The sequence below is a fragment of the Pseudomonas sp. ERMR1:02 genome, assembly GCF_002277815.1.
Taxonomy (GTDB): Bacteria; Pseudomonadota; Gammaproteobacteria; order Pseudomonadales; family Pseudomonadaceae; genus Aquipseudomonas.
Genome location: NZ_NKJI01000020.1, coordinates 57,672 through 105,099, shown reverse-complemented (window position 1 = coordinate 105,099; position 47,428 = coordinate 57,672). Strand labels below are relative to the sequence as shown.

39 protein-coding genes and 8 pseudogenes (1 of these 47 running past the window's edge) are annotated in these 47,428 nt (G+C 57.0%); 11 read left to right on the top strand and 36 right to left on the bottom strand.

The window, feature by feature from the left end:
- Positions 1-18: 18 nt before the first annotated feature.
- Both CES87_RS33685 and CES87_RS33680 read right to left on the bottom strand, forming a co-directional pair.
- Positions 19-177, bottom strand: coding sequence for a hypothetical protein (locus CES87_RS33685; RefSeq protein ID WP_256591100.1), 159 nt, complete (start codon positions 175-177; stop codon positions 19-21).
- Positions 156-290 (bottom strand): acyl-CoA dehydrogenase family protein, encoded by a 135-nt coding sequence (locus CES87_RS33680; RefSeq protein WP_256591102.1) that lies wholly within the window; start codon positions 288-290, stop codon positions 156-158. The genes CES87_RS33685 and CES87_RS33680 overlap by 22 nt, the downstream gene beginning before the upstream one ends.
- Before the next feature lie 157 nt (positions 291-447).
- Between CES87_RS33680 and CES87_RS32455 the strand changes: the two genes are divergently transcribed.
- Both CES87_RS32455 and CES87_RS26445 read left to right on the top strand, forming a co-directional pair.
- Entirely contained in the window at positions 448-753 is a 306-nt protein-coding gene (locus CES87_RS32455; RefSeq protein WP_256591099.1) for an acyl-CoA dehydrogenase family protein, read from the top strand.
- A gap of 35 nt (positions 754-788) precedes the next feature.
- The gene (locus CES87_RS26445; protein WP_256591098.1) at positions 789-1,199 is read left to right on the top strand and encodes a MarR family winged helix-turn-helix transcriptional regulator; all 411 of its coding nucleotides are present in this window, start codon (positions 789-791) and stop codon (positions 1,197-1,199) included.
- Between the two features lie 671 nt (positions 1,200-1,870).
- Here CES87_RS26445 and CES87_RS33675 read toward each other — a convergent pair.
- The 8 genes and pseudogenes from CES87_RS33675 to CES87_RS26410 form a co-directional block, all read right to left on the bottom strand.
- A complete protein-coding gene (locus tag CES87_RS33675) occupies positions 1,871-2,167 on the bottom strand; it encodes a hypothetical protein (RefSeq protein ID WP_256591097.1) in 297 nt (98 codons plus the stop codon).
- 15 nt (positions 2,168-2,182) lie between these two features.
- A pseudogene (locus tag CES87_RS26440) lies at positions 2,183-3,489 on the bottom strand (AMP-binding protein).
- 136 nt (positions 3,490-3,625) lie between these two features.
- Positions 3,626-6,053: pseudogene (locus CES87_RS26435) on the bottom strand (RND family transporter).
- 27 nt (positions 6,054-6,080) lie between these two features.
- Positions 6,081-6,575 carry a hypothetical protein gene (locus CES87_RS33670; protein WP_256591096.1) on the bottom strand — a complete coding sequence of 165 codons (495 nt, stop codon included), beginning with the start codon at positions 6,573-6,575 and terminating at the stop codon, positions 6,081-6,083.
- 23 nt (positions 6,576-6,598) lie between these two features.
- Entirely contained in the window at positions 6,599-6,853 is a 255-nt protein-coding gene (locus CES87_RS33665) for a hypothetical protein (protein ID WP_256591095.1), read from the bottom strand.
- Between the two features lie 371 nt (positions 6,854-7,224).
- Positions 7,225-8,588, bottom strand: a pseudogene (locus tag CES87_RS26425) (DUF1329 domain-containing protein).
- Positions 8,589-8,619: 31 nt separating this feature from the next.
- Positions 8,620-10,453, bottom strand: a pseudogene (locus tag CES87_RS26420) (DUF1302 domain-containing protein).
- A 1,738-nt stretch (positions 10,454-12,191) separates the two neighbouring features.
- The gene (locus CES87_RS26410; RefSeq protein ID WP_218196395.1) at positions 12,192-14,135 is read right to left on the bottom strand and encodes an NAD(P)/FAD-dependent oxidoreductase; all 1,944 of its coding nucleotides are present in this window, start codon (positions 14,133-14,135) and stop codon (positions 12,192-12,194) included.
- A 547-nt stretch (positions 14,136-14,682) separates the two neighbouring features.
- Here CES87_RS26410 and CES87_RS26405 point away from each other — a divergent pair.
- Both CES87_RS26405 and CES87_RS26400 read left to right on the top strand, forming a co-directional pair.
- The gene (locus CES87_RS26405) at positions 14,683-15,837 is read left to right on the top strand and encodes an iron-containing alcohol dehydrogenase (RefSeq protein WP_218196394.1); all 1,155 of its coding nucleotides are present in this window, start codon (positions 14,683-14,685) and stop codon (positions 15,835-15,837) included.
- Positions 15,834-16,463, top strand: a complete 630-nt coding sequence (locus CES87_RS26400) for a TetR/AcrR family transcriptional regulator (RefSeq protein ID WP_128608420.1) — start codon at positions 15,834-15,836, stop codon at positions 16,461-16,463. Before CES87_RS26405 ends, CES87_RS26400 begins: the two co-directional genes overlap by 4 nt.
- Positions 16,464-16,625: 162 nt before the next feature.
- Here the strand turns inward: CES87_RS26400 and CES87_RS26395 are convergent, their stop codons facing one another.
- The 7 genes from CES87_RS26395 to CES87_RS32450 form a co-directional block, all read right to left on the bottom strand.
- Entirely contained in the window at positions 16,626-17,807 is a 1,182-nt protein-coding gene (locus CES87_RS26395) for an OmpP1/FadL family transporter (RefSeq protein ID WP_128608419.1), read from the bottom strand.
- A 461-nt stretch (positions 17,808-18,268) separates the two neighbouring features.
- Positions 18,269-18,481, bottom strand: a complete 213-nt coding sequence (locus tag CES87_RS26390) for a hypothetical protein (RefSeq protein WP_128608418.1) — start codon at positions 18,479-18,481, stop codon at positions 18,269-18,271.
- Positions 18,478-19,359 carry an MBL fold metallo-hydrolase gene (locus CES87_RS26385; RefSeq protein ID WP_128608417.1) on the bottom strand — a complete coding sequence of 294 codons (882 nt, stop codon included), beginning with the start codon at positions 19,357-19,359 and terminating at the stop codon, positions 18,478-18,480. The genes CES87_RS26390 and CES87_RS26385 overlap by 4 nt, the downstream gene beginning before the upstream one ends.
- Before the next feature lie 210 nt (positions 19,360-19,569).
- Positions 19,570-20,778: a serine hydrolase gene (locus tag CES87_RS26380; protein WP_128608416.1), complete on the bottom strand. Its 1,209-nt coding sequence runs from the start codon at positions 20,776-20,778 to the stop codon at positions 19,570-19,572.
- A gap of 277 nt (positions 20,779-21,055) precedes the next feature.
- A complete protein-coding gene (locus tag CES87_RS26375) occupies positions 21,056-22,492 on the bottom strand; it encodes a class I adenylate-forming enzyme family protein (RefSeq protein ID WP_128608415.1) in 1,437 nt (478 codons plus the stop codon).
- Between the two features lie 169 nt (positions 22,493-22,661).
- A complete protein-coding gene (locus CES87_RS26370) occupies positions 22,662-23,693 on the bottom strand; it encodes a zinc-binding dehydrogenase (protein WP_128608414.1) in 1,032 nt (343 codons plus the stop codon).
- 297 nt (positions 23,694-23,990) lie between these two features.
- Positions 23,991-24,137 carry a hypothetical protein gene (locus tag CES87_RS32450; RefSeq protein ID WP_178081486.1) on the bottom strand — a complete coding sequence of 49 codons (147 nt, stop codon included), beginning with the start codon at positions 24,135-24,137 and terminating at the stop codon, positions 23,991-23,993.
- A gap of 123 nt (positions 24,138-24,260) precedes the next feature.
- Here CES87_RS32450 and CES87_RS26365 point away from each other — a divergent pair.
- A pseudogene (locus tag CES87_RS26365) lies at positions 24,261-25,632 on the top strand (transposase).
- Between the two features lie 445 nt (positions 25,633-26,077).
- Here the strand turns inward: CES87_RS26365 and CES87_RS26360 are convergent.
- The 17 genes and pseudogenes from CES87_RS26360 to CES87_RS34575 all read right to left on the bottom strand — a co-directional run bounded on the left by CES87_RS26360 (position 26,078) and on the right by CES87_RS34575 (position 39,292).
- The gene (locus CES87_RS26360; protein ID WP_128608413.1) at positions 26,078-26,656 is read right to left on the bottom strand and encodes a DUF4337 domain-containing protein; all 579 of its coding nucleotides are present in this window, start codon (positions 26,654-26,656) and stop codon (positions 26,078-26,080) included.
- Between the two features lie 265 nt (positions 26,657-26,921).
- Entirely contained in the window at positions 26,922-27,299 is a 378-nt protein-coding gene (locus CES87_RS26355; protein WP_128608412.1) for a LysR substrate-binding domain-containing protein, read from the bottom strand.
- Positions 27,281-27,808 (bottom strand): LysR family transcriptional regulator, encoded by a 528-nt coding sequence (locus CES87_RS26350; RefSeq protein WP_128608411.1) that lies wholly within the window; start codon positions 27,806-27,808, stop codon positions 27,281-27,283. The genes CES87_RS26355 and CES87_RS26350 overlap by 19 nt, the downstream gene beginning before the upstream one ends.
- Before the next feature lie 71 nt (positions 27,809-27,879).
- Positions 27,880-28,335 carry a RidA family protein gene (locus tag CES87_RS26345; RefSeq protein WP_371858267.1) on the bottom strand — a complete coding sequence of 152 codons (456 nt, stop codon included), beginning with the start codon at positions 28,333-28,335 and terminating at the stop codon, positions 27,880-27,882.
- Positions 28,336-28,415: 80 nt separating this feature from the next.
- Positions 28,416-28,811 (bottom strand): cytochrome c, encoded by a 396-nt coding sequence (locus CES87_RS26340; RefSeq protein WP_128608410.1) that lies wholly within the window; start codon positions 28,809-28,811, stop codon positions 28,416-28,418.
- Between the two features lie 10 nt (positions 28,812-28,821).
- Positions 28,822-30,426 carry a flavin monoamine oxidase family protein gene (locus tag CES87_RS26335; RefSeq protein WP_256591094.1) on the bottom strand — a complete coding sequence of 535 codons (1,605 nt, stop codon included), beginning with the start codon at positions 30,424-30,426 and terminating at the stop codon, positions 28,822-28,824.
- On the bottom strand, positions 30,419-31,765 hold the full coding sequence (locus tag CES87_RS26330) for an amidohydrolase (protein WP_256591093.1): 1,347 nt from the start codon (positions 31,763-31,765) through the stop codon (positions 30,419-30,421). Before CES87_RS26330 ends, CES87_RS26335 begins: the two co-directional genes overlap by 8 nt.
- Positions 31,766-31,880: 115 nt before the next feature.
- Positions 31,881-33,002: an MFS transporter gene (locus CES87_RS26325; protein WP_128608409.1), complete on the bottom strand. Its 1,122-nt coding sequence runs from the start codon at positions 33,000-33,002 to the stop codon at positions 31,881-31,883.
- A complete protein-coding gene (locus CES87_RS26320; protein WP_128608408.1) occupies positions 33,002-33,208 on the bottom strand; it encodes a hypothetical protein in 207 nt (68 codons plus the stop codon). Before CES87_RS26320 ends, CES87_RS26325 begins: the two co-directional genes overlap by 1 nt.
- Before the next feature lie 53 nt (positions 33,209-33,261).
- Complete coding sequence (locus tag CES87_RS26315) at positions 33,262-34,605, bottom strand: OprD family outer membrane porin (RefSeq protein ID WP_128608407.1); 1,344 nt, start codon at positions 34,603-34,605, stop codon at positions 33,262-33,264.
- 59 nt (positions 34,606-34,664) lie between these two features.
- Entirely contained in the window at positions 34,665-35,333 is a 669-nt protein-coding gene (locus CES87_RS32700) for a M20/M25/M40 family metallo-hydrolase (protein WP_218196391.1), read from the bottom strand.
- An 11-nt stretch (positions 35,334-35,344) separates the two neighbouring features.
- A complete protein-coding gene (locus CES87_RS32695; RefSeq protein WP_218196390.1) occupies positions 35,345-35,956 on the bottom strand; it encodes a M20/M25/M40 family metallo-hydrolase in 612 nt (203 codons plus the stop codon).
- A gap of 168 nt (positions 35,957-36,124) precedes the next feature.
- The gene (locus CES87_RS26305; RefSeq protein ID WP_128608406.1) at positions 36,125-37,618 is read right to left on the bottom strand and encodes an aldehyde dehydrogenase; all 1,494 of its coding nucleotides are present in this window, start codon (positions 37,616-37,618) and stop codon (positions 36,125-36,127) included.
- Between the two features lie 30 nt (positions 37,619-37,648).
- The gene (locus CES87_RS32690; RefSeq protein WP_256591091.1) at positions 37,649-38,149 is read right to left on the bottom strand and encodes a thiamine pyrophosphate-dependent enzyme; all 501 of its coding nucleotides are present in this window, start codon (positions 38,147-38,149) and stop codon (positions 37,649-37,651) included.
- 224 nt (positions 38,150-38,373) lie between these two features.
- Positions 38,374-38,586, bottom strand: a pseudogene (locus CES87_RS33660) (thiamine pyrophosphate-binding protein); the annotation flags it as partial.
- The gene (locus CES87_RS34580; RefSeq protein ID WP_178081485.1) at positions 38,577-38,999 is read right to left on the bottom strand and encodes a thiamine pyrophosphate-binding protein; all 423 of its coding nucleotides are present in this window, start codon (positions 38,997-38,999) and stop codon (positions 38,577-38,579) included. The gene CES87_RS34580 and the pseudogene CES87_RS33660, both read right to left, overlap by 10 nt.
- An 8-nt stretch (positions 39,000-39,007) precedes the next feature.
- Positions 39,008-39,292 (bottom strand): thiamine pyrophosphate-binding protein, encoded by a 285-nt coding sequence (locus CES87_RS34575; protein WP_128608404.1) that lies wholly within the window; start codon positions 39,290-39,292, stop codon positions 39,008-39,010.
- Between the two features lie 228 nt (positions 39,293-39,520).
- Between CES87_RS34575 and CES87_RS26285 the strand changes: the two genes are divergently transcribed.
- Complete coding sequence (locus tag CES87_RS26285) at positions 39,521-39,730, top strand: hypothetical protein (protein WP_128608403.1); 210 nt, start codon at positions 39,521-39,523, stop codon at positions 39,728-39,730.
- 1,271 nt (positions 39,731-41,001) lie between these two features.
- On the top strand, positions 41,002-41,580 hold the full coding sequence (gene gfa / locus CES87_RS26270; protein WP_128608400.1) for an S-(hydroxymethyl)glutathione synthase: 579 nt from the start codon (positions 41,002-41,004) through the stop codon (positions 41,578-41,580).
- A 62-nt stretch (positions 41,581-41,642) separates the two neighbouring features.
- Here gfa and CES87_RS26265 read toward each other — a convergent pair whose 3' ends face one another.
- A complete protein-coding gene (locus CES87_RS26265) occupies positions 41,643-42,599 on the bottom strand; it encodes an AraC family transcriptional regulator (protein WP_128608399.1) in 957 nt (318 codons plus the stop codon).
- 126 nt (positions 42,600-42,725) lie between these two features.
- Between CES87_RS26265 and CES87_RS26260 the strand changes: the two genes are divergently transcribed.
- The 4 genes and pseudogenes from CES87_RS26260 (at position 42,726) to CES87_RS26245 (ending at position 45,676) form a co-directional block, all read left to right on the top strand.
- Positions 42,726-43,679, top strand: coding sequence for a diiron oxygenase (locus tag CES87_RS26260; RefSeq protein WP_128608398.1), 954 nt, complete (start codon positions 42,726-42,728; stop codon positions 43,677-43,679).
- An 80-nt stretch (positions 43,680-43,759) separates the two neighbouring features.
- On the top strand, positions 43,760-44,182 hold the full coding sequence (locus CES87_RS26255; protein WP_128608397.1) for an MAPEG family protein: 423 nt from the start codon (positions 43,760-43,762) through the stop codon (positions 44,180-44,182).
- Between the two features lie 99 nt (positions 44,183-44,281).
- Positions 44,282-44,353, top strand: a pseudogene (locus CES87_RS33650) (cupin domain-containing protein); the annotation flags it as partial.
- Positions 44,354-44,521: 168 nt separating this feature from the next.
- Positions 44,522-45,676 carry a sensor histidine kinase KdpD gene (locus CES87_RS26245; RefSeq protein ID WP_128608396.1) on the top strand — a complete coding sequence of 385 codons (1,155 nt, stop codon included), beginning with the start codon at positions 44,522-44,524 and terminating at the stop codon, positions 45,674-45,676.
- Between the two features lie 132 nt (positions 45,677-45,808).
- Here the strand turns inward: CES87_RS26245 and CES87_RS26240 are convergent.
- Positions 45,809-47,428: pseudogene (locus tag CES87_RS26240) on the bottom strand (CheR family methyltransferase) (it continues 2,507 nt past the right edge of the window).

The following is a 47,428-nucleotide window of genomic DNA, read 5'->3' as shown; positions in this document are numbered from 1 at the left end:
CGTCTTTGCGCTCAGCCTTCATACGCAGGCTCGCGGCGTCGGAACCGCCACTGGGTTCGGCAGGGCGATACAGACGATACTCTGCCCGCCAGTATCTGCACCCAGCCACTCCCTGGTCAGTTCAGGCGAGGTGTGTTCAGCGACGATCTGGCCGTTCAACGGAGGCAGCAGCGGCATGTAACCCTCGTTAAAATCACCGCGCGCGATCTCTCGATGATGATGCCGGCGGTCACGCAGTCCAGGCCACTGCCACCATATTTCTCGGTCAGTTCGCCACCGAGGAGACCCATTTCACCCATCTGCCGGATCACTTAGCGTTCACTCTTGCCGCTGAGATCGCGCTTGCGATAACCGGGCGCAAGTACCTCGGTGCTAACGCGAGGCATTCGATCAGCAACTGGCAGCATTCCAGGGTTTGATTAACCTCTGGCGGAATTTCAGACCTGCGTGCAAGCTACGCACCTGCAGTGTTACTGCGCGCTATGGCTCAAAGAAGCTGGACAATCCCACAACGCCGAAGCTGCGATGAATAAGTGGTGGGACCCAGGCTGGCGTTTGACGTGGTCAAGCAGTGACTGCTCGCCCATGGCCACACCGGCCGGGTGTGAAAATGTGCCATTTGCCAAGCATCTTCGTGATGTACTTGGCTTGCAGATTGCTGACGGTACTGCGCAAATCATGAAAAATATCATCGCTCGCGCACACATCCCCAAATTTAACCTTGTCTGCACCGGCAGGCAGGTGACCTTTTAGGCCTACAGACGCCCACCGGGCAACAAGGACACATAATGGACGCTTACGAAAACCGCAACATACCGAACACATTATTTTTCCGACTGTTTCAAACCAGCAACGTACTACAGCGCCAAGTGCAGAACGAAATGGGCATCAGCACGGTGCAGTGGGCGGTATTGGGCGCCTTGTCCCGAGCCGGTTTCGAGGACGGTATCTCCTTCAACCAGTTGACAGAGTACCTGTTTGTCAGCCGGCAAAGTCTGGATGGCGTGCTCAAGCGCATGGAACGGGACGACCACGTGGTGCGCGTGCCTCACCCGGATGACGGACGCGCTCGTCTGGTAAGGTTGACCAATCAGGGTCGGGGATACTGGACCGCGCTGCAAGATCGGATTACCAATTTTATCAGCAAGGTTTGCAAGGTTTCAGCTTCGACGACACCGTCAATTTCCTACACTACCTGAACAAGTTCAAAAATGACCTGGCCAGGATTTCATTTGACGAACAGAAGCAGGCACTGCTTGAGGATTAATACCGGGCAGCCCACATTACCTGCCATGCATCGCGACGCAGATTGATTTAACCCTTTGCCCACGGCGCGGTGCCGGTTGAATAAAAACGCACTGGCAGCAACCAAAGATGAGCAATGTAAAACTGGGGGCTAGAGTTGAAGAGCGCGCGCGGGAGCGGAGACTGTCATTCGGCCCAGCATTACTGGAACCTTCATCTCCACCGGCGACGAAGCGAAGGGGGGGCTAATGGCGGCATATACCTGACGCATTGCAGGCTCGAACGGATACCCAAAAAGCGGCGATCTTAAATCGACCATCCGCAGCCATCAGCACCAAACTCAAGGCTCATCTCGTCTGCAACCACCACATTGCCACGCCGCTCCAAGTGCGTCGGTTCGACCTCGAAGTTGCCTGTGAGCAGAAGACCAATGGCGGTAGAACGCCCGACCTCGCGCCTACAACTTGATCTATCGGGCCTAAGCGCAGTACTGTCGAACGTCCAATACCCTTCCCGCCCCTCCTGCATAGCTATTCAACCAAAACAGGAAAATTGAACGACAGGTGCACGCCTCGAATGGACCTCGAGCACATGCCCGCAGATCTTGTTATTGGCTAAATATCGTTTAACTCTGAAATTTGAAGTCGCGAAACTGCTCTCGCAGCTTCATTTTTTGCAACTTGCCGGTGGCGGTATGCGGTAGTGCATCGACAAAAGCGATATCGTCCGGTAGCCACCATTTCGCCACTTGAGCTTGCAGACAGTCAAGCAGCTCCTCTTTGCTCGCAGTCTTGCCAGGTTTCAGCACGATCACCAGCAGTGGGCGCTCTTGCCATTTCGGATGAGCAATACCAATCACCGCGGCTTCAGCGACTGCCGGATGGCTAACGGCGGCGTTTCCAAATCGATCGATGAAATCCACTCGCCCCCGACTTGATTACGTCCTTTGCGCGGTCGGTGATCTGCATGTAGCCATCGGTATCGATGGTTGCAATATCGCCGGTATCGAGCCACCCCTCGCTATCAAGAATTTGCCCACCCTCACCACCGTAATACTGGCTGGCAATCCATGGTCCCTTGACCAACAAAAGCCCGGAGGCCTTGCCATCACGTGGCAGTTCAGCGCCCTGTTCATCGACAATTTCATCGACACGCCGAACAGGGCTCGACCTTGCTTGGCCTGTAAGTCGAGCACCTTGTCTAGCGGATCTTCGCGGTGTTTGAGCAATGGGTTGCATACCGTACCGAGCGGCGACATCTCGGTCATGCCCCAGGCATGCAGCACGCGTGCATTAAACAAAGTCTCAAACGTCTCAACCTGACTGCGTGGTGCCGCGGCACCACCGATCACGACCCGATTCAGACACAGATCTGTAGCCGGTTGCAGTCTCTGCGACCGGACATGTTGTTGTAGCATCATCCAGACCGTCGGCACACCCAACGCCAGTGTCACCTGCTCATCACGCATCAGCGTGTAAAGACTCTCGCCATCAAGTGCAGCACCCGGAAGGACCAACTTGGCGCCGCACATTGCTGCTGCATAGGGCATGCCCCATGCATTGACATGGAACATTGGCACAACCAATAGCGCCGAATCGGCCGCAGACAGGCTAAAGCCATCAGAGGTGCAGAGAGCAAGCGAGTGCAAGATTGATGAGCGATGCGAATACAGGACACCTTTGGATTGCCAGTCGTGCCCGAGGTGTAGCACATCGATGATGCCGTACGCTCATCGAACTCAGGCCAGATGAAATCACTGCTTTGTTCAGCGATCAGGTCCTCGTAGCAAATAAGCCCAGGCACATTAATCGACGGCATCTGATCACGATCACACAACGCAACGAACGCTTTTACTGTAGTCAATTGCGGTGCTAGCTGCTCTACCAACGGGGCGAATGAAAGATCGAAGAACAAGTATTGATCCTCGGCGTGGTTGGCAATGAACTCTATCTGCTCGGCGAAGAGCCGCGGGTTAATCGTATGCAATACTGCACCCATGCCCGACACACCGAAGTACAGCTCCATATGCCGGTAACCATTCCAAGCCAAGGTGCCAATTCGATCACCACGCTGCACACCCAACGCAACCAATGCATTGGCTACCTGCTTGGCGCGATGACCGATATCAGCATAGCTGCAATGATGTATGGTCCCATCAGCTGTACGGGAGGCAATTTGAGTTTGCGAATGCGACTTTAGCGCGTGTTCGAGAACGGAAGAGATCAACAAAGGTTGGTCCTGCATCAAGCCGAGCATAATTTTTTCCTTTGATTTTTGTTTGAGGTCAGTGTTTCAGATCGCTGATAACCGTCACCTGAGTGGGGTCCGGTTATCAGGGGTTTCTGATTCGAATTTGGAAATGCTCAAAAGGGATCCGGTCTCAAGGCGCGCGTCGTAGCAGGAAATGCGACAGTGCCGGGATTAACACAAGGGCCCCGACCATGTTCCAGATGAACATAAACGTCAGCAGGATCCCCATGTCCGCCTGAAACTTGATTGGCGACCATGCCCAGGTGATCACGCCAGCGGCCAAGGTAATACCAACCAGCGCCACCACTTTGCCGGTGAACGCCACGGAATTTTTGTAGGCTTCTGTCAGCGATAATCCGGCACGCTGCTGCGCTAGTTGTACGCTGAGCAGGTACAGCGCGTAATCGACGCCAATCCCCACACCCAGGGCGATTACCGGCAGCGTGGCGACTTTCACCCCCATACCCAGCCAGACCATCAGCGCCTCGCAAAGAATCGAAGTCAGCATCAACGGCACCACCGCCACCACCACCGCACGCCAGCTGCGGAAGGTGATGAAGCACAACACGATCACCGCGCCATACACATACAACAGCATGGTCCGATTGGCGTCGCGCACGACAATGTTGGTCGCCGCTTCAATGCCGGCACTACCGGCGGCAAGCATGAACTGGCGTTCGCCGTTGCTATGTTCGCGAGCGAATTTCTCGGCCACCTCCACCACGCGGTCGAGGGTTTCGGCCTTGTGGTCTGAGAGGTAGGCCACAATTGGCATCATCGAGCAATCGTTGTTGAACAGATCAGGACTGCTGATTGAAGCCTGCTGCGCACCATAGTTCAGTACATTCTGGTTGCGGGCGATGGTCAGCCACTTGGGGTTGCCTTCGTAGGAACCCGCCGTGATCTGCCGCACAGCATTAACCAGCGACACCGTGGTTGCACGCCCGGTTGCTGTTGCAACAACCAGCCCAGACGATCAGCCTCCACCAGGGTTTCGTACTTCAGGCAGCCTTCGCCCGGTGTCTTGAGCATGATCGCGAATTGGTCACTGGACAGCGAATAGTTGGCGGTGATGTAGGCGTTATCGCGGTTGTAGCGCGAGTCGGAACGCAGTTCCGGGGCGCCGGGGTCAAGGTCACCAATCTTCAGGTGATGGCTGACGACAATCCCGACGACCGCCAGCACGCCAGAGACAACCACAGCGACCGCGGCCCAACGGCGTTCGGTAAACTTGTCGAGGAGACTCCAGACCGCGCCTAGGCCTTTGCCGCGCAGCTCTTCGTCTTCTGCCCGCAGACTGCGTATCGCAGCCTTACGACTCACACCCCAATAGGAAAGCAACACCGGCAACAGCACCAGGTTGGTGAAGATCAATACCGCGACACCGATGCTCGCAGTGACTGCCAAATCCTGAATGACCGGGATGTCGATCAGCATCAACACCGCGAAGCCAACGGCGTCCGCCAGCAACGCGGTGAGACCGGCGAGGAATAGGCGGCGGAAGGTATAACGCGCTGCGATTAATTGATGAGTGCCGCGTCCGACGTCCTGCATGATCCCGTTCATTTTCTGCGCACCGTGTGACACGCCGATGGCGAACACCAGAAACGGCACCAGGATCGAAAATGGGTCCAGAGCAAAACCGAACAGCGCGACCAAGCCCAGTTGCCAAACCACGGCAATGACCGAGCAGAGAATCACCAATGCCGTGCTGCGCACACAGCGGGTGAAGTAAAAGATGATGGCGGTGGCAATCAGCGCAGCGGCGCCGAAGTACAACATCACCTGCATCAGGCCATCGATCAGGTCGCCGACCAGTTTGGCGAAACCGATCACACGGATCTTGATCGGACCTTTGCCCTCCTCGCCCGCGATGTGAACGTTACCGGCAAACTCATATTTAGTGCGCAGTCTGTCTTCCAAGGTTCTAGAGAATTGGTGGTAGTCGATGCCCTGCCCGGTGACCGGATCTTTCTCCAACAGCGGCACAAAGATCATGCTCGACTTGAGGTTGTTGCCAATCAAGCTGCCTACTATCCCCGAACGCGCAATGTTCTGACGCAACTGCTCCACGCTCTGCGCCGAGCCATCATAGGAGTCAGGCATCACCGGACCGCCCTGGAAGCCCTCTTCCGTGACTTCAGTCCAGCGCACCCCCGGAACCCACAGCGACTTCATCCAGGCCCGGTCGACGCCTGGCGTCAGGAATAGTTCATCGTTGATCTCCTTCAACGTGTCGAGGTAATGCGGATCGAAAATGTCGCCGTTACTGCTCTCAACCACCACCCGAACCGCGTTGCCCAAGCACGCAGAGCTTGGCGGTTTTCGAGGTAGTTTTTGATGAAGGGCTGGCTCTGCGGGATCATTTTTTCGAAGCTGGCATTGAGCGTCAGTCGCGTGGTTGCGAAATAACTCAGCGCAACTGTCACCAACAGGCAGGCCAGCACCACCCACAGACGGTTGTTGAAAATCAGCCGTTCGAGGGCGTTACCGGAGCGGGCATCGAAGCCCTTAAGCTCCTGGATGATCGGCATTGTTTGAAGTTCGTAGTGACCCATCATGTTGTTCTCTTTGTAATGCTGGGTTTATTCGAAGGACATTTGATGCAGGCCGCGGGTGCCCGCCAGTATCAATGAACCAGTGGTGGAAACCTGCGCTGCGGCGACCGGGGCCAGCCCGGTGCGCGGCTGAATTTCGAAACTGGCACCGTCGTCCTTACTGACCAGCACGTGACCGGCCTGGCTGACGAGTACAATTCGACCGTCGGCGGTAATGCTGCTGGCGGTTATGCTTACTGGCAGGCCGAGTTCGATTTTGGTCCAGCTCGCGCCGCCGTCGGTGCTGCGAAATACGTTGCCGCGAAGACCGAATACCAAGATGGCCCCCGGTTTGCCGGTGACACCGAAAAAGCTGCCTTTGTATTGCGTTGGCGCTGCGTTGAAGCGATCGCTCGAACGGTCCAGCCTCAGCACCAGACCTTGCTCACCGACGACAAATAAGTCGCCACCTACCGGCCGCAACGCATAGAGATTTAGAGCAGTAGGGTTTTCGGTTTGCTCCAGCAATGGCGTCCAGTGCACGCCGCCATCATCGGTACGGAAAATCAGGTTGAATGCGCCGACGATGTAGCCGACCTGCTCGTTTCGAACCAGACATCAAGGAACGGTTTGTCGGCGCCTTCTTCGACCATCCGTTGAGCATCGCTAACCCGCATTTGCAGGTCTGCGTCATCCGGATGCCTGGAAAGTTGATGCTCGTAATAACCAAGCATGATCGGCCCAACCCGGCGCCCGTCCAGTTGGAGACTCCAGCTCTGCCCGGCATTGTTGCTGTGCAGGACCACGCCATCGTGGCCCACGGCCCAACCTTGTTGAGGACTCGGAAAATACACGGCGACCAGATCGGAACTGACCGGTACTGGGCTTGTTGCCAGTGCTGTCCAGCGTCATCAGAGTAGAGAATATGACCACGCTGCCCAACGGCAACCAGCCGCTCACCAGCATTAGCCAGCCCTGTGAGCATTCCCTGTTGTGCGAGCTGGCTTGGCATGGCTGGAGAATCCAGCAAGTCGATATATTGCGCGGCCATCAGGGCCGGGACAAAGGCACAGCCAATAGCGCAACCTTTGCAGCGAGACTTAGCCACTTAAGCATATTCATTATTGTTATCTCGATAGAAACACACCGAGGGATGCGGCCCCCGGTGGTAAACGACAGCAACAGTGTCCGGTTAGCGAATACCAGAACCCGCCAGTGACTCTGGTGACCATTGAGCTTTGGACAGTGGCGCTATGTACTTGGGGCCACCGTAAGGACCGTAGAATCCATTCATGTTGTAAGCACCAGAGATCAGGTCGTAGAGCACCTGATTAATCGCTTCTGGGGCCTGCACGTCGTAGCTGTAAGTCAGGTTCGCGAAACCACCTCGATAGAGTTGACCTCGGCCGTCGTATTCATCGGAAGCCAGAGCGATCCAGCTATCCTCATCGAGGTAGAAGGTGCGTTTGCTGTAGATGTGGCGCTTGCCTGGCTTCAATGTTGCCTCAACAACCCACACACGGTGCAATTCCCAGCGCAGCAGATCGGGATTCACATGGTTGGGGGTCGTCACGTCCGCAGTGGTTTTGTGGTAGCTGAACTTGTAGGTGTTGTAGGGTACGTAGAGTTCTTTTTTGCCAACCAGTTTGAAGTCGTAGCGGTCCATTGCCCCGCTGAACAGGAAGGAATCATCATAGGTTGCCGTCCCTGCGGTTGACGGATTCGGAGTGTCGTATGCCAGTTCCGGAGCAAGCTTGACCCGACGCTGACCAGGCAGGTAGAGCCAACCGCGGCGAGGTTGCTTTATCGGGTCGACAGCGTCCATGAGCAGTAGCGCTTCCCCGGCTCTCCGGGCGGGGCCGGTGTACTGAAACTTGGTCCGGTAGTAAACCTCATCCGGGGCGACCGGACCGATTGGGCGGCTTGAGTTGTAAAGGGGGTATTCGACAACAAAGTTGCCAGTCGTACTCAGCGACGCAGCGCCGGAAGAATCGACATTCCAAGAGTCGTATTTGTTGCTCAAGGCCACTCCTTGATAACGCAACAGGTGGTTCCACATAGCCTCATTACCGTCAGAAGGGATCGGAAATGGCACTCCCGGCAGAACATTTTCCAGCGCCAGACCTCCCGCGCCGGTCTTGGCGCCAACAGCGTTCAGCGAGGTGGTTTCGAGCACACTCTTAGGCAGCGCTACAGTGCGATGGGTGGGATAAACATCAAGGCGATAAGTCGGATAGCGAGTGAGTAATGCCTGACTGGTCGCAGTAAGTTTATCTTTCTGTTTGGCAAGATCCTGGCTAGTAATGACCAGCCGTGGTTTCTCATTGCAAAGGGGTCGGGACGAAATGAATCACCGGTTTTGTATTCAGCGGGAATGGCCTTCAATCCGCCGGTATACGCGGGAATGGTGCCATCGGCGTTTCCGGCCATCTCAGCACCTGCGCCGGTTAATGTCGTACCCAATTTTGCCGCTTGGTCCGGAGACACAGATGCATGAGCGGAAACAGTGACGGCCAGCGCCAGCGTCGTAGCCAATATAGATCTAAAGTTATTCATGGAAACCTCTTGTTAGCACGCAGCTCTTAAATCAGAGGGTGGTTTTAAAAGTGAGAGTGACCATTCCGCGATCTTTGAGCGAAGATGGGTACCAGCAAACGAAGTGGGCTGCCCGGGAACACAGTTGTATTGGCTGTTAGCGCCAGGAGCGGCACCGTCGCCGTGGGCCGCGGCGCTGCCGGCTGAACCGCAGGTGTCGAAGTCACCAAAATTGTCGACGTATTTAAGGTCGAAGCGGTATTGGCTGCGTACATCCATGCCTACCCCGACCGAGTAGCTGCCGGTACCTTTATTACCGCCCAATTGCACCGAAGACTGCCCTTTGAGGCCGACGTTATAGCTGGCTGGCAGGAACAAATCGACGCCGGGGAACACTTGGTACCAAGTCGGAGTGAAGTTCATACCTAGGATGTAGTTGTCCTTCGTGACCTTGTCGACACCGTGGTACCAGTCCTCGCCTTTGAACAGTTGCTTGTTCTCAGTGACGTCGAGCCAACGGCTGTAAGCCAGTTCAACCAACAGCGAGGCACTGTCCCAGACCGGCGTGTTGCCGAAAGTGGTCAGGCCGTTGAGTGTAGAGTGCACCGTATCGCCGCGCGCTACACCGTTACTACCATCAAAACTGCTGATATAACCGGGAGCCCCCGCAGCGCCCAAGGTGGAATTGACGGTTCCAGGTACACTGGCGAGAGGCATATTGTGGCGATAGTTAAGATCGAATCCAACGCTCACCCCTGCAATGCTCTGGACAAGCTGATTCCGTAAACGTCGATATCATCCGCATAGAACTTGTTGTAAGAGCCGACGTTACCTGAGATCAACTGGGCTGGGCCAACGGCAGTCGGTTGAAGTACTACGTTAGGTAAAATGTCGGACGTCTTTCGGTAATAAGCACCCAACGTACCATCCAGCCATGCCGGACTCCATTTGACCATTAAGCCAAAGTCGCCTCGCTTGTCTGGCTTAAAAGTATGGCCGTTGGACAATCTAAGAAATTGGTTTACACCTAGGGGACCCGGGACGCCAAAAGAGGGATTGGTGCCAGCGATCAACGACAAGTTATGGCCTCCGCTTTGGAAACTGTCGTTAAAGCCCAAATACGTGCCCGACTCCGGAAGTCTTGCAGCGCTCCAGTCGAGGAAATACTGAGCACCAATCGACAACTCTTGATTGACAGTAAATGTCGTCGAGAGCTGGTTGCGTGGGATGAACAACTCTTTAGCTTCGGTGCCAGGGACGGCAAGAGCCTTAGACAAATCTAAACCTGACTGACCGTAACTATTGCCGTGGGCGAAGGCCAATACACTTTCCCCCCAATACAGGGTGTGCTTACCCGCTTTGACACTTAACTGCGACTCGTCACCAATTTCAGTACTACCAAACACGAAAGCGTCGAGGATCTCAGAGGATGGACCGTTGTAATAACGTTCGGCATATCCGCTCCGGTGGCGCGAATCAGGTCTTCCATCATTCAGCTGGTTGGTCGAAGGGTTGTCACTGCCGACATCGTCGTAGGCATGGTCGTACCAGCTATTGGCACTGACTCGGACTCCCATCTGTTTTTTGTAAACCATGTCCAATTCCGACAGCACGTCGAGGCGCTGGGATACAGGGCTACCGGACGAAAAGTTGCGGTCACCGTCATTATTGTTCCTGGAGTTGGCCAGCTTGGAGCTGGGGCTTTCCACCCGTTGGGCATAGTTAAACTTGAAGGTATTATCGAAGCGCACCGACAAATCTTCATTGCCTGTATCGAGTTCAAAAGCATGCACCGGTGTCACACCCAACCCAACCAGAATGGTTGAGGTCAGGAGTCCACGCCGGAGGTGGGAGGGGCAAATGTCGTTATTGTTGTTATTTTTCATTTAACGTACTCGTCTTCTCTGTGGTTTCACAAAAAATCACTTATTCCGGCACAACAGCTCCGAGCGCGGTCTCGCCGCATAAAACCTTAATCCCGTGAAAAATCCCAAGAACTTCGGGCAAATGTTTACACTCAGCAAATCCGACCCAGGCAAATACATCTCAATGCAATGAAAGCCACCTAATAGTTGCTTCCCTACACATAGCTGTACCGACGTGAAAAAAGAAAAGCCTATTACATATCCCCAACTACGCGGGAGACGTAAGGCTCCACTGCTGTAATCTCAGAGATTGGAAAATTCAGTTCGATGGTCGCGCCCGAAGGGTCTTCGATAAAAAATTGGTGCAGCCCAAGAATGGGAACAGTGCGAACTCGCCAAGCAATACCTTCGGCATTGAATAACCCCCAATACTCAACCAACTCCGTAACCCAGAAAGCGATATGGTCAAAGCTCCTGTCTCCTGCGAAGGATGTTTGATCACCGGTTTTGTAGCTGGGGAGCTGAGTGCTGGACGGAAAGATTTCGACGATGTAAACCGTAGGTGCTCTGCTTCATAGCCCCCCTTGTATATCCAAACGCCTAGCAACTCGGCGGTTGGCTGGTATCCGGTAGTGAAGCCAAGCACCTTGCCATAGAAATAGCGGGATCTTTTCAGGTCGTAAGACCGAACCCAGTAGTGAGCGAGTTTTCGGATCGGCATGACGCCTCCGGTAGCTTTTTTTATTTGTTTATCGCGTGAGAAATACTTTGTTTGAGGACTATCGTTTTCTGATGAAGTGAAGATACGCGTTATATTTTCAATATGTCAACATGTTGTCTTTGTTTTTTTGATGCCGATTGACTCGACTGCAAGCCTCCCGGAGCCATGCACCGGATTCTCGAGTCATGCGGCTTGCCCGGGAGGACGGCATCCGCGCGCGGCAAGTACAGTGCCGTTGCGCCGCATCAAGCACCGCTACAGAGCGCGCCAGAGCGGCTTCGGTGCAAGCGCGCATATCCATGGCTTCGGTAGAGAACCAGATGCCGTCGAGGCGGATAATCCAAACCGGTCGCGAAGAAAGGTCACGCAGGCAGCCGCGCTTTCGTGCGGACAGTTCACTTGACGGTGCACGCGGATGTGGGATTTCAACGCATATATTCGATGATGCAGCTTGCGAATTTGCTCCGGCTAGCAGCATGGGTAACGGAATAAAAACAGGTTGCAGCTCCGCGCTTCTAAGCGTTCGGACTGCAATCCATTTATGGACGAGATTCGCGTTGAGGCCTGTGGCTCAGCGCGACACTGGCTATCGAGGCACCAGGCTGGGTGCAATCTTGGATGACCTGGATTTTGAAGGATTTGAAGTGGCGTTATGGCTGCATGAAATACCCGCTTAAAAGGCAAGAACTGTTGCCCACTTAACTAAAATGCACACCATGTCTTGGCTCAGTAGTTCTGGCGCAGTTGCAGGAGCGCTTGGCCAGGTTCGGTCTATACCTCAATGCCGCGAAGATACGGCTGACCGCACGTACGGACCTGGGGGGGATGGCAGTTAACTGCCATCCCCACTGCGACCTCAGCACTTCGCGAAATGCCCATCACGCGAGACCACCCAATAGCAAACTTCGTCCATGAGCAGGATCGCGCTCGCGCAGAGCGGTAAGGATCTGGATCGAGCGCCGGGTCGCAAGTCGATCGGGAGAATTGCGCCTTCGACTCGCGTCGCGCGGTGTCTCCCCTTCCCGGCGCTGATCCCGCTCAGCCGACCTGTTCGGTTTTATGCTCTGCCGTTACCCCAGTAAACTTCAGGTCCTCCGGCTTTGCATCGCGCGTCATCCGCCAGAAGGCGTCGTTGCGCCACGGCGTGATCGCAACGACCCGCCCGCGGGAATTGCGGTACCAGTTATTCGCGCCGGGGTGCGTCCAGACGAGCTCTTCATGCGCGGCGTCGATCTGCGCCTTGTAGTCGGCATAGGCGTCCTCGCGGACTTCGACCGCATCGGCCTGCGCTAGGACCAACGCCTCAATCACGCGGGTGGCATAGTGGGCTTGGGCCTCGATATTTCGAATCATGCTTCCGCCATGGCCGGAGCCAACATTGGGGCCGAGCAGGATAAAGAAATTGGGGAAGCCCGGAACCAGAGTCCCGCGGTAAGCAGCAGCATTGTCTCCCTCCCAGAACTCGCGCAGCACGCACCCCTCACGCCCAACCACATCATAGGAGCCGAGCACATTGGACGCCTGAAACCCGGTGGCGAGAATCAGCACATCGGCTTCGATCTCCTGCCCGTCGCCCGCGATCAGGGTGGATCCGCGAACTTCGGACAGACGCTGGGGAACGAGTTGCACGTGAGGTTTACGCAAGGTGCGATACCAACCGTTGTCGAGCAGCATGCGCTTGGCAAAAGGCGGAAAGTCCGGGAGGACCAGAGGCAGCAGATCCTGCCGGTCGCCCAGTTCCTCGCGGACGTAGCGGGTGAAGAATTCGCGGTGGCCGTCGTTGATCGCGTTTACCGAACGGGCGGGCTCGGACCACTCGGGATCGCGAAACAGAGTGCCGAGGACGCGGTCGTTGAATGTCCAAGTTACGCGTTGCTCCGCCCATGCACGGTAGAGCGGAACCACTTGCATCAGATAGCGTACGCCAACAGGCACCGGTTTGCGGAACTGCGGGAACGGCGCGGCCCATTGCTTTGATCGGGCGAACAGAGTGAGTTCGGCGACCTCGTCCGCAATCGCGGGGACAACCTGCATGGCTGACGCGCCATTGCCGACGACTGCGACGCGCTTGCCCTTGAGTTCGATGTCCTGCGGCCAGTCGCTGGTGTGCACGACGCGCCCCGCAAAGCCCGAAAGCCCCTTGATGTCTGGCACGACGGGCATGTTGAGAAGGCCGACCGCGCTCATCACGAAGTCGGCGTGGTGAACTTCCTGAGTGCCGTCCTCGCCGCGAACCGTGACCTCCCACTGATTGCGGTCGGTCAACCACTCCGCGCGCTCCACCTTCGTGTCGAAGCGGACGTGGTCATAAAGACCGCTTTCCTGCGCGGTGGCCAGCAGGTAGCTCTCGATCTCGTCGCGCAAGGGGAAGTACGCCGTCCAGTCGTTCGGGCGGAAAGAGAAGGTGTAGGTCAGGTTCGGCGTATCGACGCCGCAGCCGGGGTAGCGGTTTTCCCACCACGTGCCGCCAAACTCGTGGTTCTTTTCGAAGATCGTGTGCTCGACCCCCATTTCTTGGAGGCGCACCGCGGCAACCATGCCGGAGACGCCCGCGCCGATGATGATCGCCTTGAGCGTCTTGGCCGAGCGTACCGGATCGGGCACCGGATCGAGATGCATCGTCGCGGCGATGGTATCGCCATATTCGGCGGGCACCGCTTCGACCATTGCCACGGCGAGCATCGCCGCGAGTTCGGCATTGACTGGTCGTGGAAGGACAGGCTCGCGGCCGTCAACCCAGGCGGTTATCGCTGCCCAAGCAGCCTCCCGGATCTCGGCTTGAATTTCATCGGGCAGCCCGCCGCTGTCGTTGTCGTCGAGCCCCTTGCTCCGGCTCGGGGCATAGGGAGAACCGAGGTACTTGCGCTCTCCGGTCAGTTGCACGAGCACCATCAGCAGCGCGGGAATATTGGCTTCGTCGACACCCAGCCGCAAAAGCGTCAGATCAACGCTTTCGGCAGGAATTGGACGGTCTGTGATCATTGGAGACTTCATCTAAATCCCTCGCTTCTTGTAAGTTGTCAGCCGGATCATACCATGAAAAAGAAAAATCTACTCATCGGTATATCGACCAAAAAAATAGCTGCGTTCAACCGGCATATTTTTTTGGAAGCATGCGTTGTCAGCCTTCCGCGACGGCTTCGCTGTGCAGCAGGTCGTTCAAGCCGGAGTGGTGAAATCTTGATCCGAAGCAGGCCATCGGCATGCCGCGCCCTGTGAAGCAGCCATCTCGTGCGACTTATCGCGGGTTCAGCGTCTGGCGCGGAGTGCCGTTGACACGTATCCGCCCAAGAAAGCCGCCAGCAACCCGGGGGGTGTGTTCGCCGCGCCCGCGACATTCACCGGCGGGCAGATGCGTTGGAACACGTAATGGGCAATGGCCCCAGAGAGTCGAGACTTCATCGCTGGTAAAAAAACTACTAGCGGGAATATTATCAGCGTGACAACATCTGCTCTGCGCATTTTAAAAATGTGAGAGCCCGCATAAAAATAAAAGGAGCGAGTGATGTGCAGCATTAGAGCAAGCCAGATGACGTTTACCGAGACCGAGCGAGTGACCATAGGTCAACCGGCCCGCGAGGCAATCCGCGATCAGGCCGAAAAAATGGATGCGCGGCGAGTGTTCATCCTCGCCTCGCATACCTTACGTACGAAAACCGACGAAATCGCTGCAATTGAGCGCGAGCTTGGCGACCGCCATGCCGCCACTTTCAGCGGCATTGCTCCGCACGCGCCTCGAACGGACGTGCTCCGTGCCGCCAATGCCGCGCGTGCGGCGGGGGCCGATTTGATCGTTTCCATCGGCGGCGGGTCTGTCACCGATGCCGCCAAGATCGTCGCGCTGCTGCTCAAGCACGACGTACGCTGCGTCGAAGAGTTCGATGCGCTGCACGTTTACGTTGATCCTGAGGGCAACGTGATCAATCCGGTCACTCTTGGCCCGGATATCCGTGTGATCTGCGTACCGACGACGCTTTCCGGTGGCGAGTTCAATGCGCTTTCGGGAGCGACGAACGAGCTAATGCAGCATAAGCAGGGTTACGAGCACCGCAGCATGGCGCCGATCATGGTCGTGCTCGATCCGGCACTCACGATCTACACGAGCGAACAGCTCTGGCTTTCGACCGGGGTCAGGTCGGTCGATCACGCGGTAGAAACGCTCGCCTCGCACCTGTCCAACGACTTTGCCGATGGTCTCGCCGACAGCGCCTTGCGCCTGCTGGTTGAGGGGCTGGCGCGCACTAAGGCAGACCCGTCGGACTTGGAAGCGCGGCTCAAATGTCAGCTCGGGGCCTGGCAATCGATGATCTCTATCATCGGCGGCGTGCCGATGGGAGCAAGCCACGCCATCGGGCACATCCTTGGCGGCACCTGCGACGTTCCGCACGGCTACACCTCATGCGTCATGTCGCCCTACGTGCTCTCCTGGAATGCAGAGCATGACGCCAGCCGCCAAGTGCGCATATTGCAGTGCCTTGGTAATACGCACGGCACCGCGTCTGAAGCGCTCGATGCGCTTATTCGCAGCCTCGGCATGCCGCGGACATTGGCCGAAGTGGGCGTAGGGGAAGAACGCTTCCAGCAGGTAGCGAACCATACTATGCTGGATGCTTACGCGAGAACCAATCCGCGGCCGGTCCGGTCGCCCGCGGATATACTGGAGATTCTAAGAAGGGCTACATGACCAAAACCAGCACCACCGCCAGCGCGCCCACCGGGCGCGAGATTAAGCTCAGCGTCGTCGCGTTCAAGCAGAACCGCATTCTCGAAGAGGCCGCCGCGCTGTTCTTCGAAAAGGGCTTTGAGGGAGCTACGCTGGAAATGCTCGCCGACAGGCTAGGTGTGACCAAGCCATTTATCTACAGCTACTTCAAGGGAAAAAGCGCGATCTTGTGTGCTGTCTGCGAACTCGGCATAACCGAATCGCTAGCGGCGCTCGACCGGATCGCCGAAACGCAAATGACGTCGGTCGACCTGCTCAAGGCCTCACTGCGTGGAGTAGCGGAGATCAGCATTGCGCGCAACGAGTACCTCGTTGTCTACCAGCGCGAAATGAAGAACCTTAATCGTGCCGACGCACAGCGCATCATGCTCCTGCGTCACGATTTCGACGTGCGCATCGGCAAGATGATCGATGAATGCGTGCGTGACGGTTATGTATTCGTGCCCGAAGCGTCGGATATGTCGATCTGGATCGGCGGCCTGCTGAGCTGGATAACCTATTGCTACCGTCCGGGTAGCCGTCGGTCTGGGGAAGCGGTTGCAGATCAGGCCGTAATAGCCTGCCTGCGACTGATCGGCCTCGACTGAACGCTATCCTCGCCCGGGGCAAGGAGATTGCAATATGTCAGTGGACGCCGGACCGAACACTTGAGACTTGCTAATTAGGCAGCGATACCGGTTGGACCGAACCTGTCGCGCAATCAACTTTCATTCGGCGGGTCCACTCATCGTGGCCCGCCTTGTGATCACTTAGAACTTGTGCGTATATCCGATTGTATAAACCTGATATCTCGCACTGATGTTCGTCCCCTCGCTCGGCCCCGTTCCGTGAATCGAAGTCGGAATGTCATATTCGAAAGCGCCGGTTATCTGGTTGCTCTTGTCTATCGCGTAGGTGGCACCGACCGTCACCGCACGAGGGCTTATACCTGGCGCGCGCACGTTCGCCAAAGTATGAGTGGAATCGATGTGCATGTTGGCAAAGCTATAGCCGCTCCGAACGGTCCATTTCGGATTAATTTCGTACGAGACGCCGACACGACCGACGTTTTGATTGCGATAACCAAAGCTACTCGACGTGTTGTAGCCCGCGGCGCTTTCCCACTCGATCCGCAGATAATCCAAAGCAACGGTCAATCCCGGCAACGGGCGTATGGCGATCCCGGCACCATATCTGGAGGGACTGTCTAGATGTCCATTGCTTGGGGCAAGAACATCGTCTTTGTACCCTTCAAGTGGCGTAAACCAGGTTTTGGTGAAATAGGACGCCCCCAAAGACACCATAGGAATCGGTGTCCAGAGCACCCCAACTCCTGTGCCGATACCGTAGGCATATGAATTACCGTGACTTGGGCCGGGCTCCAGGGAGCCAGACGGCCCGGGTACGATAAGTCCGTCCAGACGTAGTTGCTCGACGCCGATCACCAGCGATGCACCAATTGAGAGGTTCGGAAGAGGCTTGTAGGTGATCGTAGGACTAGTGTTGACAACGACTAGACTAGCGTTGGCGTCGCCAGCGCCCGGGACAGGAAGTACGGGGCGTCCGTAATTCGATGCCGCCCCTGCACCGGTCACAGCCACGCCGAAGGTCCATTGCGGCGCAATCTGATAATTGACTCCGAATCCTGGAATCAGAAGAATCTTGCGCGAATACAGATGATTGTCCGTAGAACCAAAAGTAGAATCGGCGGAAATGGGTACGACCGAGCCGTTCAGCTCGACTCGCGAACCAAGTTCGGCGAGCCCGGCAGGATTGTCCACAGCCGACGTCACGTCTTGCGGGAAAGCAATGGCGGCTCCGCCCATTCCAGATGAATTTGCTCCGCTGCCGGTCAAATAAATGCCATTTGTGGCATATGCATTCGGTACGCCTATATTCAGTGCGATGCCAGACAGCGCAAAAAACATATTCCTTCGTTTAAAATTGTTCATCGTTATTTACCTGTCTCATTTTTTTATTTTTATAAAAAACGCGATATCAGAGCACTACCGAATCGAAGTCCTCTTTCTGGCTTGTCAACATTCGGAACAAGCAACGGCCATAACCTGACTACTAATTACCGAAAACTCTGCAGCGATATTCCCGGTCTCCCCAGCGCGTACATCACGCTGCCCTCAAATCAACCCAGGCGCGGTGTCGGATAGGACACTGCATTCGGATTGACAATGCTGGGGCCTAGAACGTTGTTGTGGTACGTCACCGCGCCGTTAACAAACAGCGAAGCGTCACCCGCCAGATCCATTAGGGCAAACTTGGGAGTTTGCGCTAATGGATATACGTAAGCCCTCCTTGCGTCCATTTGAGGTATTAGTGATGCCGGCAAAGTTCGTGAACTCCGCTGCGCAGGTTTAGTTCCGGTGTAAGTGCCTGCGTGCGTTCACCCAGTTCACGCTCAATCGACAGAATGCTCTTGATCTTCGTCAGCGACAGCGAGCCAGATGTGATCGCAAGATTCGCCGCGCATCGTTCGCGACGGTATGCTCTTAATTGCTAGGCCCGATATTCCGGCGATGACTTCTTCCGGCGACTGGAACCGATACGGGTGTACAGGCAAATCGGTTGCAGCCGGCGCGGCGATTGAATGATCCGCCCCGGCTTTCGTCATAGCTCCTCCACCTTCCAGACATTGCCGTGCGGCAGGATGCGCACGCCAGTAGGCTCAGTGAAATGCGTGCCGAGCACCACGGTGTTGGTGTCGCTGTACTTCTCAAGGAATAGTCGCCGGGTTGCGCGGGCCTGGTCAGTGTTAAAGCAGAAGTTGCTGCACACGTCCGGCTCACAAGCTTGAATCGGATGATGTATAAGGTCACCCGTGATGACCGCCTCTTCACCCATCGACGAGATCCGGATGTAACAATGACCTGGCGTATGGCCTGGAGAGGGCTCAAGGAAAACCTCATCGCCGATCCGAAAGTCAAACTCGACAAGCTCGGCCAGGCCCGCATCAAGGATAGGTTGGACAGAGTCCTCAAAGGTGGCCTTTGCATCCAGACCATCGTCGAGCTTTGCGTATTCGACTTCGACGCGTCCGAACAAATAACGAGCGTTAGGAAACGTCGGCACCCATTGGCCGTCTACGAGCCGCGTATTCCATCCTGCATGGTCAACATGGAGATGTGTACACAGGACATAGTCAATCGTTTCCGGTGGAAACCCCGCAGCTGTCAGGCGCTCAAGAAACGGATTGTTCAGCTTGTTGAACGCCGCGCTTTCGCGCGGTTTGTCGTTGCCGACGCACGGGTCAACCATGATTCGCTGCCCGCCTGCTTCGATCACAAAGCCCTGGATATTGGCAATGATCTGCCCGTCCGAAGTCGCGAAATTGGGCTGCAGCCACGGGTGTTTCTTGATGGTCTCCGCCGTGGTCTGTAAAAGCCATTCTGGCGGTATGTGCATCGGATCCATTTCAAGAATCCGTGTTACGGTGACGTTACCAATCTTCCACTTTTTGAAGTTGAGTAGTTGCGAGTTTTGCTCTGACATTGTCGTTCTCCGGATTGTTGTTTTTGGTATGTACAACGTCTTTACGTTTGCCAGTTTTTGTTCCCGATTCTGATCGGGTTCTGTCGCGATAATGCCTTCCTGATCATATGCATTCCTTCGATGCCAGAAAGGATGCGGATCGGTACCACCGCCCTGTCGAGATTGACCTGCTCTGCCTTGACGATCGTCACCGGGATACTGGTTTTCTCCTCAGGCGTAACTTTGTTCGATGGCGCTGTAGATCAGCGTCTTTAGCTGGCGGCGAATTGGGTCGGACGAAGGCGTCAGTTGGGTCATGAACACCATGTGCAGCTTCTCAACAGGATCGACGAAGAAGGCTGTGGAATGCATCCCGCCCCAGAAATACTCGCCTTCATTGCCCGGAAGGAGCGCTCGCGCCGGGTCGAGAGTCATTGCGAAGCCGAGCCCGAAGCCGGTCCCAGTATTGCCTGCCTCGCTGAACAGGGATTGAGATACCGCCGCGAGATCGGCTCCGCCGGGCAGTTGGTTCCGGGTCATCAGATCGAGCGTCCTAGGGCTTACAATCCGTACGCCGTCGAGCACACCCCGGCCGATCAACATTTGGCAGAAGCGGTGATAATCGGCGGTGGTCGATACCAGCCCCCCGCCGCCGCCCTCGAATCGGGCGGGCGTCGCGAGGTTGCTTTCGCCGGCCCTGTCGATCAGCTTGAGCGGCTTGCCTGGAGCGTAAGCCCAGCAGTCGGTCAACCTGGCGCGTTGGTCTTCGAGTAACTGGAAGCCAGTGTCGAGCATTCCGAGGGGCGCGAAAATTCGCTCGCGAAGCACCTCGCCCAGCGGTTTGTTTTCGATCCGGGAGATCACCACGCCTAGAACGTCGGTCGCCACCGAGTAATTCCACCCCGTGCCCGGCGCAAATTCGAGCGGAAGCTTCGCCAGTTCGGCGATGAACCAGTCGAACCCGTCCATTGAGCGGTCGCCGTCAGGCAGCGTCTTGCGATAAGCTGCGTCGATGCTGGTGCGGTTCTGGAAGCCATAGGTCAGCCCCGACATATGCGACATCAGGTCGACCATCCGCATTGGCGCGCAGTGCTTGACCGGGGCGAACGGCGCGGTCCCACCTCCACCGTTATAGACCCCAAGATTCGCGAATTCCGGGATTACCCGCGCGACGGGATCGTCGAGCGCGACCTTTCCTTCCTCGACCAACTGCATGAACGCGATCGAGGTGATAGGCTTGGTCATCGAGGCGATGCGGAAGATGGCGTCGTGGCGTAGCGGCGTTCCGTCGGCGCGCGCTTGGCCTAGCGTGGCCCGATAAACCGTCTCACCATCGCGGGCGATGAGGATGTCGGCCATCGGCAACTTGCCGGCCCCGACATAGTGTTCCTGCAGGAACGGTTCGATCCGCGCGAGTCGATCTGCGTTCATACCGCTCATATCGTTTATTCTCCATACAGCGTCGTACACCCGCCCGGGTGAGTAGTTGCGGCGCGCGCCTGGCGCGCACGCCCTCCGTGAGCACTTGGCCGAGCCACAGGTCAGCCGGTGTCGTCATCAGGTACGATTGAGCACCAGATTCGCGAGGGCGGTTTCGCTATTGCCTCTTCTCCTCCCCCCTCACTGCTCTTCGGCCTGGGTAACGGCATCAATGCCTGGTTCCACACAGGTGGCCCGGCGACAATCGACGACGTTGCGGACATACACTTCGTCATGATCAGACGCCTACTCGCAGCTGACGCTTGAGAATCTTGCCCTGCGCGTCCTTAGGCAGGGAGTCAACGAAGTGCACCACCTTGGGCACCTTATAGGCGGCCATGTCGGTCTTGCAGTGCATGACGAGCGCTTCTGCGGAAACCGCGTCACGCGCCACAACAAACGCAGTAACGACCTGTCCCCAATAGTCGTCGGACATGCCTACCACCGCTGCCTCGAGCACCGCGTCGTGCGCATACAGCACGCGCTCGACCTCAACCGACGAGACGTTCATCCCGCCGGTCTTGATGACGTCGTGGCAGCGGTCTACGAAAAAGTAATCCCCTTCGGGCGAACGGCGCACGAGGTCGTTCGTGTGCAGCCAGCCGTCGCGCACCGTGGCGGCCGTGCGCTCGGGGTCATTAAGGTAGCCAAGCATCAGCGCAGGGGTGCGACACAACATCTCGCCCTCGACAGCATCGTTGCCATCTTCGTCAACCACGCGCAACTCGAGCTGCGGGACGGGCCTCCCGATCCAGGCTGCGTCGCCGCCGGGAATATCATCGGGCGAGCGGAACGACCCGTACGTGAAAGTCTGCGCTATTTCGGACTGCCCCCACAGGGTCGTCCACTCCATGTTGGGCGCGACGGCGGCGAAAGCGTCGAACATTGCGCGCGGCATCGTGCCGCCATAGGTTATGCAGCGTCGCAGTGCGCTCAAGTCCGCATCCGCGAACTCCGGCAGGCGCGAGAGTTGCAGGTAGAACGTCGGGGTTTGCGCGATGTGCGTGATCCGTTCGCCGGTGAGGACCGACAACGGCGGCTCGGCACCGGGCAGCACCACCGTCGCGCCATTAGCGATCAGCGAAATCTGGGTACCGAGTCCGGCGATCGTGTGTAACGGCATCACGTAATAGAAGCGTGCGCCGGGCTGGAAGCCGAGTGCGCCCCGGAAGGCCGGAATCGTCCCCGCGGTGTAGGAGCGGTGCGCCAGTACCACCGCCTTCGGTAGCGCCGTGGTGCCGCTCGTGTACGAGATCAGCGCCACGTCCTCGTCGCCCAGCTCGATGTCTGGCTCCGATTCGTCGTCGCCAGGCAGTGCTTCCTCGATCACCAGCTTGGCGCCACTACTTGTGATCTGGTAATCGCGTTCGCGCGCCGTGAAACCCGGATTAATGGTGGTCACAGCTACGCCGGCCTTCAGCGCGCCCCACACGACCGTGAACAGCTCCAGACTATTGGTTCCCAGCAGCGCGACGACGTCGCCGCGCCCGATGCCGCGCGCCAGTAGTGCGTTGGCCTGCCGGTTAGCAGCGGCGTTGAGCTGCGCGTACGTGAGTGCGCGGCGCGGGCCGAGCGCGACGAACGCCTCCGCATCCGGATGATGCTGTGCGTTGCGGCGGAGCTGGTCGCCGAGAACCGAGCGGCGCGCTGGATTATTGATTGAAATCATTTGCATCCCACGATCGTTTGATAGTTGAGTCGATAGCTTTCTCGCCAAGGGCTTGGAAAGCCGTCACGGTCACAGCGCTACACCAGAGCGAAATGTGTCGGGGCGCTATTCGGAGCCGATGCATTTCTAGTCTGCATTTATAGAGTCCGCATACACAAAAAATGAAACACGAGAATCATTCCGGTATATCAAGACATATCTTCCCGAATTGGTCCCCACGTTCGAGCCGGTCCAGCGCGACATGAACCTGCTCAAGCGGGTAGGCTGTGTCGATAACAGGCGCCAGGCCGGTACTACCGCAAAAACGCAGCAGGTCTTGGAATTCGCCAAACGTTCCCAGCGTTGACCCGAATATTTGCAACTGCCGAACGAATAACCGCTTTAGATCGGCGGACGGCCGGTCGCCACTGGTCGCACCGCAGGTCACAATCCGTCCGCCGCGAGCAGTCGAACGGAGCGCCTCGGGCCAGACCGCTTGCCCCACGTTCTCGATCACAACGTCCACCCCGCGACCGCCCGTTAGGTTGAGGACCGCCGCAGCCAGCCCGTCCACACCCAGGATTGAATGATCGGCTCCGAGCTTTGTCGCTTTGGCCAGTTTGCCAGCATCGCGTGACGTCACTATCACCGTCGCCCCGGCCAGCTTCGCCAACTGCATCGCCGCGAGCGACACACCGCCTCCGATACCGAAGATGAGTACAGTCTCGCCGGGTTGCAATCGGGCTTTCGTGAACAACATTCGCCATGCGGTGAGATAGGCCACCCCTAGAGCGGCTCCTTCGCGAAAGCCAAGCGAATCGGGCAGTGCAAAGGCATTGGCTGCCGGCACCGCAACGAACTGGCAAAATGTGCCGTCCCGGTGTTCGCCAAGGAACCGAATCGACGTACAAAGGATCTGCTCACCCTTCTTACAGAATTCGCACAGCCCGCACACGGTAGCCGGGTGAAGCGCGACGCGGTCACCGACTTTGAGATGGGTCTGTTGCGAGTCCACCTCCTCGACGATGCCTGCTCCATCGACACCCATGATCTGCGGAAGGCTGTGAGTTATGCCGGCCCCGCTGTCGCGCATATATAAGTCGACCCGATTGACCGAAGCTGCGACGACTCGAATGAGCACCTCTCCCGGCTGACGCACGGGCACCGGCCGTTCGACTAGGCTGACTTGATCGTTACCTCCGCGACCTCTAAGCAACACCGCGCGCATATCTTCTACCTCCTCAGCGATCGGCCAAACGCCGAATTATTGTTCAAGTTGGACCTTCGACCGGTGACGCTGAGGCCCTTGATGGCGACACCTCCTGTGACGATGACAACCTGGTTATCGAATCGCTGCTTCATCTCATCTCTCCATTGAAAGGGTCGCCAGATTGATCGTAGAGACGTCGCGTCATCACCCCTATATGTCAACATGCTGACACGATAGTAGGCGGGAAGATTCTTAAGCACAAGCAATTTTTCTACCGAATATCAGTGTTAAACCCTAATAGCGACGAGGGCTAGGCTAGTGCTCGCGCATCCAGTGCAGCGCCAGCACGGCCTGCTGCATTTCCGCTGAATAGGGAGGAAATCGCAGCTTTTTGCCATTTCGAACCGCCAGATGTCGACGATTTTTCGCGGTGAGGCATAGAAAGCGCGCCAGCGCCAACATCAATGACTATCTATATTGGGTAGATTCTGTTCATAAAGTAGCTCCCCCTGTCTGGCCTGCGGCAAAATCGTCGCATCGTCGCATCGTCGCATCGTCGCATCGGCCAGCAGGGAAGCACGCAGCATGGAGGGGCAGTTATCGAGTGGGCAGGAGCGACTGTTTTACTCCTTCAACCTTGAAGATCACATCCCAGCCAATCACCTTCTGCGCAGCATTGATCAGTGTCTCGACCTGAGCGACCTGCGCCATCACCTCGCCGATTTCTACAGCCCTATTGAGCGTCCGTCGAATGATCCTGAACTGATGATCCGCATGCTGATCGTGGACTATTGCTACGGCATTCGCTCAGAGCGGCGGTTGTGCCGAAGAGGTCCATCTGAACCTGGCCCATCTGAACTTGGCCTATCGCTGGTTCTGCCGGTTGAGCCTTGAAGATGCGGTCCCCAACCACTCGACCTTTTCCAAAAATCGACACGGCCGTTTTCGGGAAATCGATCTCTTTCGCTGGCTGTTCAATGAAGTGCTGCGTCGTTGCATGGACGCAGGTGTCAAAGGTGAAGGCTTTGCCGTGGACGCCAGCATCATCAAAGCGGATGCCAGCCGGCAGCGCGGTGTACCGGGCGATGAACAGGTCAACTGGAGCGATCCGGCCCTGAGCACCCGTGCCGTGCGTGAGTATCTTGAGGCACTCGATGAAGAGGCTCTGGCCGAAACGCTACCGAAGCGCCTATCGCTAACTGATCCTCAAGCCCGCTGGACCGCAGCTCCAGGTGGCCCAGCGTTCTACGCTTACTCCACGAATTATCTGATCGATACCGAGCACGGTGTCATCGTGGATGTGGAACCCACACCGGCTCATCGCACGGCCGAGGTCGAGAGCACCAAGATCATGATCGACCGGGTCGAGGCGCAGTTCGACATCAAGCCGGAACGCCTTATTGGCGACACCGCTTACGGAACCGCGCCGATGCAGGCCTGGATGGTGGAGGAAAAGGACATCGAGCCGCATGTGCCGGTGTGGGACAAAACCGAACGCAAGAACGACAGTTTTTCGAGCAACGATTTCCACTGGAATGAAGAGGCTGAGGAATACCGCTGTCCGGCCGGCAATGCATTACGTAGTGAATGGCGAGCGTTCGCACGTCACCAAAGCCAACACCATCATCTTCCGATCCCGGCAGACCGACTGCGTTGCCTGTCCGATGAAAGCCAAGTGCTGCCCGAACACTGCGTTCCGCAAGATCGCTCGCAGCGTCCATGAAGCCGCTCGTGATGTGGCTCGGCGCATTGCAGCAACGCCGGCGTATCAGCGCTCTCGCCACCAACGTAAAAAGGTCGAAATGTTGTTTGCCCACCTCAAGCGCATCCTGAAATTGGATCGCTTGCGACTACGTGGCATGAGTGGCGCGACCGATGAGTCACGCTGGCCGCAGCGGTGCAGAACCTGCAACGGCTGGCCAAAGTTACATCTCAAGGGCCACCGGTCACGGGATAGGTGCGCCTGCACTAAGCAAAAACCCTCAAACTAACCCAATAACAGAGCAGCAAAGGTCAACGAAGGGCCGAGAAACCACTCAATGTGGTGAGTAGGTTCTCCAGTGGTAGCCATGCCTGAGTTCAGGCGAACTGAAAATCCGACTTTTTCAACAGAATCGGCCAAGAGCGGACATAGACAGGTGACAGGCATCAAGTCCAAAGGCCCGGATGAAGTCGTAATGCTGTTAAGACGATGTACCTAAGCAAGGCATTGGAAAACACACTGTAGGAGCCGGCTTGCTGGCGATGGCGGCGTGTCAGGTACTGCATTATTGACTGGACTGCCGTCATCGCCAGCAAGCCGGCTCCTACAGGGGCACGCCAGGGTGCAGCCCTTCGCGACAGACAACAATCGGCCAAAAGCAAGCACCAACATTCAACAGGCGATCTTCCGATCGCCTCGCTTAGATATGCAACCAAGCCAGCGAACCCAACATGACGCCAACACCGGCGGCACCAAACGAGACCCGCTTGAGCCATTCCTTACGCGTCAGCAAGGTAATGGCCGCCAGCGAAATTGCTATTTGAATCGCCACCATCGCCTGGGCCCAGCGATGATGCTGATGTAGCACCTGCTCTGACTTCTCATCCCATTCGCGCGCCCCTTGTTCGAGTGCTTCAGCCTTCTTGCGCGCCTCCTCTTTCTGTTCGCCGTACCGCCGCGCCTCAGAGACATAGTGGGCCGAATCCAGCCCTGGGAGATGGCTCGCCAGGTCCGACAGGCTCTGTCGGCTGGACTTTGCCTGGTAGTAATTCCACTCGTTGGCGGCTTCGGTCTTCTGGATGGCGGCGTTGTTTTTGTCCATGGCCGCCTCATTCTCCGTTGAGCCGGCCTGGTAGCTCATCAGGGCGCCAACGGTCGCCATGATGGCCGTCATCACCGCAATCTTGCTGGCAAAGCCGTCGCCTTGTGCATGCGCATGATGGGTGGTGTGCTCAATATGTTGCTCGTGTGGGCTGGGGACTTCGAACTCTTCAGGCATGGATGTCGATCTTGGAGAAATGAGTGGTGGGCGGACAGTATGAATTACCCCTGATTCTTTAGACACAAATGACTGGCAGCTATAGGTCGGATACTACCCTTCGTGACAGGCCGTTATCGGCCAAAAAACAGCCAGCCTAGCAACATCACTGACGTATCGATTTCCCTGACATGCAGATCTATTGGTGATGACCGACACAACAAGGCGTTCCGATCACTTTTACTACTGCTGTATCACTTGCCCACGCGCAAGAACGCACAACGTTCTAATAGGTGCTGTGCAAAAAATCCTTGAGGCGTTGCGCCAGGCTTTCCAGGGTCAAAGTGCTGTAATGCTGACGGTCCCACGCAGCATGCAGCGTAACGCCGAGTTCCACTTCTGGAGTTCGGGGCGATGCCTGGATCAGCACGCCGTGTAGCCCGTAGCGCGGCAAATCAGTCACTACACCCACGCCACGCCCATTGGCTGCCAGCGCCTGGATGATGGGTGATTGATCGCACTCCTCCACTGACGAATACCGCAGCCCTTCGCGTGTCATGGCCAGATCCAGTTCAAGCCGACTGACGCTGGAACTGCTGGGCAATAACAAAGGTTGGTCCGCCAGTTCGGCGAGCGTCACCATGCTCATCTTTTGATAGCCCATGGGTGGTTGCTGCTCACATAGGCTCGAAGCGGTACCAGGCCTAATTGCAGCGTCGCACAATCCTGCTCCGGTGTTATTGGAGAGACCACCATGTCCATCCCGCTATGAAGCAGTTCGTGCAAACCGAAATGCGACGATTCGTGGGTGAGTATCAATGGATCCTCGACCTTCAACGTGCTGATGAAAGGCGCGATCAAACCGGCGATGGTGGCGTAGGTCGCGCCCAGGTGCAGACGGTTGATATGCCCCTTGGACCAACTCTGTGCCGCTGCTTTTACCGACCGGGCGTTGCTCAACAGTTGCCGCGCCAAAGGCACCAACTCGCGACCGGCGGGTGTCAGCCGCAAGCGGTTGCGCTGATTATCAAACAGCTTGAAGCCCAGCTCGCCTTCGAAGCTCTGTATCTGTCGACTCAGGGCCGGCTGCGCCATGTGCAATTGCGGGGCGGCAGCGGTGACCGTGCCAAAATCGACTACGGCGAGAAAGCACTCGACACGGCGTAAGTTCATAGCGCCTCTACCATTTTGCGTTCCTGAAAAGAAGCGCAGCTCGATGGCTGCGCTTTTGGAGTATCAGTCGGTCAACGACGTACTGCGGTGACCTCTATTTCAACCAAGAAGCCCGGATTGGCAAGCCCGGCCACCTGAAACACTGAGCGAGTCGGCAGCAGTGGTTGCTGCGCAGTGCCGAAAAACCGAGTGTAACCTTTCATGAAGCCGGAAAAGTCCATGTTGCCTTGCTTCGCCGGATCCCCTACCAGGTACACCTGCATTTTCACCACATCGCGCATCTGAAGGCCAAGGTTCTTCAGTGATTGCTCGATGCCCTGCAGCACATTCACCGTTTGAGCCTGGGTGTCACCATAGGCAGCGACACTGGTTTTGTCCTGATCGGCGTGGACCACCGACGGCACCGCACCACTGAAATTCACCAGCGTGGCGTTTGCCGGAATCTCGATGGCCAGCGCGACCGGGAAATCGGTCCCTGGAATTTTGTGACGGATCACTTCACTGGCATTGGCTTGAGCGAGCAGCATAAACATTCCCAGAGTGGCAGCGAGTGCCTGATTGACGGAAAAACGTAGCATCGAAATTCTCTCTTTCAAGATTGGCAAACTCATCGGCCCGTCAATGCCTTGACCGTTGCCATGTTGACCGGCTCATTGAATGCATTGCCGTTGTGCGTGCGGATGTAGGTCACTACTGCCGCAATCTGTTCATCGTCGAGCAAACCCTTGAAAGCAGGCATGCCGCCCTGCCCTTGAGCCACCATGAAAACGGGATAGGCGTCTGCTGATAATCGCGGATTGTTGGCCAGGGCCGGATACGCGCCTGCACCTTGGGCGCCTTGGCCTTGAGCCATATGGCAGCCTTGGCAAATTGCCTTGAACAGGTTTTCGCCCTCTCGTTGCTCGAAATGCTTGCCAGGGGCAGACACTTGCGGGTCGAGCGCATTTGCCTGCCCGCTCGCCAACGAAATCAACAACACCGAGGCACAATAAAGTCTTTGCATGGTGAGCTCCTCAGGCCTTGGCGGTCGGGCGTGCGACGATGTGCGCATGCAGGCGGGTGATAGCGTCCTGCGCCGAAAGAATTGCGCCTTCCTGCCACGCTGGCAGATGCGAGGCATGTTCGCCGGCGAGTACCAGACGCCCATCGATCTGACACAGATTGTTGTAGTGGGCTGCGCGCGAAGCCTCGGTCCAGGCCCCGTAACACCCGTTGGTCCAAGGCACTCGATGCCAGCCAACAGCGATGCCGTTGTCAAACTCGACTGGATACTGCGGGTGAATCTGACTGCCGTATTCCACGGCTTTTTTGATCCGGTCTTCAGGCGGCATCGCAGTGAATTCGAAGGCATTGTTGTTTTCCCAGAGATAGCCCCCGAGCAAAACGCCCTTCCCCTGGCTGCCATAATCGCAATTGGGATAACCAATCTGCTGCATCGGCGAGTCCGTGTAGCTCACACCGCCATAGATATGTTCGTCCTGCTCCCAGAAACGTCTTTTGAACTGCAGGCCAATCTTGACCGAGGCGTTGTAAGGCACCGCGCGAATGGCTGCCTGCATTGGCGCGCTGCAATCGACAGCGATCTGGCTGAGGATCGACAACGGCAGTGTGCACACGCACCAATCAGCTGTTTCCTGGCGCGATTGACCGCCCTGGCTGCTTTCACAGGTCACCGTCACGCCCTGATCGTTTTGCTGGATGCGCGTGACCTTGGTATTTAACTGGATCAAGCCTTCTAGTTGGCGTGCGAACGCTTGGGCGATCATGTCCATGCCACCCACCGGCTGAAACAGCGTGGTCTGGAACTCATGCAACTGACCCACCATGAGATACAGCCACATCCCTGACTGAAGCAGCGCCTGACGGTCGATGATCTGCGAAGGCTGGGCCACCGGCATCAGACCACCACCGGCATCCACGGCATAGCCACGACGCAGGCTGCTGTCCGGTGATATCCGGTACTGATTTTCAGCGTCGAGTCCGGCCCAGACACGCAGGCTTTCCAACAGTTTTTGCCGATCTTCGGCAGTGACTTCCTGATCCAGCGCCCCTTGGTTGACGGCCTTGCTCAGCAGCTCGGCAATGTGGCCCTGGTAATCGGCCTGGACTTCACGATACCGCTTGGGTTTGCCACCGAACGCCTGACTGTTATGCACCAGAGCGTTATGGTTCACCTGCACAAAGGGTTCGAGTTTGACCTCGAATTTTTTGCAGTAATCAAGAATGGCATGGTGGTGGTAGGGAATTCGCCAAGGACCCGGATTGAAATAAAGCCCTTGATCAAACCGGCATTCCTGAACTGCCCCACCCAATTCGGTGAAGCGATCGCCACCGCGCAAGGTCCAGCATCGACCTCCAGCCTTGGCGTTGTATTCCAGCACTTTGACCTTGTAACCCGCCTTGCGCAGTTCGTAGGCAGCGGTCATGCCTGCCAGACCGGCCCCCAAGACCAGCACTGTCGAACCTTTCGGCGCCTGGCTTAACTTGAAATCACCGGTGTAAGTCGACTCACCGGCAAAACTCAAGGCACCCATGGCCTGATACATAGCGGCCGCACCGGCGGTGTTGCCTATCCAGCGCAGCAACGTGCGCCGCGTCACTTTAGCTTGATCAATCATGAGACTTGGCCCCCAACCCAGCGAGCAGGGGATAGTTGAGAACGAACTCGACGTGGGCCCGCACACCGGTCTTCAGCGTGGCATCGTCGACGGTAAAGAACGGGCTGTGATTAACAGGCGCTTTGAGCATGTCCTGATCGGGAGGCGTTGCGCCCAGGAACACGAACAGTGCCGGGACCTTCTTGGCGTAATGGGCGAAGTCCTCACTCGCGGGGGAAAAATTCGGGGTGATTTTTGCGTTGCCGTCCGCGGCCTTTTTCATCGACGCCGCCATCATTCGGGTCAGGCGTTTGTCGTTCATCAGGACCGGTGCGTATTCCGCGAGCTCGACTTTTGCCGCTACACCATTGGCTTGGGCGACATGTTCGATCATCGGTGGCAACTGGCTGAGGATGCCGTTGCGGATCTCGTTGTCGTTGGTGCGCACTGTGCCAAGCATCGACAAGGTGTCTGGAATGATGTTGCCAACCGTCCCGGCGTTGATTGCACCAATAGTGACGACCCCCATGCCCTGGCTCAGGTCTGCGCGACGACTGATCAGCGTCTGCAATGCCGTGATCATCTGCGCACTGGCAACAATCGGATCCGCGCCTTTCCAAGGCATCGAGCCATGCACTTGTCGTCCACTGACGGTAATGCGCAGGCCATCGGCACTGTTCAGAATCGGCCCGGGCTTGTAGCGAATTTGTCCGCTCGGCAGCCCGGCCATGACGTGCAAGCCGAAGATGGCTTCAACTTTCGGGTTGTCCAGCGCGCCTTCGGCAATCATTTTGCGCGCACCGATTTCTGCGCCCTGGGTGAAGTTATCGATGTTCGCGCCACCCTCCTCAGCTGGCTGAAACACAAACACCACGGTGCCCGCAATTTGCTCACGGTGGTCAGCCAGCAGCTTCGCCGCACCCAGCAACATCGCGGTATGAGCATCGTGCCCGCAAGCATGCATGACCGGGACTTCCTTGCCCTGGTATTGCGCGCGGGCGGTGCTCGCAAAGGACAGCCCCACGGGTTCCTGCACGGGCAAGGCATCCATGTCGGCGCGCAACGCCATGACCGGTCCGGGCTTGCCGCCCTTGAGGACACCGATGACCCCGGTATTGGCGACGTGGGTTCGAACTTCGATACCCTGTGCCTTCAAACGCTCAGCAACCAGCCTGGAAGTTTCAAATTCCTGATTGCCCAGCTCGGGATGCTGGTGGATCTTGTGTCGCAGCGCGATGACTGCCGGCTCTTCCTGTAAGGCAGCGGCCTTGACCCAGTCATCGGGCTCACTGGCTTGCACTGCCATGCTGACGGCAGCGGCAAGCATCGAAACGAACAGCATCGGATAGATGGTTTTCATAGGAACACTCTTTAACGAACAGGCACACTTCTCCCGCCTTGGTGGAGCCAGGAGAAGCCATACGTGTTGAAAAAAAAGGGGAATCGCCGTGCTGGCTAATCACCCTGAGGAAAGCTCAGTCAGGTTGGTGGCGCGTCACGAACAACGTGATGATGGTGGCGCAAAGCGAGATGGCAGCGATAAGACTGAGGAGCAACGCAGGCCCCCATGACTTGCCATCCGAAAGCATCAGGAACCCGGTGGCCAGAGCCGGCATGAACCCGGCGATCAGGCCTGAAAGGTTGGCCGACAAACCCAGGCCACTGTAGTGCAGATGCGGCGGAAACAAACGGGTCAGCACGTTGCCAATCGGCGCGTAGGCCACTGTTGCCAACCCCAGGCCAAGGACCATGGCAAAGTTGATGTACATGGGTTCACGGGTATCAACCAGCCAGAAGATCGGGAATGCCAACACCAGGGTAATGATGTAGCCGATGATCACCGTCTGCGTCGAACCAATGCGGTCGGCCAGCTTGCCGGACACCACCAGGATGACCATTTGCATGATCGCGCCACAGGTCAACGCCGTGAGAATGACGTGGCTGGGCAAGTTCAGCGTCTTGGTGACATAGCTGATCATGAACGCGGTAATGATGAAGAAACCGGCGTTGCAATAGAGGTAAGTGGCGATGCCCAACAGTAAACGGCCCGGGACTTGGCGAAACAGTTCGAGCACCGGCATTTTTTCGGTTTTGTTCTCGCTGGCCAATTGCTGGAACGCCGGGGTTTCTTCGACCTTCCAGCGCAACCAAAGCGCTACCCCCACCAACACGATGGACACCACGAACGGCACGCGCCACGCCCACTCCAGGAAAGCGTTACCGGGTAATGAAGCGGCCAGCGCGACGGCACCCGAAGACAGCAAAGTACCCGTCGGCGAACCCAGTTGCACAATGGCCGCGTACAAACCGCGTTTTTTCGGGGGCGCGTATTCGATCGCCAGCAAGGTCGCTCCACCCCACTCTCCACCGGCAGCAATGCCTTGCACGGCGCGCAGAATGGTTAGCAAGATGGGCGCGACGATACCGGCCGTGGCGTAGGTCGGTAGAAAGCCGATCATGGTGGTGGCCAACCCCATCATCAGTACCGTGATGACCAATGCACTGCGCCGACCATACTTGTCACCGATGTGACCAAACACCATCGCTCCCATCGGCCGGGCAGCGAAGCCGACACCGAAACTCAGGAAGGCACCCATTACAGAAATGGCGGGACGTCGCCCGGAAAAAACAGCGGAGCAAACACAATCGCGGCCACGGTGCCAAACAGGAAAAAGTCGTACCACTCCAGGGCAGTACCGATATAAGCAGCGATCACGATCTTGCGTGTCTGCGCCGCATCGAAACTGATCGGGGTCGAAGCGGGCCCGTCAGTCGAACTCACGGGGAGCGTTGTGGATTTCATGGGTACTCCGATTTTCTATGCTGTTATTAGTGTTTACGGTAGGCGTCGGCGGATCAGAATATTTTGAAAGGCACGTTGACGATCAAACGAAACTCTTCGAGGTTGCCCTCTATTTGATTTTCGCTGGCGCGGTGCCAGGCATAACCACTGAGTAGATTCACGCCTTTTAACTGCCCTGACTGGACGACGTAGCTGACGAAGGTTCCAACCTCGTAGTGGCTTTCGTCACTCTGCTTGAGCACGGACGAATAGATGCCGTTAGGTCCGCCATCATAGTGAGTGCCATCAATTCCCCAGCCCTTGATGTACCAGAGGATGGTCTTGAAACCTGGAAAACCATACGCAGCGAAATCGTTGGTGTAATTGACCTGGAATGAGCGTTCATTGGGACCGTTGTAATACGAGAGCATGGTGTTGGGCAGATTGATTGCATTCGATTCAGCCACATAGTCGAAGTACTCATCACCCTTGATCTGCTGCAAGCCGAACTTCAGTGTGTGGTTCTGGTAGCTGGGCGAAATGCTCAGGCCATAAGCTTGCTGGTCGATTTTGCCTGCCACTTCTCGGCCAGAGGACTGAGTGTTGTAGAAGTCAAACTGGACATCTGTGGTGATCTCGTCCCACTTGAATTTTTGCCCCAGCCCCACGTACTCACGATCCCAGATGTCCTCAAATCGCGAGGCGTAAGCACTGGCGCGCCAGCCACTGCTGGCCAGGTAATCGGCACCGGCGTAGGCCACCCAGTCACTGGTGACCAGCCTTGATCCGAAACTGGGCGTCAAATCCTGACTGCCGGCGCCGGTACGCGGCGTCGCCTTGTCGAAGTACCCGGACTTGATCGTCAGGCCTTCAATGTCATGACTTTCCAGCGACACCCCGTCGAAAGCCGCCGGTAGCGTACGCGTATCGGAATAGCCCATCACCGGCGTCTTGACCTGATGTCTGCCAACCTTGAGCACCGTGTCGGACACCTTGAATTTCAGCGCTGCCACGCCAATCTTGCTCCAGTCATCCACCACGTCGCCGTTCTTGTCGACCAACAGTCGGTTGCTACCACCCGCGGTCGCCAGTTTGCTGCGTTCAAGGGCAACGGCGGAATACGCCGACAGGTCGAGACCGAAGCCGACCATGCCTTGGGTGAACCCGGACACATAGTCAAGCTTGAAGCCCTCAAGCCAGGCTGTGCGATCGCGGACGGCCCGTCGACCTTCAGACGTCTGAGCGGAAAAGAAAGTGTCCTTGCGACCAATTTCGTGGGAGTACCACTGCCGGGTGTTCAGCGTCAGTGAGCTGTCCTCGATGAAGCCGGTTTCCCCGGCCTGAACGAACATCGGAGCCATAAAAAGAGCGGCCGCAAGCGACCCGGCCACCTGAGGTGCCGAACGAACGATATACATAACTGAACGCCTTATAATTTTGTGCGGGCAGGCAGAAAGGTGACATTGAATTTTTGTTTTTATTGCGCGCGGTTGAGGCCGCACCAGCGTGCAATGAACACGGCCAGGACCTTGGTTACATCCATCATGCTGTTGATCGAAACCCACTCATCAATGCCGTGGATGGAGCCACCAACGGGGCCGTAACAGGTCGCGGGGATACCACCGTACAAATTGAAAAACCGCGCGTCGGTTGCGCCTTCAAATGTGACCAGCGGCAACACTTCACCGATCACATCGGCATAGGTACGTTGCAGCGAGGTAATCACCGGCTGGTTCATGTCGATCTCACAGCCCTGGGCCTGGAAACCGCCATAAGTAACCTGGTACTGAGACGACAAATGGGACGGGTGAGCGAGGAACAAGGCCTGGAGTCTGGCTTCCACTTCCTCCTTGATCTGTTCCACGGTTTTTTCGGGATAAAAACCAATGCGAACATCCAGCCGGCACATCGATGGAACCGAAGAGGTCCATTCACCGCCCTGGATCTTGCCCAGGTTGAAATTGATCGGCTTAGGGTGGTGGCTATAGCAGTGATGCCGGTTGGCAGGCTCGTTCCATTCACTTTCCAGCGTCTTGAGGCCGGCGAACAAAGCCAATGCAACATCAACCGCGCTGCTGCCCTGTGACGCCATGGCCGCATGGGCCGGCTTGCCACTGATTTCCAGCGATAACCAAAGCACACCCATCTGGCACGTCATCAAGCCCGCTGTCGGCTCGGTAATGATGCAGCGTCAGCCGTGTGGCCGGCAACCAGGCAGGCCAGCGCACCATTACCCGTGCATTCTTCTTCGATCACCGATTGCAAAATGACCTTGGCTGCCGGCTCATAACCCAATCGCTTCAATGCTTTGAACGCCATGATGTAACTGACGATACCGGCCTTCATATCGGACGCACCACGGCCAAACAATTTGTCACCGTCGACCCACGGCTGAAAGGGCGGCTGAGTCCACAGGCGTTCATCACCGACGGGGACCACGTCTATATGACCGTTGAAAATAATCGACTTGCCCTGCACCACCGAAGGCCGATGAGTTCCGACCACGTTGACCCGACCGTCGTAGCAAACCAGTGATGGCGAATACCCCGGATGATCCTTGATCAGGTCTTCGTCGATGGTCAGCGCTTTAACTTCAAGCTCCAGGTCATCGGCAAAAACTCTTTTCATCACGTCCTGCGCCGATTGTTCTTCACCCAGGAGCGAGGCATGGGATACCAGTTCACTCAACAGTGCGATGGACTCTTCGCGCAGTGTCTCGACCGTGGCGACGATGTCTTTCTCGAGCGCATTGATATTTATTGTTTTCATTTTCGGGTCCACAGGTAACTGGGTGTGGGAAGAGCGTAAATTCAGCAAGCCATGCCGTCCAATGCTGAATTGTTGGACTATCGATACCTAAAAAGCATGGTGCTAATCATCAAAAATCGCCCCACCAGCGATGTAGAGCGAGATTTGAATACGCAAGCGATTACCGCGCTACAACTTGATCCAGGTGGCTTTGAGCTCGGTGTATTTATCGAATGCATGCAGCGACTTGTCACGGCCGTTACCCGACTGTTTGAAACCGCCGAAAGGTGCGGTCATGTCGCCACCGCTGTACTGATTGATCCACACACTGCCGGCACGCAGGGCTTTTGCCGCCAGGTGAGCCTTGGACAGGTCGCGTGTCCATACAGCCGCTGCAAGTCCGTACGGGCTGTCGTTAGCAATCTCGATCGCCTGCTCCAATGTGTCGAAAGCAATCACCGACAGCACGGGGCCAAATACCTCGTCACGGGCGATACCCATTGCGTTATCGACATCATCAAACAGCGTTGGCTCGACATAGGCGCCGCCACTTTCAACCCGCAATTGCCGACCGCCACTGCGTAAGGTCGCCCCCTGCTGTTGCGCAGCAGCAATGTGCTCCAGGACGCTCTCCAGGTGCTGTTGATCCACTACTGCACCCGCCATGCTCGAAGGGTCGAGCGGATGTCCGGGGGTCCATGCCTTCAAGGCCAGAATGACCCTGGCGACAAAGTCATCCTTGATGCTGCGTTCAACCAGCAGACGCGAACCTGCGGTGCACACTTCGCCCTGATTGAACGCAATCGCCGCCGCCGCGGCTTGCGCTGCAACCTCTAAATCCGGGGCATCAGCACAGACAATATTGGGGCTCTTGCCACCCGCCTCGAGCCAAACACGTTTCATGTTCGACTCGCCGGCATACACCAGCAACTGCCTGGCGATTCGTGTGGACCCGGTAAACACCAGCGTGTCGACGTCCATATGCAGCGCCAATGCCTTGCCGACGGTGTGACCGTAGCCGGGCAACACGTTGAACACGCCCGCGGGAATACCCGCGTCGAGTGCCAGTTGCGCCAGACGAATCGCGCTCAACGGCGAGCGTTCCGAGGGTTTCAGAATTACCGAGTTGCCAGTGGCGAGTGCGGGTCCGAGTTTCCACGCGCTCATCATCAGCGGGAAGTTCCATGGCACGATCGCCGCGACCACGCCGATTGGCTCACGTGTCACCAGACCCAACTGATCGTGGGGCGTGGCGGCTACTTCGTCGTAGATCTTGTCGATCGCCTCGCCACTCCAGCGAATGGCTTCGGCCGTCGCTACCAGGTCCATTCCCAGCGCATGGGCAATGGGTTTGCCCATGTCCAGGGTTTCCAGCAACGCCAGTTCTTCACTGTGTTGTTCGATCAGCGCTGCGAAACGCAACATGATCTGTTTGCGTGCGGCCGGCGCCTTGCGTGACCAGTGCCCGGCTTCAAATGCCTTGCGCGCAGCCGCCACTGCCAGTTGCGCGTCTGCGGCATCACAGCTGGAGACCTGACCCAGCACACGGCCATCCACCGGACTGACGCATTCAAACGTCGCACCGTGCGAAGCCGCTGTATAACGCCCGTCGATAAACGCGCGGGTTTCAATCGACAGCGACAGAGCACGCTGTTGCCATTGAGCATGGGTCAATTGAGCCATGGGAATTCCTTAGCAAAAGAGGGAGGCCAATCAGCGGTGCAGATCGCTCATGCGCATATCCGGACCGAGAAGGTCCTGAGGGATGCGAATCTCGATGATGCTGAACGTGTCGCTGGACAGCGCGCGATCAAGCGCCCCGGCAAACTCTTCGGTCTTGATCACCGTTTCCCCGTGACCACCGAAAGCGCGGGCGTAGTCGGCGAAATCCGGATTGACCAGATCGGTGCCGCTGATGCGTTGGGGATGATGGATTTCCTGATGGGTCCGGATGGTTCCGTACATGCCGTTGTTCAACACGATGATCAGCGGCTTCACACCCAAGCCTCTAGCCACTGTCAGCTCTTGGCCGTTCATCATGAAGCAGCCATCGCCAGCCACCGAAACCACTTGACGCCGTGGATGCGCCAAGGCCGCGGCGATGGCCGCCGGAACGCCGTAGCCCATCGATCCGTTGCGTGGCGCCAATTGCGATGGGTAACCGTTGAAGCGCAAGTAGCGCCCAGCCCATCCGGCGTGGTTGCCAGCCCCCATGTGCCGATGGCATCGTCTGGGAGTGATTGCTGCAAGTGTTCGAAAATAACGTTGAGGTCGATATCGCCGCCAAGATTGGGTGGCTGACGGAAACGTTCGCCCGCCTCACGCAACGCACGGGTTCGGTCACTCCAGCGCAGCGGTGCAGATGGCTTCAAGGTCTGCAGTGCGGAGGCAAACCCGCGCATGTCCGCGATGATGCGAAGCGCTTTAGGATGCATGGCGCCCAGGCAATCGCTGTCCGGTAACACCGTCAGCAGTTTGGCCGTATGACCTTGCACCGGCAGCAGCGCCCAGCTGTCCGTTACGATGTCACCTAACGGTGAGCCGATGCCAATCACCACATCTGCTTCTCGCAACGCGTCAGCCATGATGGGTGAGCGTCCATAACCCAGGGACCCGACATAAGACGGCGAGCGATGGTCGATCAGGTCCATGCAGTTAAAGTCGACGGCAACCGGCAACTCGTAGCGTTCGGCCAATGCTGGACCTGCCGGGTGGCCTGAGGCGTCCAGCCTCCGCCGCCAAGAATCACCAGCGGCTTTGAAGCAGTGGCCAGCAGGTGCTCCAACTGAGCAATGGCGTCCTGCCCGGGAACACTTTGCAGAGCACGAATAGGCTCGACGGCCTGAGCCTGCACGCGATCACGCAGCATGTCCTCCGGCAGTCCGATGACTACCGGCCCCGGCCGACCTGTGCGCGCCAGCGCAAAAGCCCGGGACACGATTTCAGGAATCCGCTCGGCGTGCTCGATCTGGAACACGCCTTTGGTGGTCGTACCGAACCAGCCATTGAGATCGAACTCCTGGAAGGATTCTCGGTAGGTTTCAGCGCGCGGAATGAGTCCCACGAACAGCACTAAGGCACACTGTCTTGCCAGGCCGTGTGTAACGCGACCATGGCATTGGCCGCACCGGGGCCTCGAGTCACCATGAACACGCCGGTCTTTCCGGTAATCCGGGCGTGAGCGTCGGCCATGTAACCCGCCCCACCCTCCTGGCGGCACACCACTAGCTTTATTGGCGAATCGTGTAACGCATCAAGCACTTCCAGATAACTTTCACCCGGTACGCAGAACACTGTCTGCACGCCTTCGTTTGCTAATTGATCAACGACAAGTTGGCCACCACTACGTTCGGACATCGCCCATTCCTCGAATATTTTAGGATACCGGGCGCGCCAGGCACCGCAGGTAATGGGGCGAAGCCTAAGGACAGGGTGCAATGTCGTCTAATGCTGAATAATTGTAGTTTCAATACTTTTTTTACATGGCCGTTACTGCTCACTTAGAAAAAATACTTCTATTCGATATGGATGCCAGCTTGGAATGTAAGCGGTCATTCTCGCTGACGGCGAATCTCGCTTAGCCGCATGCCCAATGCCACATCAAACGCCTGGACGCTACTGTGTGATCGCGAGGCCATCGGCTGGGTCGCGAGCCCGACCGGTTATAGCGGCGATGATATCCGCGACTTGATGCTGGAAAGCGTGGAGAAGCGCTTCGGTGATCAACTGCCCGCCACGCCGGGCAGGCCGGGTTCACCCATCCCTGTGGGTAGCTTGGCGCTTGGCACGACATGAATGGAAAATTCCGGCAACCTGGTGGTGTCGACACAGAACTGGGGGCGCATAACAGCGGAACGATGCGCGACAGCCGCCACCACCCGGTGAACTCCAGAAAAAAGCTCGCAAATGGACGTGCATCAAGAGATTGCGCAGCAACCACTGTGGGTGATCGTTATGTGTCAGAAATGTGTCGACTTGGTATTAGCCACTGAATATAAAAGGTTATTATTTGACTCATTTCTAGCGTAGGCCAATTGCTATCGTGCACTGCCAATAATTTAACCAGGGCTGCGAAGTGACACTCGCTGGAAAAGCTAACGATGCCGGATCTCGGGGATGGAGATGGGCGTATAAAAAGATAAGGAGCTTTGGATGCTCACGAATGACAGCGTTCTACAGGGCAAGTCTCTATACCCTTCGCGGTGACTCGGGAGGTTTCTCCAGCGGTCGGAGCTGGCAAAAATTCCGATTGCGCCGTTAGGCCTCCCACAACAAGGCATTTCTTCGTCGCCGCTCAGACGGTAGAGCAGCGCCTCCGTCTTCTTCCTACGACAAAGCCCTGATCACTCAGGGCTTTGTCGTTTCTGGGGGTTGGCAAAAAGCCCAGCCCACACACCAGCCATCACATCCCCACCTTGAAATCCTCCACCCCATACTCACCCAAAGCCGGAACCGCCATGTGCTGCGCGTCAGAAGATCGAGTGACGCAGCGCAAACCTGTAGGAGCCGGCTTGCTGGCGATGGCGGTGTATCAGGCACTGCATTGTTGACTGGACTGCTGCCTTCGCTGGCAAGCCGGCTCCTACAGGGGTACGCGTACCTACCTCAACCAGGTCGGCTGACAGGCCGCCTCGCGCGCGTTTGATCTGGCTTTTGATCTGCTTGCCCCATCGAGAGGCCGAGCGCAGGTTCTGCGCAGTGGGCAACCCGGCATGGATGCCGGGTTAGCCGCGCACGGCCATGGATGGCCGATCGCGGCGGGCCCACGGAGCGGGACCGGAGCGAGGGTATGCCGAGCACTAGCGAGGCACCGAACGACAGGGGCAAGAGCCCTTGGTTACTTGGGGCTCTTCCAAGTGACTCGCCGTCAGGGCGAAACCATAAGTCGCCGTTACCGCAGGAATGGATATGTACCCGGTCAAAAACATCCAGGTCGGCTGTCAGGCCGCCTTCGCTGCGATGCGGCGCTCCGACAAGCCAGCTCCTACAGGCGCGCTATTCTTGATCTGGATATGGGGCACGACCCCAGGCACTTTTGTCTGACACCCTGAAATGGAGACGACAGCATGAGCACCTTGAAACTTCACCCTGTACTGGACAATGGTTTCCAACCCGCCGCCGCGAATTTCACAGGTGGCACCCTGCAATGCCTGTGTGCGACCGACAAGGTCGAAGTCAGGATCGACGCACAGACTCTGCATAACCACGCGTGTGGCTGCAGCAAATGCTGGAAACCGCAAAACGCGACATTCGCCGTCATTGCCGTGGTACCTCGGGATAAGGTCAGCGTCACTGCCCACGGCGAAAAACTGGCGATTGTCGACGAAACCGCCACCATCCAGCGCCACGCCTGCAAGCAGTGTCACGCCCATCTCTTCGGGCGCATCGAGAACAAGAACCATGCGTTTTATGGCCTGGACTTCGTCCACACCGAGCTGTCTCCCCAGAGCGGATGGGCGGCGCCAGGCTTCGCGGCATTCGTGTCCTCCATCATCGAAACCGGCACACCGCCAGCGCAAATGAAGGCTATCCGCGAGCGCCTGCGCGCCATCGGCCTGGAGCCCTATGACTGCCTGTCCCCAGACTTGATGGACGCACTGGCGACTCATGTCGCCAAACAGAAAGGCCTGCTCCCCTCTGGCTGAATGATCGAACGTCGCGGCTCCTGCGCCGGGCCGCGGCGCTGACCTGACCTGACCTGACCTTCTCATGCTGTTTGTCTGCGCCACATGCCGGGAGATGTGCCGAACTGGCGTTTGAATGCACGACTGAACGCGGCTTCGGATTCGTAGCCAACTGCGAAACCGATTTGCGCCACATTGCCACGACCTTCGCGCAAGTGTTGAGCCGCCACGTGCATACGCCAGAGCGTCAGGTATTGCATCGGTGGCTGTCCGACCAATGCCGTGAATCGCTCCGCGAATACCGAGCGCGACATGCCCACTTCAAGCGCCAGGGCTTCTGCTGTCCAGCCCTCGGTTGGGCGAGCATGGAGCAGCGCCAATGCGCGCCCGATATGCGGATCTCGTAAACCCGCCAGCCACCCGCGCCGCTCAGCGGGGAGGCTCGCGACATACTGGCTGACGGCTTCGACGAAGAGCAATTCGGAGAGTTTGGCGATGACCGCTGTCGAGCCGACGCGCCCCGCCGCGATTTCACTGACGGCGAAACGAAATGAGCTTTCAATCCAGGCGCCCGAAGTCGTCGCGCGTACGTCCAGTTTCAATAAGGAAGGCAGCGATGAAAGCAACGGACTGAAGGGTGTTTCAGAGCCGAGGAATCCACACAACAACTGCGTGGCCTCGCCGCCCCCGCCGTACTTGATGCGTGAAATGCCGCCGACTTCTGGCGGCTGGATGACTTCCTTCACCGGCATGGGCGCAATGCTCAGGTCGCTGCCAAATGCATGAAGGTCATTGCGCGGAAGCAGGATGAGTTCGCCTGCCCGGACGTCGAGGGTGGCACCACCGTCAATTCGTAATTGCATGGTTCCGGCGGCGACAAAATGCGACGCAATGATATGTCGAGGTGCCGCCAGGAACGGTTTGCAGTCGTCCGCAGAAATTTTTCCGTTGATGCACCAGGGCGCAGTGAACTCCGCCTCGAGGAAGACCCCTCCGGATAGCCGAATCACCCGCAAGACATCAGATAGCGCATCCAGCAATTGCCAGCCCTCCTTTCCGGAGTCCGGAGCATGTAATCAGGCGCACTGGTCATTCGCCGCCTGAACTGCGAGGCCTAGATTAGCACCTGCCCCCTTTCAACTCGACCAGGCAAGCAGGAGATCGATATGAACACCATCGCTACCGTACCCGGCTCATATTCGGGCAACACCGCCCGTTATGCTCAAATAGTCAGATCTTCGAAGAAAGCGGAGTGGCAGATCGATCGCGATTTGCTGCAGGACCGAAGTTTCGACTTTTCGCGCAAATTCTTGCCCGACGGACTATCGCAGATCGACCGCCTGACTTTTCTCGCCACGGACGAGGCGCGCCTGCTCAGCCAGATTCAGGGCCGAACCTATGCGTATATCTTCGGCCTGGTCGAGCGCTTTATCAGTGCCAAAATGCTCGATCAAGGTCGGGCCCATGTATTTGACGATCAGCTCGCACTCGAAGCGCTGGTGCGCTTTTCCAACGACGAAATCAAACACCAGGAATTGTTCCGGCGCATGGAAACGATGATGGGTTCGCAATTGCCAGCGGGATACCGTCAAGTTGCCGATCCAAACGAAGTAGCGCGCGCGGTACTGGCGGCCAGCACCTGGTCGGTGCTGGCGCTGACGTGTCATATCGAGCTGTTTGTTCAAACGCACTACACGCAAAGCATCGCCCCGCGCGAGGAGTTGTGCCCGTTATTCAAGGATGTCTTCAAATTTCACTGGAAGGATGAGAGCCGGCACGTCGTACTCGATGAACTGGAGTGGAAGGCAGAGCACGCGAAACTCTCGCCAGCCGAGCGCGACCAGGCAGTGAACGATCTGATTGCGCTAGTGGCGGCCGTCGACGCAATCCTGCAGGCACAATCAGCGTCCGATACCGACTACTTTGTTCGAAATGTCTCACCATCGTTCAGTGTCGATGAGACAGCGCAAATCAAGGCCTGCGTGCTTGGTGCCTACCGCTGGCAATACATTATCTCGGGCGTGCAGCATCCACACTTTGGCCGGCTGCTTGCGCGCATGACAACACCCGCACAGATGTCCAGGATTCAGACTGCACTGGCACCCATCATGAGTCATTGATCAACAGCGGACGGCCGACTGCGCGTCGGCCGCACTGCTGTGGGATGACGTGCTGAAAATGATTCTTGAGGATGGCAGCCATGACGACACCGATGTGGATGTTGCTTGGATTTGCGACCTGGACTTTGCTGCTGTTGATGGCAACCGTCGGGGTGTATCGCTGGGGCAGAATCCTGTTCTCGAGGGTTCCGATTGCCTCTTTCCGAAGCGATCAGCCCGAAGGCGAAGATTGGTACCGGCGCGGGACAAGAGCACACGCGAACTGTGTGGAAAATCTGCCTGTCTTTGCCGCCATCGTGTTCGTGATTTCAGCCCTTGGTGTCGACGGCCCTGCAGTGAACTACTTGTCCATAATCGTCCTGATCGCTCGCGTGTGCCAGTCTCTGGTTCACGTAGCCCATGTGCAAACCGATACGTTCGTGGCGGTTCGGTTTACCTTCTTTAGCGTTCAGTTGGTGTGTTTTCTTGCGCTCATTGTCAGCGCCGCCTGTTACAGCGTATGAATATTTTTAGATAGGGGGATATCCGGGCCCGGGCCTGGCCGTTTTAGTGTGATCCTGCTGTATCTTTGCCCTGTCGGGGGGCCACAACCGACGGGACACGAACCTCGAGGGATTCTTAATACCGGCCATGAAGGTGGCGAGCGGACGGCCCAAAACGACGTCTGGATATAAAAAGCCGGAGCGCACTCAAGATATAGGGTTTTCACACCTCACTCCGCTTGCCGACTCTCCCGGAGCCGGCCTGGCGCTGTACCTACCACGTTTCAAGAGCTAGGCTGATCCCACCGGCCAGATTTGCTGGCTGGATTTCCATCAGTGTTGGGAATAAGGAGCCAAGGCATGCTGCTTGCGGATTTCATCCTGGGGAACCTTGAGCCGATTCTCCAGGAATGGGAAAACTTCGCCCGAACCGTGGAAACTCCAGCGAGCGACCTTGACGCCAAGGGTTTGAGGGATAACGCGCAGCAAATTTTATGTACGGTGGCGCTGGATATGCGCACGTCCCAAACAGAGCAGCAGATCAATAAGTCTCAAGGTCTCAGCCCTGTCAGCGAAAACCAGACGGCGGCTCAAAACCATGGCGTACTACGCCTGAGGGAAGGATTCACGCTGGATCAGATGGTCTCGGAATATCGGGCGCTCAGGTCAACCGTGCTCAGGCTATGGCTGGCACAAGAACTCTCGGGGGAAGAGCACCAGATCGGGGACATGATCCGCTTCAATGAAGCTATTGATCAAGCGATGGTGGAGTCGATTGCGTCCTATGGGCGCGCCGTAGAGACCACCCGCAAAATCGTGTTGGGCGTGTTAGCCCACGATCTGCGTAGTCCATTAGGCGCCATTATGATGTCAGGGGATATTCTTCGGCAGAGCAAAACGTCGGACCCTCGTCAATCGCACCTGGCTTCACAAATATCCGTCAGCGTGCGGCGCGCCAATCAAATAATGAACGACTTACTCGACTTGGCACGCTTTAATCTCGGGACAGGCATTCCGGTAAACAAGCAAAGCGTTGAACTCAAATCCATTTGCCAAGGTGTAATAGAAGAAGTTACTGCCTGTTACCCGCATATGCAGATCATTTTTAGCTGTGCGGACGCTGTGCCAGGTCGGTTTGACCCTTTGCGCATTGGGCAAGCCTTTACAAATCTGATTAGCAATGCTGCGAAGCACGGGGATAAGCAAAAGCCTGTACAGGTGACCTTGAATGGGGACGCCAGCAATGCGTACTTCACCGTACAAAACTTCGGAAAGCCAATTGCTCCCGGCGCGCTGCCTACCCTGTTCAACCCGCAAGGACGTTATTCCAGATTCACCGACAGTGAACAAGACCCGTCGGCAGGCATGGGCTTGGGATTGTTCATAGCAGCAGAGATCGTGGCTGGACATGGCGGAAACATAGAAGTCGAATCGACCATGGAAAGGGGCACCATTTTCACGGTGAAGATGCCGGCATGTAGGAGCGAGCCTGCTCGCGATGGACGTCAACGATAACGCGCCCTGTCTGGATGATCGCGTTGTCTGGACGTTTTTCGTCGGAACGCCGCCCGGAGCCGGCTCGCTCCTACAGTGGTGCGAGTACATCCAGGAAATCAGGTCGTTTTTTACCTGCAAGCCAATGGCACTTCACTCCAACATACTGCTGCACAGGGTTTCAATTGTTTCAATCAACTCCTCGTACTGCACTGGCTTGGTCATGTGACGGTCGAAACCGGAATCCTTGACTTGATGCGGGTCATGGTCAATGCCATAGCCTGTGAGCGCAATCGCCGGCGTGTACTTGTGTAGCTTGGTTTGTCGCAATGACTGGATGAGTTCGTGGCCATTCATCTCTGGCATGCCGATGTCCGAGAGGATCACGTCATAGTGCTCGTCTGTAGCGTTCTTCAACGCCAGCAGAGGATCGCTGAAAGTATTGACTAACGCATTTTCCATTTCGAGCAACATTCGCATGACCTCCAGGATTTCCGGAGAGTCATCGACCACCAGCACTTTCAACCCCTTGAGACGACCGCTTTGCTGGATTTCGTCATTCCCGTCGATATCAAGCGCCCGGTCGGAAATCGGTAACAGCACGGTGAAGGTGCAACCGTGGCCCAGTCCGGCCGAGCGGGCGTTGACCGAGCCACTATGAGCCTGCACCAACTGACGAACCAGCGACAGGCCGATGCCGAGGCCGTCGCGCTGGACGGTAGCTACTTTAGGCGCAGCCTGACTAAAAAGGTCGAACACGTGCTCGATATCGCTGGGCGACAGGCCGATCCCGTTGTCGACAATGTCCACTTGAGCACTGTCCCCCGCCCTGCTAAGTATCATTTTGATCTTGGCATTCGTCGGGCTGAACTTCAGTGCGTTGTGCAGCAGATTCCAGATCACCTGTTCCAGCCGTGTGGAATCGCCATCAACGATCATTGGAGCGGAGTCTGATGAGGGAAGCTGCAGAGTCAGCTCGACGGCTGGATACTCTTCGCTAGCCAGGTCATGAATTTCCCGAAGCATGGTCGTCAGGTCGAGCAGGCACGTCTTGAGCTTCAATTTGCCGGTACGTATGCGCGCTACATCGAGCAAGTCATCGATAATGCGCGCCTGACTGGCGACCGCATCACTGATCGTGTTGACCGCCTTGCTCGCCTTTTCAACGCTGCGGATCGCCGGCAGGCGTCGCAGGATCTCGGCGTTAAGCTGGATCAGATTGAGCGGGTGCTTGAGCTCGTGAGACATGACGGCGAAGAATTCGTCCTTCATGTGGCTGCTGACCTGGTTTTCCGCCAGTCTCTTACTCTGTTCTTCATGCAGGCGTTTGTGGCCAGTCAGGTCGCGCGCGATCTTCACGTAGCCCATGACCGCCTCTGTGCGCAGTAACGTGATTTCCCCGCTGGCGAAGAAACGACTGCCATCCTTGCGCACATGCCAGCGCTCATCTTCGCCGCGACCGTGCTCTCGGGCTGCGCGCAATTCGTTTTCAGGTATCCCGGCGCTGCGATCCTCGGGCGAAAAGATCAAGTCGTAATAAGCACCGACCACTTCCGCGCTGGTGTAACCGTAAACCAGCTCTGCACCCGTATTCCAGTCGGTGATCAGGCCTTGCTCGTCAAGGATAATAATGGCGAAGTCATGGGTGCTTTCCGCAACCAGTCGCATACGCTCCTGGCCCGCGCGAAGGTCGTCCTCGGCTTCACGACGCTTGGTGATGTCGATGAAGGTCAATACCGTGCCATCGATGTGACTCTCGCTAGAGCGGTACGG

What these genes read in the sequence shown, in the direction of transcription:
- CES87_RS33685 (WP_256591100.1), bottom strand. Translation starts at nt 177, where the DNA reads ATGCCGCTGCTGCCTCCGTTGAACGGCCAGATCGTCGCTGAACACACC.
- CES87_RS33680 (WP_256591102.1), bottom strand. Translation starts at nt 290, where the DNA reads ATGGGTCTCCTCGGTGGCGAACTGACCGAGAAATATGGTGGCAGTGGC.
- CES87_RS26445 (WP_256591098.1), top strand. Translation starts at nt 789, where the DNA reads ATGGACGCTTACGAAAACCGCAACATACCGAACACATTATTTTTCCGA.
- CES87_RS26410 (WP_218196395.1), bottom strand. Translation starts at nt 14,135, where the DNA reads ATGATCACAGACCGTCCAATTCCTGCCGAAAGCGTTGATCTGACGCTT.
- CES87_RS26405 (WP_218196394.1), top strand. Translation starts at nt 14,683, where the DNA reads ATGACGTTTACCGAGACCGAGCGAGTGACCATAGGTCAACCGGCCCGC.
- CES87_RS26400 (WP_128608420.1), top strand. Translation starts at nt 15,834, where the DNA reads ATGACCAAAACCAGCACCACCGCCAGCGCGCCCACCGGGCGCGAGATT.
- CES87_RS26395 (WP_128608419.1), bottom strand. Translation starts at nt 17,807, where the DNA reads ATGAACAATTTTAAACGAAGGAATATGTTTTTTGCGCTGTCTGGCATC.
- CES87_RS26390 (WP_128608418.1), bottom strand. Translation starts at nt 18,481, where the DNA reads ATGACGAAAGCCGGGGCGGATCATTCAATCGCCGCGCCGGCTGCAACC.
- CES87_RS26385 (WP_128608417.1), bottom strand. Translation starts at nt 19,359, where the DNA reads ATGTCAGAGCAAAACTCGCAACTACTCAACTTCAAAAAGTGGAAGATT.
- CES87_RS26380 (WP_128608416.1), bottom strand. Translation starts at nt 20,778, where the DNA reads ATGAGCGGTATGAACGCAGATCGACTCGCGCGGATCGAACCGTTCCTG.
- CES87_RS26375 (WP_128608415.1), bottom strand. Translation starts at nt 22,492, where the DNA reads ATGCAAATGATTTCAATCAATAATCCAGCGCGCCGCTCGGTTCTCGGC.
- CES87_RS26370 (WP_128608414.1), bottom strand. Translation starts at nt 23,693, where the DNA reads ATGCGCGCGGTGTTGCTTAGAGGTCGCGGAGGTAACGATCAAGTCAGC.
- CES87_RS32450 (WP_178081486.1), bottom strand. Translation starts at nt 24,137, where the DNA reads ATGTTGGCGCTGGCGCGCTTTCTATGCCTCACCGCGAAAAATCGTCGA.
- CES87_RS26360 (WP_128608413.1), bottom strand. Translation starts at nt 26,656, where the DNA reads ATGCCTGAAGAGTTCGAAGTCCCCAGCCCACACGAGCAACATATTGAG.
- CES87_RS26355 (WP_128608412.1), bottom strand. Translation starts at nt 27,299, where the DNA reads ATGGGCTATCAAAAGATGAGCATGGTGACGCTCGCCGAACTGGCGGAC.
- CES87_RS26350 (WP_128608411.1), bottom strand. Translation starts at nt 27,808, where the DNA reads ATGAACTTACGCCGTGTCGAGTGCTTTCTCGCCGTAGTCGATTTTGGC.
- CES87_RS26345 (WP_371858267.1), bottom strand. Translation starts at nt 28,335, where the DNA reads ATGCTGCTCGCTCAAGCCAATGCCAGTGAAGTGATCCGTCACAAAATT.
- CES87_RS26340 (WP_128608410.1), bottom strand. Translation starts at nt 28,811, where the DNA reads ATGCAAAGACTTTATTGTGCCTCGGTGTTGTTGATTTCGTTGGCGAGC.
- CES87_RS26335 (WP_256591094.1), bottom strand. Translation starts at nt 30,426, where the DNA reads ATGATTGATCAAGCTAAAGTGACGCGGCGCACGTTGCTGCGCTGGATA.
- CES87_RS26330 (WP_256591093.1), bottom strand. Translation starts at nt 31,765, where the DNA reads ATGAAAACCATCTATCCGATGCTGTTCGTTTCGATGCTTGCCGCTGCC.
- CES87_RS26325 (WP_128608409.1), bottom strand. Translation starts at nt 33,002, where the DNA reads ATGGGTGCCTTCCTGAGTTTCGGTGTCGGCTTCGCTGCCCGGCCGATG.
- CES87_RS26320 (WP_128608408.1), bottom strand. Translation starts at nt 33,208, where the DNA reads ATGAAATCCACAACGCTCCCCGTGAGTTCGACTGACGGGCCCGCTTCG.
- CES87_RS26315 (WP_128608407.1), bottom strand. Translation starts at nt 34,605, where the DNA reads ATGTATATCGTTCGTTCGGCACCTCAGGTGGCCGGGTCGCTTGCGGCC.
- CES87_RS32700 (WP_218196391.1), bottom strand. Translation starts at nt 35,333, where the DNA reads ATGGGTGTGCTTTGGTTATCGCTGGAAATCAGTGGCAAGCCGGCCCAT.
- CES87_RS32695 (WP_218196390.1), bottom strand. Translation starts at nt 35,956, where the DNA reads ATGAAAACAATAAATATCAATGCGCTCGAGAAAGACATCGTCGCCACG.
- CES87_RS26305 (WP_128608406.1), bottom strand. Translation starts at nt 37,618, where the DNA reads ATGGCTCAATTGACCCATGCTCAATGGCAACAGCGTGCTCTGTCGCTG.
- CES87_RS32690 (WP_256591091.1), bottom strand. Translation starts at nt 38,149, where the DNA reads ATGGGGGCTGGCAACCACGCCGGATGGGCTGGGCGCTACTTGCGCTTC.
- CES87_RS34575 (WP_128608404.1), bottom strand. Translation starts at nt 39,292, where the DNA reads ATGTCCGAACGTAGTGGTGGCCAACTTGTCGTTGATCAATTAGCAAAC.
- CES87_RS26285 (WP_128608403.1), top strand. Translation starts at nt 39,521, where the DNA reads ATGCCCAATGCCACATCAAACGCCTGGACGCTACTGTGTGATCGCGAG.
- gfa (WP_128608400.1), top strand. Translation starts at nt 41,002, where the DNA reads ATGAGCACCTTGAAACTTCACCCTGTACTGGACAATGGTTTCCAACCC.
- CES87_RS26260 (WP_128608398.1), top strand. Translation starts at nt 42,726, where the DNA reads ATGAACACCATCGCTACCGTACCCGGCTCATATTCGGGCAACACCGCC.
- CES87_RS26255 (WP_128608397.1), top strand. Translation starts at nt 43,760, where the DNA reads ATGACGACACCGATGTGGATGTTGCTTGGATTTGCGACCTGGACTTTG.
- CES87_RS26245 (WP_128608396.1), top strand. Translation starts at nt 44,522, where the DNA reads ATGCTGCTTGCGGATTTCATCCTGGGGAACCTTGAGCCGATTCTCCAG.